Here is a 50,985-nt window from a genome sequence, read left to right as displayed (position 1 = left end):
CTGGCCAAGACCACCTTCTACCTGCACCTCAAGGAGTGCGAGTTTCGCTTCAACCATCGCCACGACGACCTCTATCGGGCGACCCTTAAGTTGCTACGATCCAACCCCCTCTGAGGGGCGTTTGCTTCCTAAGACCCTTGAAAAAGGGGCTGGCGCCTGCGTCGACCGGTTTCAGGCCAATGCGTCTGCTCCGGGGGATTTGCTTTGGGTTGAGGCGCGGCGATCCGCAGGCAAAAGCAAATCCCCCCTGCCCCCCTTTTTCAAAGGGGGGAACAGCCGTCGGCTCGCCACAGTTGGGCAATTCGCCCCCTTAAAAAAGGGGGCTGGCGCCTGCGTCGGCCGGTTTCAGACCAATGCGTCTGCGCCGGGGGATTTGCTTTGGGTTGAGGCGCGGCGATCTGCAGGCAAAAGCAAATCCCCCTTGCCCCCCTTTTTCAAAGGGGGGAACAGCCGTCGGCTCGCCACAGCTGGACAATTCGCCCCCTTTGAAAAAGGGGGCTGGCGCCTGCGCCGACCGGTTTCAGGCCAATGCGGCTGCGCCGGGGGATTTGCTTTGGGTTGAGGCGCGGCGATCTGCAGGTAAAAGCAAATCCCCCCTGCCCCCCTTTTTCAAAGGGGGGAACAGCACGGGTTTGGGAAGGGGTGATGGTGGCGGTTGTTGTTCGCGGCGAATGTCGCGCGAATGCCGCGACTCAGCGCGGCGTACCGAACCGTCCCAGCGTCGCGCCGGCCAGCAGGTGTAGATGCAACTGGAACACCGTCTGCCCGCCGTGGCCGTTGCAGTTCATGACGATGCGATAGCCGTCTTCGGCAAACCCCTTGCGCTGCGCATACGCGGCGGCCGCGTGCGCGAGCTTGCCGACTATCGCTGCCTGATCGGGCTGCAGATCGTTGAGCGTGGCGATCGGCGTCTTCGGCACGAACAGCACGTGCACCGGCGCTTGCGGGGCGATGTCGTTGAATGCGATCAGGTCGTCGTCTTCGTAGACGATGTCGGCCGGCAATTCGCGGCGGATGATCTTGCCGAAGATGGTGGTGTCGGTCATGGCGGGCCGGGAACCAGGAGTGGAGAAGAAGGAATCGTAACGCTACAACGTAACCGCCACGCTGTTCGCGCTACCGATTCTCCATTCCCGATTCTCGATTCCCGCCGTCCGGCTTCAACCCATCTCGCTGCGACTGCCGAAAGCATGCGACAAGGTCCCGCGATCCACGTACTCCAGCTCGCCGCCCAGCGGCACGCCGTGCGCCAGCCGGCTCGGCCTGACGTTGTGCTGGCGCGCCAGCTGCGCCAGGTAATGCGCGGTGGCCTCGCCCTCCACCGTGGGATTGGTGGCGACGATCAACTCCTGCACCTCGCCCTCGGCCAGACGATCGGCCAGTTTGTCCAAACCCAGTTCGCACGGGCCGATTCCATCCAGCGGGCTCAACCGTCCCTGCAGAATGAAGTACAGGCCGCGATAACCGGTGGCCTGCTCGATCGCCAGCCGATCGGCCGGCGATTCCACCGCGCACAGCAGATGCGCGTCGCGCGAGGCGCTGGCGCAGGTCGAACAGACTTCGGTTTCGCTGAAGTCGCGGCAGCGCGCGCAGTGGCCGACTTTCTCGATCGCCTCGCTGAGCGCGTCGGCCAGACGCTGGCCGCCGGCGCGCTCGCGTTCGAGCACGTGGTAGGCCATGCGTTGCGCCGACTTCTGTCCCACACCCGGCAATACCCGGAACGCGTCGATCAGTTGTTCGAGCAGGGCGCTGCTCATGCGCGCACCCTCATGGCTGCGGCGGCGGGCGCGGCGCTCACTCGGAGGTGGTGAAGTTGCTGCGCGCGGTCGGCTCGCGATTCATCGCCCGCACCACGTTGAGGCAGACGATCGCGCCCAGCAGCGGGATCAGCCACACGAACGCCGACTGGATGCCCTTCTGCATGCCGGTCAGATCCGGCTCGCGCCAGATCGCCCAGGTCGTGTAGAGGTCCAGGCCCAGCAGAGCCGCGGCGACCAGGCTGGCGGTGATGCCTAAATGAAGTCCCATGGGGAAGCGTCCGGTCGTAAGAGGATTAGAACGGCAGCTTCATGCCGGGCGGCATCGGCATGCCGGCGGTCGCGGCCGACATCTTGGTCTGCGACTCGGCGTTGATCTTGTTGACCGCATCGTTGAAGGCCGCGGCGATCAGATCCTCGACCATTTCCTGGTCGCTCAGCACGCTGGGATCGATACGCACCTTGCGGCACTCCATGCGACCGGTGACGGTCACGCTGACCATGCCGCCGCCGGCGCTGCCGGTGACTTCGATCTTGGCCAGTTCTTCCTGAGCGCGCTGCACGTTTTCCTGCATCTTCTGCGCTTGTTGCATGAGTTGGGCGATATTGCCGCGCATGGTGGTCCTGCCTTTGCTGTGGGTCGGTGGATCGTGGCGCCGCGAGTCTGCCACGGTGCGATGTCAGTCATGGGTTGGGGTCGGCGCCTGCCGCACGCAAGGGCGCGGACGCGGCGGAACCCGGCCGGGCACGGTTCGAAGCCGCCGCCCCGGGGTCAGGCCTCGTCGAAGGGCCGGATCGAATCGGGCACGACCTTGGCGCCGTAATCGTCGATCAGACGGCGCACGTCGGGGTCGTTCATGAACATGTCCTCGGCATCGGCCTGGCGCTGGTCGCGGGCGCGCTGGTTGCGTGCGTGCAGCGATTCGCCGGCCTGGGCCGCCTCGAAGCGGATCTGCGGCGCAGCGCCCAGGCGCGCGGCCAGCGAGTCGGCGACCATCTTGATCAGCGCCGGCGCCTTGAGGTGCTCATCGTTCGGGCCCAGCGCCAAGGTCAGCACGCCGCCGGCATAACTGACGAAGCCGGCATGTTCGGCGAGGATGCGCGACGGACCGCGCAAGCCGCTAGCATCGACGATCGCGTGCCAGGCCATGTCGTCGGCGATGCCGACGCCCGTGCTCGCCGTCGCGGCGGGGCGCGGCGGCATGGTGATCGCGGCCGGCGCGGATGCGCCGAAGATGTCGTCGCGCGGCGGTTCGCGATGCGCGGGCTCGGTTTGGATGGGCGCGACCTGGGCCGGCTCCGGAGCCGGCATCGCCGCGGCGCGCGCGTGATCGGCGTCGGCGCCGTTGCGGGCCGGGGGCGCGGCATCGGCGGTGCGCGCAGGCGGCAGCGGTTCGGGATCGAGCGACAGCGGCGGCGCGGCGCGTTGCGGCGCCGGGTCGGGGTTGTGATCGCGCAGCGGTTCGCGCACGGGGTCTTCGTCGGGCCACAACGGCGCTTCGCGACGCGGCGCGGCGTTGCGCGTATCGGTTTGCGGCTCGCGCGGCGGCGCTTGATCGAGCGATGCGCGCGCGGGTTCGGCCGCCGGCTTCGGCGGCGGCTGCGACGGCGGTGCGTCGCGCGGATCGTCCTGGAGCGGATTCGACGGCGCCGCGACGGCTGGCTTCGGCGACGGCTGCGACGGCGCGGCATCGCGCGGATCGTCTTCGAAGGGGTTCGCACGCGCGGCGGCGGCTGGCTTCGCGGCCGGCGGCGTCTGCCACGGCGGCGCGTCGCGCGGGTCGTCTTCGAAGGGATTCGACCGTGCCGGCGCGGCCGGCTTGGCGACCGCCGTTTCGCGCGCCAGCGGTTGTGCGACGGCCTCGCGCGGCGGCGCGGCCTCGCTCGATGCCTGACGCGACGCAGCGCCGCCCATCTCGCGCATCGCCGCGGCCGCCTGGGCGGCGGCGCTGGCGCTGCGCGCGGACTCGCTGCGGCCGCCCGAACCCGAACCAGCGGCGGCGCCCGAACCCGAAGGCGCGGCCGGCGCATCGCCCGCCCCGCTCGGTCGGAACGCGAGCATGCGCAGCACGCTCATCTCGAAACCGGCGCGCGGGCTCGGTGCCAGCGGCAGATCGCGGCGGCCGTTGACGCTCATCTGATACCAAAGCTGGACCAGCTCCGGACGCAACTGCGCCGCCAGGGCATCGACATCGACGCCGTCGGCCTCGATCGCCGCCTCCGGCACCAATTGCCGCACCTGGATGCGGTGCAAGGCATCGCCCAGGGTTTCCAGCACGCTGCCCCAGTCCGGCGAGAACTCGGCCAGGGTCGCGACTTCATCGAGCAGGCGCTGGCCGTCGCCGTCGGCCAGGGCGGTCAGCACCGCCCCGACCCGGGTGCGATCGACCGAACCGAGCATCGAGGCGACCGACGCGCCCTCCAGCGGCGCATCGGCGCCGGCGCCGCCGTAAGCGATGGCCTGGTCGAGCAGCGACAGACCGTCGCGCAGGCTGCCGTCGGCGGCCTTGGCGAGCTGACGGATCGCCGATTCCTCGACCGGAATCTGCTCGGCGGCGAGGATGCGGGTCATCTGCCCGGCGATCTGCTGCTCGTCCAGGCGCTTGAGGTTGAACTGCAGGCAGCGCGACAGCACCGTCACCGGCAACTTCTGCGGGTCTGTGGTCGCGAGCAGGAATTTCACGTGCCCCGGCGGCTCTTCCAGGGTCTTGAGCAGCGCGTTGAACGCCGACTTGGACAGCATGTGCACTTCGTCGATCAGATAGACCTTCACCCGACCGCGGCTGGGCATGTACTGGGCGTTGTCGATCACCTCGCGCACGTCGTCCACGCCGGTGTTGCTGGCGGCGTCGATTTCGAGCAGGTCGATGTAGCGGCCGGCGTCGATGTCCAGGCAGGCGTTGCACTCGCCGCAGGGGTCGGCCGAGGTGCCGCGCTCGCAGTTCAGCGATTTGGCGAAGATGCGCGCGATCGTGGTCTTGCCGACGCCGCGCGTACCGGTGAACAGGAAGGCGTGGTGCACGCGCCCGGTGCTGAGCGCATTGGTCAGCGCGCGGACCACGTGCTCCTGCCCGACCAGTTCGGCGAAACGCTTGGGGCGCCATTTGCGGGCGAGGACGAGATAGGACATCGGATCCTTGGGGCGTTAGGACGGGACGAGGGCCAGCGCTCGCGCGCTGCGAACGTTCGGGCCGGCCGGCGCGAGGCGCCCTGGGACCGGTCGAGGCCGGCGACGCGGGTCGCCGGACGCTCGCGAACGAACCCCGGCATTGTGCCATGCCCCCACCCTCGCGCCGGCACGCTCGCGGCCGGGCCTGGTCTTGATGTCATCGCGGCTCGAACTTCGCGCGGTTCCGGCCCGATCGCGGCCCGGCCATGCTCGCGCGCCCGCGCCGCCACGAAGCGGCTTGTTCCCGGAGCCGGCGACGGCTAGAATCCACGGCCCTGCACGGCCCGCGCACGCGGTCCGGACAGATCCGGAGAGGTGTCCGAGTGGTTGAAGGAGCACGCCTGGAAAGTGTGTAAGCGTCTAAACCGCGCTTCGGGGGTTCGAATCCCCCTCTCTCCGCCAGATCATTAAATAAGCCCCTGATTTCAGGGGCTTATTTATTTCCGGTATCGCCTTACCCGTCGCCCTGCCCATGACCGCGCATTTGCTTGCGGTGTCGCGGGCCCGCGTCCGTCATGTGGCCGCAAGATGCGACAGAAACGAATCGACTTGATCCTCTTCGGTCGCCCATGAAGTAACCAGACGGATGACCGAGCGTTCGTCGTCCGCCTTCGCCCAGACGTAGAAGGCGAAGTGGGATTGAAGCGCCGCTATGACGGTGTTCGGCAGGATCGGAAACACCTGATTGGTCTCGGTGTCCGCGGACAGGCTGTGTCCGGCCGACAGAATTCCGGCGGCCAGCTTCGCCGCCATCGCGTTCGCGTGTTGCGCCAGGGACGAGAACAGGTGGTTGGCGCCGAACAACTGCTGGAATTGAATGCCCAGCAAGCGGCCCTTGGCCAGCATCGCGCCGCGCTGTTTGACGTGGAAGGCGAAGTCTTCGCTCAAGGCCGGGTTGCATACGACGATCGCCTCGCCCAGCAATGCGCCCAGTTTCGTGCCGCCGATCCAGAACAGATCGACCAGGGAGGCGATGTCGGCGAGGCTCGCGTCGTTCTTGGGCGAGGCCAGCGCGGCGCCCAGGCGGGCGCCGTCGAGGAACAGGATCAGGCCGCGGCGCTTGGCCAGCGCGGACAGGTCGCGCAGTTCGGCGAGCGTGTAGATCGTGCCGGTTTCCGTCGCGTTGGACAGGTAGATCAGCCGCGGCTTGGCCATGTGCGGGAAGTGGGCGTTACTCGCCAGCGCCGCCTCGACCGTCGCGGTCGTGAGCTTTCCGTCGATCGCGGGGACGACGATGAGTTTGTGCCCGGTCGCCTCGATGGCGCCGGCCTCGCGCAACACGATATGCCCCGAGGCGACGGCGATGACGGCTTCGTGCGGGCGCAGGCAGCTGGCGATCGACACGATGTTGGCCATGGTGCCGCTGGCGACGAAGTGGATCGCGCCGGCGAAGCCCTCGCCCAGATGCGCCTTGATTTTGTTCGCCGCGTCTTCGGTGTGGCTGTCCGTGCCGTAGGGCGCCTGCTGCACCCAGTTGGAATCGGTCAGGGCGCGCAGGATGTCCGGGTGGGCGCCTTCGCTGTAGTCGTCAAGGAAGCTGTACATAGCCATTCGGGTTGAGTTCGATCGATAGCGACCCTGCAGAAAACGACGGCCGTGCGCAAGGGGCTGGCGAGCGTCGATCACATTGCCTGGCATGAAATTGCCATCGAGCCCTCAAAAGCCGCGCCCCATCGGCCGCACGCGCGACACCGCACATGGCGACCGGTCTAGACCGCTTCCCGAGCCTTCCATGCAGCTCTTCTGCCTCCGCCGCAGACACACCTATGCGCGCCGCAAGAAACTACCGCCCATATCTACAGAGAAAACATTTGTCTTTCTCCAGCGCGCGGCCTTACCCGCGCGCCAATTGTGCATTCGCGACCCACCGCGCAATCGCACGATTCATTACAGCCGCATTGCAACGCAACTGTGCGAATTGCGTCGGTGTTCGCATTCGTGCGCGAAGTCGCGCCTCTAGATTGCGCGCGCCTCGCGGCGGCCTGGGGAGAGATCTGCCGCCGCGCGGCTGCCGCGTCCGTCGCCGCGCAGCGGCGGCGGACGCGATCACTCCACGGCAATCCAACTCAAGGATTTCAGATGAGCAAGAAATTATCCGGCGACGCGCCGGGCGGCGATTCGGCGCCTTCCTCGCGTTCCAGGCGCAAACTGATCGGCGCGGCCGGCATGATCGCCGGCGCCGGCGCGGCGGCCGCGGCGACCACCGCCGCTTCGATCGGCGGCGCCGCGTTCCAGGACCGTTCCATAGGCGGCGCGCCGCCGCCGCGGCGCGATGCCGCGTTCGCGCCGGCCGCGACCCTTGCCGCCGAACCGGGCCGGATCAACGTCAAGGACTACGGCGCGATCGGCAACGGCAGCGCCGACGACACCGCGGCCATCGTCGCCGCGCGCGACGCGGTGCTGGCCTCGGCCAACGGCAACGGCTGGCTGACCCATCACCTGTACTTCCCGGCCGGCATCTATCGCGTCACCAAGGCCGACGCGCTGCTGCCCAAGGGCGACATCAAGAAGAAGATCAACGGCTATGTGATCGAAGGCCAGGGCAAGCGCAGTTCGGAAATCGTCTTCGACGCGGTGGCCGGCGGCGGCGACGGCTTCGCGGACAATCTGCTGACCGCGCACGGCCGCCTGCGCCAGTTGCGGGTGCGCGAGATCACCTTCCGCGCCAGCCGTCCGGGATTGAACTGGATCTACTGCTGGGCCTCGCTCGCGCAGGGCACCAACCAGGATTTCGCCTTCGACGACGTGGAATGGCGGGGCCCGTGGAACCGGGTGATCGGGCTGGACGGCCCGGGCGATTCCAATCTCAATTCGGAGTGGTCGTTCAACCGCTGCCATCTGGCCAACGACGTGGTGCTGGGCGACGCCTTCCTGCACTCGGGCATGACGCCGACGGTGAGCCAGCAGGATCAGTTCCTGAATTTCTGGTTCCGCGACTGCAAGTTCGAATACCGCAGCGGCACCTTGCTGCGCTTCGCCCGCGGCGGCTACGTCAACGTTTACGGCGGCTCGTGGATTCAGTGCAACGAGGACGTGGATACGCCGTCGGTGTTCTTCGATCTGCCGCCGGGTCCGCACAACAACACGGTCAAGACGCTGATCGTGATCGGCGTGCGTTTCGAACTGCGCCACGCCAAGAGCAAGCTGATGGACTGCGGCTGGGACGCGGCCAACGGCAACATCAGCTTCATCGCCTGCACCGATGCGGCGCGTTCGTTCCAGAGCCATATCGGCCCGGTGTCGGTGCCGGTGACGTATCGGCCGTTCAACGGCGACATGCCGTACGTGAAGTGGCAGTCGTGCCAGCTGATGGGCCGGCACGAGTCTTACGCCACCATCAATCGCAGCCGGCTCGTGTTCGAGCAATGCCATACGCTCAACTACACGATGGACAAGTTCCTGGTGCAGAAGTAAGCGGACGCGGCGCGACGGGGAATCGTCGCGCCGCCGATGGCCAAGTGTTTGAACCGCCTACGCATCGGCAACTTAAGCGATTGCCGCGTTCGCTGTCGCGAAACCGCTCAGACGTACCCGGTCGCCAAGGCCCGCGCCCAGTCCGGCCGGCCGTTGCGCAAGGCCAATTCGGCGGCGGCGTTCCAGTCGTAATCCACCGCGAACTGGTGTGCGCTCCACTCGCCGTCGCCGCCGCGCTCGACGATCGCATAGCGCGCCTGCGGCGAACCGTTCTCGACCTTGTGCGGATGCGGGCGTTCGTCGCTGTAGGCCTGCAAGCCGACGCTGCCGGGATTGACGATCAGGCGGCCGTCGTCCAGGCGCAGACTGCGCGGCACGTGGGTGTGGCCGCACAGGATCACCCGCGCATCGGCGGCGCCGGCGCGTTCGCCGACCTCGGCCGGGGTGGCCGCGCGCATGCCGTCGGCGTCGATGGTTTCCAGGAAACATTCCAGATCGCTGCGCGCGGTGCCGTGCACCATCAGCACTTCGTCGTTCAAGCGCAGGGTCGGCGGCAGGCTGCGCAACCAGTCGCGCTGGTCGGGGCGGATCCGCGCGACCGCGTGGCGGTCGGATTCGCCCATGCGCTCGAACGCATCGTTGAGCACCTGCCGCTCGTGATTGCCGGCGATGGTCGGCAGCGCCAGGGCGATCAGGCGGTCGGCGGTTTCGCTGACCTGCAGCGGGCCGGACAACAGATCGCCCAGATCGACGATCTGGTCCGCGCCGCGGCGACGGATGTCGGCCAGCACGGCGTCGAGGGCGGCGAGGTTGCCATGGATATCGGAAAGGACGGCGATGCGCATGCGCAGATCTTAAGGCGTCGGTGTCATACGGTGGCCGCCGGGCGCGGGCCGGCTCGGCGGCGGTCGCGGGCGAGACGAAACGAGCCGGCGCGGCGCGGCGGACTTCGCGCAAACAGGCCCGCGATCCCACCGCCGGGCGATCGCAACCGCGCCCATCCGGCGGCGCGACGGGCCTTGCGCTCGCGCCGCCAACCCACGTTTGCGCCGCGGGCCGGCTTTCAGGCAGAATGCCGCCCCTCCGGTGACGATCCGGGCCGCCCACCGGCGCCCGCACCCGATTCGGACCTTGCATGGCGCCACGGCGCGCATGCGAATCTATGGTGGCCCCGTTGGCGCCTCCGCGACGATAAGTTGAAAATCCCGCCAGGGCCGGAAGGCAGCAACGGTATCGACTGATTCGGGCGCCGGAGTCACGCTTGCGGGGCCGCCGCCTTTTCGGGGCCCAGGTTTCGCGCGGCGCCGCGCTTCACATCGCCCGATACGCCTGCGCCAATTCTTCCGCGAAGGTCTCGAACGAGGTCGGCGTGGTGTTGCCGGCGTTGCGCCCTTCCAGCGATCTGACCTTGCCGGCGCTGATGGTGTGCGCCAGCTCGACGTACTGCGCGGCCAGATCCGGGGCGAAACCGCCCTGCACCAGCGCGTCCAACGCCTGCCCGCCTTCCAGCCGCCTGTAGGCCAGATCCGGCAGGCCGATGCGCTCGCCGAGAATGCGCGTGGCCTGGGCATAACTCAGGTCGCGCTGGCCCAGCAGTTCGCGCACCTGCACGCCGCGCCAGTCGCGCGCCAGCAGGGCTTCGCCCGCGGCCTGGGCGATGTCGCGCGACGCGATCATCGGAATCTGGAAATCGGCGTCGAACGCATCGCCGTTGAAGCCGTAGGCCTTGATCACTTCGAGCGAGCCGTAGAAGTTCTCCATGAAAGCGCCGGCGCGCAGGATCAGCAGATTCATGCCGTCGACGCGGCCGGCGAGTTCGCGCAGGCGTTGTTCCTGCCAGCGCATGGTCATGATCGGGCCGGTGCCGATGGCCAGATCGGCGCCCAGGCTGCTCAGCGCGATCACCTCGCGCAGGCCGCTGCGCTGCAGGGCAGCGACGATCGCTTCGCCCTGGCGGTTTTGTTGCTGGTTGTAGCCCGGCGCGGACAGTTCGTACGGCAGCAGGGTGTAGGCGGCGGTGGCGCCGCGGAAGGCCTGCGCGAGGAAACCGGCGTCGGCCTGATCGCCGGCGCGGACCTGCGCGCCGGCCGCGGCCAGCGGCGCCAGGCGCTGCTCGGAGCGGCCGAGCGCGAGCACGGGCTCGCCGGCCTGCAGCAGTTGGTGAACGATGCGATGGCCGGTGTGGCCGGTGGCGCCCATGACGACGTACATGTGGGTGACTCCTGTTGGCGGAAGGGTTGGAACGGCCCGGCGGCGAGCGCCTCGGCCTTGCGATCACTCTCGCGCCGCGGCCCCGCCCGGCCCATGCCGGCGCGTCGCCGTTCTTTGATCGAGCGTCTTCGATCCAGCGCCCGCACCGCCGCGGCGCTGCCTGGACCGGCTCCGGGGCCCGGCGCACACTTGCGCGCATGAACGCCTCTCCCGACGTCTGGTCGCCGATCGATCCGCTGGGCGAAGCCCTGCATTCGCTGCGCATGAGCGGCGCGTTCTACTGCCGCTCCGAATTCACCGCGCCGTGGGGCCTGGCGCTGCCGGCGATGCCGCAGTGCTTGATGCTGCACGTGGTCACCGAGGGCGAGCCGTGGCTGGAAATCGAAGGCCGCCCGCCGCTGCAGTTGCAGCCCTTCGACCTGTTGCTGGTGCCGCACGGGCAAGGCCACAGCCTGAGCAGCCGCCCCGGCGTGCTCGCCGCGCCCTTGTTCGACCTGCCGCGCGAATACGCGGCCGAGCGTTACGAAATCATCCGCCAGGGCGGCGGCGGCGCGGCGACCGGACTGGTGTGCGGCGCGGTGCGTTTCGATCATCCGGCCGCGCAACGATTGATCGCGCTGCTGCCACCGGTGATCCACGTCAGCGACGCGCAGTCGCCGAGCATGCAGTGGGTGCGCAGCACCTTGCAGTTCATCGCCAACGAAGCGCGCGATCTGCGTCCGGGCGGCGAAACGGTGATCACGCGATTGGCCGACATCCTGGTGATCCAGGTCATCCGCACCTGGATCGAACGCGACCCGGCCGCGCAGACTGGCTGGCTGGGCGCGTTGCAGGACCGCCAGATCGGGCGGGTGATCGTGCAGATCCATCGCGACCCGGCGCGCAATTGGACCCTGGCGTCGATGGCGCAGGTCGCGGCGATGTCGCGCTCGGCCTTCGCCGCGCGCTTCGCCGAACGCGTGGGCGAGCCGGCGATGCATTACCTGGCGCGCTGGCGCATGCATGTCGCGCTGACTTGGCTGCGCGAGGGCGATCATGCGATCGCCGACATCGCCGACCGGCTGGGGTATCAGTCCGAAGCGGCGTTCAATCGCGCGTTCAAGCGGATCATGGGGGTGACGCCGGGCGCGGCGCGCAATGGGGCTTCGGTGTTGGAGGCTGGGTATTCGGTGGGGGATGAGGATGAGGCGGCTGGGGCCTAGGTGATGTGGGCTGCGCTGTCGGTGGTAGGTGCGAGTCGGGGCTGAAAGCCCCTCCCACAAAAGACTTCGCGATGACCGGCGATGAGGTGGCGCACGCCCTCAGGCGAGACCGCGAGGTCTTTTGTGGGAGGGGCTTCAGCCCCGACTCGGCCCCTCAAGCCGCGACGCCGACTGGTGACGAAGGGGCGCATACCTGCACACGAAACTACGAGGTCTTTTGTGGGAGGGGCTTTCAGCCCCGACTCGCACTCTCAAGCCGCGACGTCGCTCCGCTCAGGCCTCAAACACTCAGTCGCCACCGAACGACAACGCCAACGCATCCGGCTCGCGCCCCGTCTTCCACTGCGCCACAGGCTTCCAGGTCTTGCGATCGATTACCGCGATCTCATCGCCGCCGCTGATCGCCACATACACCCGCGGCCGCTTCGGATCGGCGACCACACCGATCGGCAGCGCCGCGCGGCCGAGCATGGTGTCGCGATACTCGGCGCCGGCGCGGGTCAGCTCCACCGTCGCCAATGATTTCTTACGCTTCGCATCGAACACCGACAAGGTCGCCGCGCGCGCATTGCTCACCAACGCCTGGCGGCCATCGGCTGTGAAAGCGACGCGGATCGGAAACCCCGGGCTCGGCAAGGTCGCGCGGATCGCCAGCGTGCGCGGATCGTGCACGGTCACCGTGCCGGCCTCGCGATTGCTGACCCAGACCTCACCGCTGCCCGGGCGCACCGCGACGCCTTCCGCGCCTTTGCCGGCATCGACTTCATCCGTCTTGGTGTTGTCGCTCAGATCGATGCGGCTGACAGTGCCGCGATCGACCTTAGTCACATATGCGGTCTTGCCGTCGGCGGCGATCGCGACCATGTGACCCTTGCCATCGCCCAGCGGAATCTCGGCGACGATCTTGCCGCTGGCGACATCGATGCGGATCAGATGCTGCGATGCCTCGGTGGTCGCCAGCGCTTCGCGGTCGCCGGGCAGGAAGCGCAAGCCGTGCGGGCGGCCGTGCCGGCCCAGATCGATGATCCGCGGCGCCGCGCCGCTACGCAGATCGAGCACGCTCAAACTGTTGCCGGGCTTGTCGCCGCCGCCGTAATTGGCGACCAGGGCGACGCTGCCGGCGTGGTTGACCGCGATCTCATGCGGCGCCTGATTGGTCGGAAATTCGCCGAGCTTGCGGCCGTCGTCCAGCGACAGGCGCCAGACCGTGTCGGCGGCTTTGTTGCCGACCAAAATCTCGCCCGACACCGCGGGCAAGGCAACGCACAGCAGCAAGGAAAGACACAGCGCACGGGACATGACGGCTCCGGTGGTTCGATGTGGGAGGTCGAAGCTACCGCAAATGCGAGATGGGTTCATGAAAATAGGCTCGTCATTCCCGCGAACGCGGGCTCCGCTTTACTTCGGCGGAGCCGAACATCCAGGGCCTTTCGTGCGAGAACGTTTGAAGTCGCTGGATTCCCGCTTTCGCGGGAATGACGAGCAAAAAAAAGCGGATGGTCGAAACCCGGACCAGCGATTTTGAACAGGTTCCAAGGGGCGCGAAGCCTGTCGCCTCGATGGGGATAGTCGGCCCTGTTTTACGCGGGTGCTGTTGGATGCAACCAATCCGCATCCCCGTCGGCATAGCGCTCATGTTTCCAGATCGGCACCCGCCCCTTGGTTTCATCGATGATGAAACGGCAAGCGGCGAAGGCCGCGTCGCGATGCGCGGCGCTGACGCCGACCCACACCGCGAGTTCGCCGATCGCCAGATCGCCGACGCGATGCACGCAACACGCATCGACGATGGCGAAGCGCTCGATCGCCTCCGCCATGATCTTGTCGCCCTCGTTTTGAGCCAGCGCGGCATAGCTCTCGTAGCGCAGTCCGGCGACCACGCGGCCGCCGTGGTGATCGCGCACCCAGCCCTCGAAACTGGCATAGGCGCCGGCGTGCGCGCTGAGCAAGCGTTCGCGCAGCGGCGCGATTTCGAACGGCACGTCGGACAAGGCGAATCGTTGCATCGCTCAGCCTCCCGAAACCGGCGGAATGAAAGCGACCTCGCTGCCCGCGCGCGGCGCTTCGTCCCAGCGCGCGAACGCGCCATCCACGGCCACCCGCAGGCGCTCGACCGGCAGCGCGAAGCCGTGACGGGCGCGCAGCGATTCGTACAGCCCTCGCAGGTCGCGCGCATCGGCCTCGACCGACTCGCTGGCGACGCCGGCGGCGTCGCGCAGGCTGGCGAAATACAGTACGGTCAATCGGCTCATGCGCCCTTCCCCGCGCCGCGGCCGAAGTCGCGCTTGCCGCCGCGCTTGCCGAGCAGCTTCGCCGGCCCGAGCACGATCGCATGCGACAAGGCCTTGCACATGTCGTACACCGTCAGCGCCGCGACCGTCGCGCCGGTCAGCGCTTCCATTTCCACGCCGGTGCGATGAGTGGTCTTGACCGCGCATTCGATCATCAGCGCGTTGTCGCCGTCCCAATCGACGGAAAAACGGCAGCCGTCGATCGGCAGCGGATGGCAGAACGGAATCAGCTCATGGGTGCGCTTGACCGCCATGGTGCCGGCGATGATCGCGGTGTCGATCACCGCGCCCTTCTTGCTCTTCAGTCCGCTGGCGCGCAGCTGCGCGGCGACCGCGGCGGGAAAACGCACGCGGCATTGCGCGACCGCTTCGCGCGCGGTGACGGTCTTGTCCGACACATCGACCATGGCCGGACGGCCGTCGCGATCGACATGGGTCAGGGAAGCCTTGGATTTCAAATCGCGGTACTCCAACGCAGTCCGAACCCGGGATCGTGCGGGCCGAACAGAAAGTGCAGAACGCGCCGCCGCCCCGAGGGTTCGATCGCCTTGGACGAGGCATGCAGCAGCAACGGTTGCATGATAAGCAGATCGCCGGGCTGCGCGGTGCATTCAGTCTCCCCGAGTTCCTTGCGCAAGGCCGCGGCGTGCGCTGCGTCCAGTTTGCCGTGGCGGTGCGAGCCGGGAACCACGCGCAACGGGCCGTCGCCGGGGCCGCAGGGGTCCACATGCAGACGCACCGCTGTCAGGCGCTGCAGCAGCGCGATCGGCGGCTGAACGAAGTGGCCGCCTTCTTTGTTCGACCACGCCTGCAACTGCGGGTGTTCGACGCGCTGCGCGACCGGAATCGACAGATCCTGGTGCAAGGCGACCTTCCAGTTGGTGGCGTGGCTCTTGCGGAACAGCGTGCATTGCACGGCGGCGTTGTCGGCCTGCAATACCTGCGCGTCGAGCAGGCGTTCGCGCAGGACGGCGGCCAGGTCGCGGCACCAAGGTTGAGTCAGCAGATTGCGCGTGCCTGCGTCCGAATCGCTTTCGTCGGCGATCTCCGGTTGCGCGGCGATCTGCGCCAACGTCGCCACGGGAAGCGCGGCGCTTATCGTCAGGAAACCGTCGGATGCCAATGCTGGGGGCGTCATGCGCGGGAAAGGTCGGTTCTAAACGGAAAGCCGATGGTAGCGGGCGCGGGCGCAACGGCTCCCAGCCCTCACCCCAACCCCTCTCCCGTGAACGGGAGAGGGGCTAGCGGGTGATTCATCGCGCACGCACACCGCTCAACCGCCGATCAAGAACATTTCCACATGCCGCTTCGAACGCGGCGCGTCCATCGCGCGCAGTTCGCTGTAGCGGTCGTTGCGGCGCGACCACAGTTCGGCCAGGCGCTGGGCGAAGGCGGCTTCGCCGTGGGCGAGCGCGGGCCGCAGGTCGGTGCCTTCGGCGGCGAACAAACAGGTGTAAAGGCGGCCGTCGGCGGATACGCGCGAGCGGTGGCAGTCGCCGCAGAACGGCGCGCTGATCGAGGACACGAAGCCGATTTCGCCGCGGCCGTCGAGATAGGCGTAGCGCGAGGCGACTTCGCCGCGGTAGTTGGCGTCGAGCGCACGCATGGGCCAGCGCGCGTGCAGGCGGTCGCGCAGTTCCTGCGAGGTCACCACGCCCTGCTCGCTCCAGCCGTTGCAGTTGCCCACGTCCATGTATTCGATGAAACGCAACACGTGACCGCTGCCGCGAAAATGCTCGGCCAGCGGCAACACCTGGTCTTCGTTGACGCCGCGCTGGATCACGCAGTTGATCTTCAGCGAATCAAAGCCCGCGTCCTGCGCCGCCGCGATGCCGGCCAACACATCGGCGATTTCGCCGCGGCCGCCGGACAGGCGCCGGAACAGGTCCGGGTCCAGCGCGTCCAGGCTCACGGTCAGGCGCCGCAGGCCGGCCGCGCGCAGGGCGCGGGCCTGGCGCGCGAGCAGCGAGCCGTTGGTGGTCAGGGCCAGATCGTCCAGGCCGTCGATCCGCGCCAGCCGTTCGATCAGCTCGGGCAGGCGCTTGCGCAGCAGGGGTTCGCCGCCGGTCAAGCGCAGCTTGGTCACGCCGATGCGGACGAAACCGCGCACCAGAGTCTCGATTTCCTCGAAGCTCAGCCGCGCCGCCGCGTCCAGGCCGTAGTCGTCCGCCACGCGCTCGGCCGGCATGCAGTAGGGGCAGCGGAAGTTGCAGGCCTCGATCACCGACAAACGCAGGTCGCGCAGCGGCCTGCCGTGCCGATCCAGCGGCAAGGACGAAGGCGGCAGACCGGGGACGGCGTTCACGCGAAGGCTCTCAATCGACGGCTCTCAATCGGATGCCCTCAAGCGCGGATTCTCAAGCAATGCGCACCTGCTGGGCGGTGGGTTCGGCGAGATCCACGACCTCGCCGGGCCTGCCGACACGATACCCCCGCGCGGCCAGCGCGTCGCCTTCCTCGCGGCTGCCGTAGTGGTAAAGCAGGCACCGGTTCAGCAGTTCGCGCGGGTATTCGCGCTCCAGGTCCTCGATGCCGCTGTGCGAGGGGTTGCCGTGCAGGGCGCAGTCGTGGGCGATCAGCTCGCCTTGGTCGGCGTATTTGGCCAGCGCCTCGGGAATCGGCCGGGTGTCGCCGGTCCACACCGCGCTGCCGCGCAGGCGCAGGCCGAAGGCGGTGTCGGGCCAGTGATGGCGGGTGGCGAACACTTCCATGCGCAGGCCGCGATGCCAGAAATGGCCGCTGACCGGGATCAGCTGGAACGCGTCCCAGAAATTCACCCCGCCCTCGGCCAGCACGTTGGGGTAATCGGCCACGCGCTGCTGCAGCAGCGGCACGATCGGCGCGGGGATGTACAGCTTCGGCTTGCCGCGCCGGGCCTGGTCGAAGTAATGCGCCACGAACAGCCGCTCGAAGCCGGCGATGTGGTCCATGTGGGTGTGGGTGAGGAACAGCGCCTCGGGCATGCGCCCGTAATGAGCGAGGAAGGCGGTCAGGCCTTCGCCGCCGCAGTCGACGGTCAGCCAGGGCTCGCCGTCGCGCTCCAGGGTCGCCATCGCCGAACCCAGTTCCACCGCCGACGCATTGCCGACACCGTGCAGACGCAGCCGCCAAGTCATTCCGTCCCCTTTCGAACGCTGGTAAGTCTTACTAGTAACCACGTTCCCAGGCGCGGTCATAGGCCGCGCGCAGGCGAGCGAAGTCGCGCTCGACCTCGGCCGGGCTGCGCGAGCCGCGCAATTTCAGCAGCGAGCGCTTGAGCCGGGCCAGGTTGCGTTCGCGCCAGGCGGTGGCCGGAATGCGGATCGCGCCGCGGTCCAGATCGATCACCCAGCCGCGGCCGGCGGTGTCGAACAGCAGATTGGTCGCGTTGAGGTCGGCGTGGTCCAGGCCGGCGCGGTGGCAGCGCGCGATCAGCCGGCCGGTCTCCTCCCACGGCGCGCCGTCGCCGGCGACCGCGGCGCGGTCGGCCAGCGAGCGCACGTCGTTGAGGCGCTCGATCAGGATCGCGGCGTAGTAATGCAGGCCGTCGCGGCGGTACCAGGCGGCGATCGGCATCGGCACCGGCAGGCCCTTGCGCGCGACCTGGCGGGTCAGGCGGAACTCGGCGAAGCTGCGGGTGAGATTGGCGCCGCGCCACCAATAGCGGTCGCGGTTGAAGCGCGCCACCAGCCCGCCGCGCAGATAGCGCCGCAGTACGGCCTGGCCGAACGGCGCATCGACGAACCAGGCGCCGCCGCGGCCGCCGCTGTCCACCGGACGCGCCTTTTCGCCCCAGTGCGCGGGCGAGAACCACTCCGGCACGGCTTGCTGCACCCGCTGGCGGTCGAACAGAATCGCGCCGTAACCGCTATCGTCGCGGTACGGCGTCAATCCCTCAGCGGCGTCATAACCCGTCATCCGCCGGAGTCTAACAAGTCACGTGGCCCAATCGTCCCTCAGCGCCTCCCCCGCGATCTGCCTGCTGCGCCTGTCGGCGCTGGGCGATGTCACCCACGTCGTGCCGCTGGTGCGCACCTTGCGCGCGGCGCGGCCGCAGGCCTCGATCACCTGGGTGATCGGCAAGGGCGAGCGGCGCCTGCTGGAAGGCCTGGAAGGCGTGGATTTCCTCGAATACGACAAGAAAAGCGGCCTGGCCGGCATGCGCGCCCTGCGCCGCGTCCTGCAAGAACGGCCGCTGCCGGGCGGGCGCTTCGACGTGCTGCTGCAAATGCAGGTGGCGGCGCGCGCCAACCTGCTGTCGGCGTTCATCCCGGCCGAGCGCCGGGTCGGCTACGACCGCTCGCGTTCGAAGGATCTGCACGGCCTGTTCGTCAACGAGCGCATTCCCGACCGCCCGGGCATCCATGTGCTCGATGCGATCGGCAGCTTCTGCGAGCCGCTGGGCCTGCGCCAGACCGAAGTGATCTGGGACCTGCCGGTGCCCGAGGACGCGCGCGAATGGGCGCGCGCGCAATGGCCGCTCGACACTGTGCCGACTTTGCTGATTTCGCCGTGTTCCAGCCACACCCTGCGCAACTGGCGGCCCGAACGCTACGCCGCGGTCGCCGACCACGCCGCCCAGCGCGGCTGGCGCGTGGTGATGTGCGGCGGGCGCAGCCAGCTCGAACGCGACACCACCGATGCGATTGTCGCCGCGATGAAGCACCCGGCCCTGGACCTGGTCGGCAAGGACACGCTGAAGCAACTGCCGGCGCTGCTGGAGCGCGGCCAGTTGCTGATGACGCCCGACTCGGGCCCGATGCACATCGCCAACGCCATGGGCACCAAGGTGCTGGGCCTGCACGCGGCTAGCAACCCGGTGCGCAGCGGCCCCTACAGCGATCTGCGCTACTGCGCCGACCGCTACGACGACGCCGCGCGCAAGTATCTAGGCAAGTCGGCGAGCGAGATCGCCTGGGGCACCAAGATCGAACACGATGGGGTCATGGATCTGATCACCGTCGACGACGGCATCGCCGCGTTCGAGCGCTACGTGGCCGATCATCCGGCCGTTTGAGAATAAGTCCGGCGCGGGCTCGACCTGCCGGCTTCGCGCTGATGGACGTGCGCGATCGCTTGCGCGCAACGAGTTGACGCCAGACTCACCACGACACCCACCAAAACGAGGCCCGCAATGCCCCTGGGAATCCCCGACGACGAATACGGCCCGCCGCCGGCCGATCTGGCCGCGCTGCTGCGATTGAACGCCGCGCAGGACGACGGCCTGGACGAAGCGCTGTCCGAACTCGGCTGCCGCCTGCTCGCGCCCGACGACGCGCCGACGCTGCTCAATCCCGGCAGCTACATGAGCCAGGACGAACTCGACGATCCCTCGATCGCCGCCGGCATCGTCGCGACCGAGCAGGTCTGCGCCTTGATCAGCTTTTTCGTCGAGGACGAGGAAAGCAATCTGTTCGGCTACTGGCACGGCCCCGAAGGCGCGGCGATGGCGGACGCGGCGATCGTCAAGTACGACAACGAAGGACAGTTCGCGCTGCTGCAGGGCCGCGGCCTGGTCGAAGCGCTGATCGGCGATCGCGTGTTCGACGACGACGAAGCCTTCGCCGAGCATGCCGATCGGTTCGACGAAATCGGTATCGCCGTCACGAACCGATCCTGGGAGGAACTGGCCTCGCCGGACCCGGCGACCAAGCCCGATGAATTGCATGCGGTGTTGTACGAGCGCGCCGAGGCGGATCAAACCTCGACCTGAGCGCGTTCGGCCGGACTGGAGGCGAAGCGGCGCTACGGCGTAATGCGGGCCAATGCCGTCAAATCTTCGCGCGCGGCATCGAGCGCGCGAAATCGGCCAGATCCTTCGGGTAGTGCGGATGCTCGCGGAACGGCGTGTCGTCCACCTCGTACAGATACGCCACCGCCGTCGCCTCGAAGCTCCAATAGCCGAAATGACCGCCGGCGCCGTCCAGCGACTGATGCTTGTGGCAGTCGTACCAGCCCACGCCCTGCATGGCCGGATACCACGCATCCAGAAACAATCCGATGTCTTCCTGCTTTTCCTCCATCGGCGTTTGCGCGGTCGCATCGAGCAAGATGCCGTAGGGCACCGGCTGATAGCTGTCCTCCAGATACGGCCGATCGGGCAGGTACTTGCCCAGCAGGTCCTCGATCAAGGCATCGTTTTCGTCCGGGGCGCCGCCCTTGAACAAGGAATGCACGGCGGGGATCAGGTCTTCGCGATGCAGAACAATCGGCAGCGACACCAGATCCACCACGCGTACGTAGTCGTCCTTGTAACGGAAGTCGAACAGCGGCATCGCCGGTTCGTTTTCGAAGATGCGGTTGAAATGAGCCGCATCCTGGTAGGCCGCGACGACGGCGCCGAGCCGTTCGCGAAACTCATCGATCGGCTGGCCCGCGGTGTAGTCGCGCACCATCATTTCGTACAGTTCATCGGCCTTGCGGCGGTATTCGAGCCAGCGCATCTCATCCGACAACTCGCCGTGGAGCAGCGCGTGCTCGATGTCCGCCATCGTGTGAGTGCGGACATGTTCGCTGTAGAACAGATAATAGTCTTCGTTCAACAACGACTGGCGGCGCCGTTGCTGGAAGGGTATCGGGGTCATCGCATGCTCAAGTGCGGTGGGTCGGCGAAGCGGACACATATCCACCCTACCCGATTTAAATCGTCGCGCCGCCCCGGCGGGGCGAAACTCAGCCGCCCTCGACCTGTATCTGCAGGCGCCGCCAGATCGACAACTGCGTGCGTTGCCGGCGGCGCTCGCGATAGACCGCCGCGATCAGCGCCAGCATGATCACGAACGCCGCGACCGCAACCTCGCCGCCGCGCCAACCGGCCAGACGGCCGGTCAGCGCTTCCACCGTCACGAACACCAGACTCGCCGCGGCCGCGTTGCACGACAGGCTGCACAGCACTTTCATGCGATTGAGGGTGTTGCGCGAGGACGGATCGGCGGCTTCCAGATATTCGCGCATGCGCCGGTCGACATCGTGGAACACCGACGTCGACATCTGCGCGGCGCTGGGCAGGATCAGGCCTTCGCTGCGTTGCAGCCGATCGGACAGGAAAGCGATCGCCGGCGCCCAGGCTCCGCGCAAGCGCGGCCAGACGATGCCTTGCGCGACGCCGTACACCACGCGTCCGATCGGGCTGAGCGCCAGGCCCAGGGCGTAGGCGCCGGCGAACCACGTCGGCAGGGTCAGTTCCGGCGCCTGTTCGCGCAGCAGATGCAGGCCGGCCGGATAACGCAGCGCCAGCGCGGTCAGCAACAGCCCGCCCGGGCACAGCCAGGCGAGCAGATCGTCGTACAGCCAGGCGCCGGCGGGGCGCGGTCTGGAATCGGCCATACGGCTGGAGGCTACGTCGGCGAGGTTGGTCAGAACGCGCCGGTGCCGTAGTCCTGGTAGGACTTCTCTTCCACGTAGGTCGAGCCCAGCGCCAGGTTGATCTCTTTCTTGACCCGGGCGCGCACGTCGTTCTCGACATAGACCGAGCGCGCCAGGCGGATGAATTCGGCGTCGAACTCCTGCGCCTTTTCCTTGATGCGGATGTCGTCCTCGATTACCCACAGGCGCTCGTTGACGGCCTTGAGCTCGGCGCGCAGGCGGACGATGTCGCTGCCGGCGGCCGGATGCGCCATCCAGGTCCGCTCCAGCGCGGTCAGCTCGTTGCGCACGTTGGCCAGTTTGGCTTCGTCGCTCATGCGCTCGGACTTGATCTGCAGGATCGAGATCTTGTCCAGCAGTTCGCCAAAGGACACCGGGACCAGGATTTCGGACATGGGGCGCGACCGTGGTTTGCGAAGGGGGCGATTAGTGTAGCCCCGAGCCGCGCGCGCGGGCTTGGCCGCGGCCGGGCGGATCGGCGGGCGCACGCGCCGGAAACCCGGCGGCGGCCGCTTGTGGTCGGCCGCGCCACCCCGTATCATTTGCGGCTCACTGCACCCGGAGAGGTGGCAGAGTGGTTGAATGTACCTGACTCGAAATCAGGCGTACGTTTATAGCGTACCGGGGGTTCGAATCCCCCCCTCTCCGCCAGATACGCACAACGGGCCCCTCGTGGGCCCGTTGTGTTTTTCGCGTTTTGCCGTGGCGCGCCCGACTGCGCCCGGGCCGGACGCCGGCCGGGAGCGCAGCGCATCGCGCCATGCGGCCGCGCTTCGTTTTCGACTGAGCAATCCGGACAAGCCTCGCGCACGCTCCTTCATCGGCGGTTTGGGCGCGGTGGGCGAGTCTCGATCCACGGCGACACCGATCCGCACAGGGGCGAGGGCTTTATCGATGGACCGCGACCGTCGCGCAAGCAACCTGGCGCACACGCGGTCTTCATCGGCGCTCATGCATGAAGCCGTGCAGGGATCACGCTTTCTTGCCACACGGCCGCTCGGTCGCGATGATTCCGTTTTCAGCAATGGCACACCCGACGACGCGAATGGCATGACCGGCAGATGATCGAATTCGGACACCTCACGCACGTCGGCCTGCGCCGCGAACTCAACGAAGACACCTATTACGGTGACAGCGAACTCGGCCTGTGGCTGGTCGCCGACGGCATGGGCGGTCACGAATACGGCGAGGTCGCCAGCGCGTTGGCGCGCGAGGCCATCGTCCGCGAGGTCCGCAACGGCACCGCGCTGGCGCAGGCGATCCGGATCGCCGACGAGGAGATCATCCGCACCTCGCGCCGCCGCAACGACGCGCTGCCGATGGGCACCACCGTGGTCGCCGCGCGCATCAACGGCAACCGCTTCGAAGTGGCCTGGGTCGGCGACAGCCGCGTGTACCTGTGGCGCGACGGCCATCTGGCGCAGTTGTCGCAGGACCACAGCTACGTGCAGGAGCTGATCGCCAACGGCGCGATCACCCACGAGCAGGCGCGCAGCCATCCGCACCGCAACGTCGTCACCCAGGCGCTGGGCGTGACCGACCCGCGCAACCTCAACGTCGAGACCATGACCGGCGAACTGCGTCCGGGCATGCAGCTGCTGCTGTGCAGCGACGGGCTGACCGAGGAAGTGGACGATCGCAGCATCGCCCGGGTGTTGGCGCACAACGACTGCAGCGCGCAGGAATGCGTGGACTCGCTGGTCGCCGCGGCCCTGGACGGCGGCGGCTCGGACAACGTCACCGTGGTGCTGGTGCGCAGCCACTGAGGCGCTGAGCCTCTCGCGACGCTGGCCAGGAGCGGCGCAAGCCGCAGCCACACACCGCGACGGCCGGCGCGCGGACTCAGGCCTCGACGGCCTGCGCGGTTTCCAGCGGCTCGGACAAATCCCATACGCACTTGCCGGCCTTCTTGCGCAGCTTCTCCAGCCGCGCCTGGTGCGCGGCCATTTCATCGGCCAGCACGATCACGCGCGGACGCGGCGCGCTCAGATCGACCTGGATGTCGAGCTTCTTCTGCTGGGCGGCGGCGGACGGATCGCCGAAGCCGATTTCTTCCTGGCCCGAGGTCAGGCCGATATAGACCTCGCCCAGCAACTGGGCGTCGAGCAGCGCGCCGTGCAACTGGCGGTGCGAGTTGTCCACGCCCAGGCGTTTGCACAAGGCGTCCAGCGAATTGCGCTGGCCCGGATAGCGCTGGCGCGCCAGCTGCAGCGAGTCTTCGATGTTGGGAACGTGATCGGCCAGCTTGCCGTACTGCGCGCCGCAGATCGACAGCTCGTTGTTGAGGAAGCCGACGTCGAAAGCCGCGTTGTGGATGATCAACTCGGCGCCCCGGATGAACTCCAGGAATTCCTCGACCACCTCTTCCATGCGCGGCTCGTTGGCCAGCCGCTCCAGCGACAGGCCGGTGACTTCCTGCGCGCCGGCTTCGAAGTCGCAGTCGGGCTTGACGTACTTGTGGAAGTGGCGACCGGTCGGACGGCGCTCGATGAACTCGACGCAGCCGATTTCGACCACCCGGTTGCCGCGCTCCCAGCTCAGGCCGGTGGTTTCGGTGTCTAGGATGATTTGACGCATGTCGTGATTGTAGCCAGGAGTGAGTGGAGAGGAGTGAGGAGTGAGTAAAGGCGGCGATCGCGAGTGCTTTTATTCGTTTCTCACTCCTCGCTCCATGAACTCGTTTCCAGGCTCAGGGCCGATAGGGCCTGAGCCGCTCCGCTTGCACCCGCGCCAAGGTATCCACGCGCTCGTTCTCCGGATTGCCCGAGTGTCCCTTGACCCACTTCCACTCGATCTGATGACGCTGGCTGGCCGCGTGCAGGCGTTCCCACAGGTCGCGGTTCTTCACCGGGTCGCCACCGGCGGTTTTCCAGCCGCGCCGCGCCCAGTTGCCGATCCATTCGGTGATGCCCTTGCGCACGTACTGCGAGTCGGTGGTCAGCACTACCGTGCACGGCTCGCTGAGCGCTTCCAGGCCCATGATCGCGCCCATCAGCTCCATGCGGTTGTTGGTGGTGTCCGGCTCGCCGCCCGACAGTTCGCGCTCATGGCTCTTGTAGCGCAGCAGCGCGGCCCAGCCGCCGGGGCCGGGATTGCCGAGGCAGGCGCCGTCGGTGTGGATGTCTACGGTTTTGTCTGCGCCTTGGTTGGTTGGGCTCACGCAACGACTACTCAGTGAAACGGCCGGGCATTATCGCTGCTTATCGTCGTTGCGCGCGGCGCTGGCGCCGCGATGGGCGGCGGCGTCGCGCGGGACCAGACCGGTCTGCCAGCGCAGTTGCTGCAGGCGCGAGGGCGGAATCGCGGCGTGCACGCGCTTGGTCAGGCTCAAAGCCACACCGGCGCGGACCACGTCGGCCGCGCCGATCCCGGCTTCGCCGTGAGCGACCCGCCAGCGCGGGCCCAGCCACTGCAGGCTGACCGGATCGGAGGCGAAGCCCGAGGCGCGCAGCATCGCCTGCCAGTGGCCGGCGTCGCGGGCGATCAGGCCGCTGCGCGCCCAGCGCAGGCGGTACGGGCTCCAGGGGTTGAGCGTGGCCAGCCACAGGCGTCCGCCCGGGGCGAGGATGCGCGCGCATTCGCTGAGCAGCGGCTGCGGATCGGCGCCGTCGTCGAACACGTGCTGCAGCAGCACCGCGCCGAAGCCTTCGCTGGCCAGCGGCAGCGGCAGGCGGCAGCGCAGCGGGCCGTCGAAGCCGTCGCGGCTGCGGCGCAGGGCCACGCCCCGGCCCGGCGGCGGCGAGGCCGCGGCGACCCCGAACCAGGCCCAGGGCAGGCTCGGGCTGGCCGCCAGCACCGGCGCCATGGCCGCGGCTTCCACGTCCAGCAGGCCATGGCCGGGCACCTCGCCGAACCAGCGCAGGGCCGGGCTGGAATCGTGATCGGGTTGACGGCCGTGGGACAGGGCGGGCATGGTCGCGTCTCGGTATGGGGCCGGGATTCGGGAATCGGCAAAGCCAGGGCCAGAGCATAGTCCTGTCGCGGCCGCAGCGATTCCGATCCCAGCCCGGAGCAACCAGCCTACTGCCAAGCGGCCCGCCCGCGGGGCGACAGCCAGGAGTCCTCACAATGCGGTTGCTCGCCCTGCCCGCCCTCAGCGACAACTACATCTGGGCCTTGTCCGGCGACGACGAAGCCGCGCTGATCGTCGATCCGGGCGACGCCGCCCCGGTCCTGGCTGCGGCCGCGCACGGCCTGCGCCCGGTCGGGATCCTGCTGACCCACCACCACGACGACCACATCGGCGCCACCCCGGCGCTGCGCGAGCGTTGGCCGAACATCCCGGTGTTCGCCCCCGACGACGGCCGCATCGCCAGCGCCACCGCCCAGGTCGGCGACGGGGTCAAGATCCACGTCGATGGCTGGACCCTGGACGTGCTGGCCGTGCCCGGCCACACCCGCAGCCATATCGCCTATTACCTGGAGCGCGGCGGCCGCGCGACCGACCGCATCGTGTTCAGCGGCGACACCTTGTTCAGCCTGGGCTGTGGCCGCCTGTTCGAAGGTACGCCCGCCCAGATGCTGGCCTCGCTGACCCGTCTGGCGGCCCTGCCGGACGACACCCGGGTCTGCTGCGGCCACGAATACACCCTGTCCAACGCCGCCTTCGCGCGCGTGGTCGAACCCGACAACCCGGCGCTGCAACGCCGTACCGAACAGGCCCAGGCCATGCGCAACGCCGGACGCCCCACCCTGCCCAGCTCGATCGCGGAAGAACGCCAGACCAACCCGTTCCTGCGCACGCGCCAGCCGGGAGTGATCCGCGCGATCGCCCACCGCCTGGGCCGCGAGCCGGCCGACGAGGTCGAGACCTTCGCCGAACTGCGGCGCTGGAAGGACGGGTTCCGCGCGTGAGACCGGCGCGCGCCCCGGCCCGGGCGGCCTCGCGCCGGCCGCTGCACGCGGCCCTGGCCGCCTGCCTGTGCCTGAGCGCCGCCCTGTCCGCGCCGGCGCTGGCGGCCGACGCCGCCCAGCTGGTGGCGCCGCCGGCCGCCGACCCGGCCAACGACACCGGCCCGACCCGCAACGGCCGCGACATCTACCAGCGCTTCCGCGACGGCCTGGCCGACAAGACCTGCGAACCCGGGGTCAGCAGCCGCTGGCGCCAGCACTTCGCCACCGCGCCCAAGCGCCTGGCGGCCAAGGACGACGACCTTTTGCCGCTGTTCGGCTACGTGGTCGATGCCCTGCGCGAAGCCAGCCTGCCGACCGAATACGCGCTGATCCCGTTCGTCGAAAGCGGCTACCGCCCCGGCGCGCGCAGCGCCAGCGGCCCGGCCGGGCTGTGGCAGATGATCGCGATGACCGCGCGCAACCATCGCGTGCCGATGCGCGAGGGCTACGACGGCCGCCTGTCGCCGGTGGAATCCACCCAGGCCGCGGTGCGTTACCTGAAAACCCTGCACGGCATGTTCGGCGGCGACTGGCGGCTGACGGTGATGGCCTACAACGCCGGCGAGTACCGCGTGCTCAACGCGGTCAAGCGCGGCGGCCAGAGCATCGCCGCCACCCGCCACGACGACCTCACCGGCCTGTCCGACATCACCACCGCCTACGTGCGCAAGCTGCACGCCCTGTCGTGCCTGATGGAGCAGGCCGACGACCGCGCCGAATGGCTCAGCGCGCTGGACCGGCCGGTGCCGCGCCTGGCCGCGGTGACGGTGCCGGCGGAGATCGACAGCATCGGCGAATGGGCCGCGCGCACCGATCAGGACTCGGCGCAGTTGCTGCGTCTGAACCCGGTGTTCGACAACGGCCGCATCGTCCGCCCTGGCGGCCAGCGCGCGCCGCTGCTGGCGGTGGCCGCCAGCGCGATCGGTACGCCCGGCTCGGGCGCGTCCGGGCTCGCGCTCGCGGGCGGCGAATTGTTTCCGAGCGCGGCCGCGGGCAGCGATGCGAATGTGGGCGCGAAGGTGTTCTCCACTACATTGGCGTCAAGCGAAGTGGCCTCCACTTCCGGATCGGCCGAAGCGCCCGACGCTTCCGACAGCAGCGGCAAGAAAACCAAAGCCGGCAAGAACGTCGCCGCCGCGCCGCGACGCCACACCGTCGGCCGCGGCGAGAACGCATGGACCATCGCCAAGCGCTACGGCGTGCGCGCGGCGGATCTGCTCAAGCTCAATGGCTTGAATGCGAAGACGGTGTTGAAGCCGGGGCAGGCGTTGTTGATCGATGGGCCTAAGCCCGGGCGCAAGTAGCGCGGCCGCGTTGACAGAAAAAGCCCGGCGATGCCGGGCTTTTTTGTTCTTGCATCAATTCGCAAGGAGCATTCGCGCTTACGCGAACATTCAATTCACCGCCGCAACCGCCTCGGCCTGCTTGCGCTTCCGCGAAGGCCAAAGCATCGCCATGATCGTCACCCCGCCCAGCAACCAGCTGTAATGCACGTTGCCGACCAGTTCCAACGGCGAGACCTTGCTCAGCGACGCCGCCAACAGAATCTGCGCGCCGTACGGCAGCACGCCCTGAGTCACGCAGGCGAAGATGTCGAGCACGCTGGCCGCGCGCGCCGGCGGCACGTCGTGCTGTTGCGCCACATCGCGCGCCAGGCCGCCGCTGATCAGGATCGCCACGGTGTTGTTCGCGGTGAACACATCGGTGGTCGCCGACAACGCGGCGATGCTGATTTCGCCCGCGCGCCGGCTGCGATGGCCGCGCGCGAACTTGCCGATCACCCGCGCCAGCCACGCCAGTCCGCCGGCGGCTTTCATCAGCGCGCCCAGGCCGCCGACCAGCAGCGACAGCAAGGTGATCTCCACCATGCTCTCGAAACCGTCCCAGATATGCGTGGTGTAGGCGGCGAAACCGAAGTCCTCCGCGAAGAACACGCCGAACAGTCCGGCGATGATCAGGCCGATGCTGAGTACGATGATCACGTCGATGCCGGCGATGGCCAGGCCGAGCACGACCAGATACGGCAGGATCAGCCATGGCGACACCGGATCGGGCGTCTGCACCGGCGCGGTTTCGCCCAGGAAACCCAGCAATACCAGCGTGCCCAACGCAGCCGGCAGCGCCAGCTTGAGGTTCTCGCGGAATTTCTCCCGCATCGTGCAGCCCTGGGTGCGGCTGGCGACGATGGCGGTGTCGGAGATCACCGACAGGTTGTCGCCGAAGGTCGCCCCGCCGATCACCGCGCCGAGCACCAGCGCGCGATCCAGGCCGGACGCGTCCGACACGCCCAGCGCGATCGGCGCGACCGCGGCGATGGTGCCCATGGACGTGCCCAGCGACATCGAGATGAAACCGGCGACCACGAACAACGCCGGCAACAACAAGGCCGGATGCACGTTGCCGACGCCGAGCGAGACGATCGCATCGACCGCGCCGATCGCCTTGGACACTTCGACGAAACCGCCGGCCAGCAGAAAGATCAGGCACATCAGCACGACGTTGTGATCGCCCATGCCGTTGAGCAACGTCTCCAGCGGCTTGATCCCGCGCCGCCAGGCGATGAACGCCGCCAACGCCAGCGCCGGCAGGATCGCCACCGGCGCGTGCAGTTGGTAGAACCCCATCGCATCGCCCTGCGCGGTGAAATACAGCCCGGCGCCGAAGAACAGCGCCAGGAACAGCAGCAGCGGGGTCAGCGCGAGCCCGCTCGGGGACAGGGGCGCGCCGGACTGGGACGGTTGATTCATCGCTTCATCCGAATGGATTCGAAAACCGTGCGATTTTGCAGTGCAGCATGGCGTGTGTCGAGTGCCGGGGGTGGAATGCAGTGTGGGGGAGGCTGCGGGTTTCTTGTGGGAGGGAGCTTCAGCCCCGGCGCTTGTCTTGCGGTTCTCGGCGTTCGGGCCGGAAAGCGTAGGGGCTGAAGCTCCCTCCCACAGAGGCCTCGCGGCAGCGCCAGGGCATTGAAACTGAACGAGCCGGCCCTCCCGCCGGGCTGCCCGCCATCCCGAGCCTGCTCAGGGCCCGCGACCAGGACCACGACGCCGCGAACCTCGGCATTCTGAAAAAAAACCCGCCCAACCGCGCCGACAAGTCCGGCGCGCGCGATCGAAGTCCCCACAAACGAAACAGGGCGCCCGAAGGCGCCCCGTCCAAACCCCGCGACGGCCCAGGCTGGTTCGCCCGGGCGCTGCCGCGCGCGCTCAGATCACGATCGTGCAGCGGCCGCGGTTGTCGCAGATCGCGTACAGCTGCCACACATTGTCGTCGCACAGATAAATCCGCGAGCTGCCGTTGGGCGCGGTTTCCGTTACCCGTTGGCCCTGGTTCGCCGCGGTGCAGGTGCCCGGCTTCGGAATCGCGGCGACCGTGCCGGCGGCGCTGAACAATGCCAACGCCAACAGTGCGAGCGCCTTGACCTTCATTTCCCTGGTCTTCATCGATACCTCAATGCGAGATGGCCGCCGCGAGGGAACCGTCGCGATGCAGCACGCGGACGTGCATCGACGGCCATTCGAGCAGTGGACGGCGTCCTGCCGAACTTCGCCGCCGAGCCTAGCACCGGCCCCGCATCGCGGCCTCGCCACCTGGCCGCTCGTACCGCGCAGGCCGTGCGCCGGCTCGCAAAAACGAAACGGGGCGCCTGCTGGCGCCCCGTCGTCGATCGGATCGGGCTAATCGCGCCCTGCCGGGCGCCGCTTATGCCGCCGCGCGGCTCGCGATCGCCTTGGCGAACGACATCGTGTTGCCCTCGCCGCCCAGGTCCGGGGTCAGCGAATCCTTGGCTTCCAGCGTGGCGATGATGGCTTCGCGCAGCTTGGTCGCCTTCTCCGGCTGGCCGAGGTGGTCGAGCATCTGCGCCGCGCCCAGCAGCAAAGCGCAGGGATTGGCGATGCCCTTGCCGGCGATGTCCGGCGCCGAGCCGTGCACGGCTTCGAAGATCGCCGCGTCGGTGCCGATGTTCGCACCCGGCGCCAGGCCCAGGCCGCCGACGAGGCCGGCGCACAGGTCGGAGATGATGTCGCCGAACAGGTTGGTGGTGACGATGATGTCGAACTGCTCCGGACGCATCACCAGCTGCATGCAGGTGTTGTCCACGATCATCTCGTTGCACTGGATGTCCGGATACTGCTGCGCCACTTCGCGCGCGGTCTTCAGGAACAGGCCCGAGGTCGATTTCAGGATGTTGGCCTTGTGCACCACGGTGACCTTCTTGCGGCCGGTCTTGCGGGCCAGGTCGAAGGCGTAGCGTACGATGCGCTCGGAGCCGCGGCGGGTGATCTTCTGGGTCAGCAGCGCGGTCTCGCCGTCTTCCGACAGCGACTGGCCTTCGCCGATGTAGGCGCCTTCGGTGTTCTCGCGCACGGTGATCAGGTCAACGCCGCTCGGGAAGCGCGACTTGGTGTTCGGGAACGACTTGGCCGGACGCACGTTGGCGTACAGGTCGAAGCGCTTGCGCAGTTCGACGTTGATCGAGCTGAAGCCCTCGCCGACCGGCGTGGTCAGCGGGCTCTTGAGCGCGACGCGGGTCTTGCGGATCGAATCCATCGTCGCCGCCGGCAACAGCTCGCCGTGCTTTTCCAGCGCGACCAGACCGGCGTCGGCGAACTCGTAGCTCAGACCGAGGTTCATCGCGTCGAGCACGTGCAGGGTGGCGTCCATGATCTCGGGGCCGATACCGTCGCCACGGATGACCGTAATGGTTTGCGTCATGAGGGAATTCTTCCAGCGTTAGGGCGGCGCGCGCCGAGGGCGCGGCGCGCAAAAGTGTGAGCGTTAGCCCCCTAATTATGCCGGAAGCGGCTCCCCCCTGCATGCGCAGACGTACTGAACCGGCCCCGCCGGCGCTCGATCGGCCCGATTCGGCGCAGCCGCGGGTGCGATCCGGACAGGTCCGGGCGGCCATCAGCCCCGGCAGGCGCGGCCTGCCGCCCAGGTCGTCGGTGAGGTGCGCGGTCGCGGCTTGCGTCGCGACCGCGCAAAGGCCGTTCAGCCGTGGTCGTGCCCGGCCGGCGCGGCCGCTTCGCCCTGTTCGAGCTTGTCGAGGAAATCCACCGCGCGGCGCATGTGCGGGATCACGATCGAACCGCCGACCACCAATCCCACCGAAAACGCTTCGAACATTTCGTCGCGATTGACCCCGGCTTCCTTGCACTGGGCGACGTGGTAGCTGATGCAATCGTCGCAGCGCAGCACCATCGATGCGACCAGGCCGAGCAATTCCTTGGTCTTCACGTCCAGCGCGCCGGGCTGGTAAGTCTGGGTATCGAGCGCGAAGAAACGGCGCACGACCTGGTTCGGCTCAGCCAATATGCGTTCGTTCATGCGCTTGCGAAATGCGGTGAACTCGGCGACGCGGTCTTTTTCGCCGCTGTCCTCGGCGCCGCTCATGCCGCGCCTGCCAATAAAGGTTCCAGCCCGCCGGCGCGATGCAGCGCCATCATGTCGTCGTAGCCGCCGACATGGGTGTCGCCGATGAAGATCTGCGGCACGCTGGTGCGCTTGGTCGTGGCGACCATTTTCTCGCGCTCGGCCGGGTCCAGATCGATGCGTACCTCGCTCCAGGTCTGGCCTTTGCTCTTGAGGAAATTCTTCGCGGCGACGCAATACGGGCAGATCGCGGTGGTATAGATCACGATCGAAGGCGTCTGGGGGGCGGTGTCGCTCAAAACGGTTCTCCTGCCTGAAACTTACGGGTGGATTCGCGGTCGAATATGGGCGCGCGTTCGGGCAGTTTAAAGCGCGTGGGTGGAACGCAGTCCGTTGCCGCGCAATACGCCGGCGTCGGGTGCGCGCAGCAGGGCCGGCGGGCGGCCCGGGGCAAGCCTGGGGGCGGGATTAACGGCATGTTCACGCCACCGATCGCGCCGGCCTGCATCCTGCCAACGCCTGCGCCGCATGCCCGGGTTCGCCGCCGCGTCCAACCGGTTCACCCGTTTCGCCGTTTCATGCGTTAGTTCAGATCCTCGATCCAAGCAGCCGGCCGCAACACCGCCGGCTCCGCACCGCCCGCTCGCCCCAAGGAATTCCGCTTGCGCCGCATCGCCCTGCTCACCGCCGCTGTCACCTTCGCCCTCGCCAGCGTCTGCGCGAGCGCGCAGGAAAACAAACTGCCGGACATCGGGTCCTCGGCCGCGGAACTGCTGACGCCGGCCAAGCAGCGCGAATACGGCTCGATGATGCTGGCGCAGCTGCGCCACTACGATTACCTGCTCGAAGACCCGCTGATCGACAGCTGGCTCGACACCCTGGGCACGCGCCTGGCCGCCAACAGCGACAAGCCGCGCCAGCCTTTCACCTTCTTCATGCTGCGCGAGCGCCAGATCAACGCCTTCGCCACCCTGGGCGGCTACATCGGCGTCAACTCCGGGCTGGTGCTGACCGCGGAGAAAGAAGACGAGGTCGCCGCGGTGATCTCGCACGAAATCGCCCACGTCACCCAGCAGCACGTGCTGCGCGGGGTCGAGCGCGCGCAGCGCGATCAGTTGCCGATCCTGCTGGCGATGCTGGGCGCGATCGTCGCCGCCCAGTCGGCCGGCAGCAATTCCAACGACGACGCCACCATGGCCGCGATCACCTCCGGCCTGGGCCTGATGCAGCAGCGCCAGATCAACTACACCCGCTCCAACGAGTCCGAAGCCGACCGCATCGGCATCCAGACCCTGTCGCGCAGCAATTACGACACCACGGCCATGGCCGATTTCTTCCAGCGCATGCAGGTGGTCTCGCGCAGCAACGCGGCCAACTGGTACGGCGAAACGCCGGACTATCTGATGACCCACCCGGTCACCACCACCCGTATCAGCGAAGCCAAGGAACGCGCCGAACAACTGGCGAACAAGAACAGCCTCACCGCGGTGACCTCCACGCCTAACGCGGTGCGGGTCGAGCGCATTCCCAAGGCGCCCTTCACCCTGCCGCCCAACGCCGCCGGCACCGACAACCCGCTGTTGCCCAACGGCCTGAAGCTCAACGATCAGGCGCTGAGTTCCGGCGGCACCGGCGTGTTCGACTACGCCCGCGAGCGGGTCCGGGTGATGAGCGCCAACTCGCCGCGCGAAGCGGTGCGCGAGTACGAAAAACTCGGCGGCGACAGCGACGCCAAGCGCTACGGGCTGGCGCTGGCGCGGATGCGCTCCAACCAGACCGCCGCGGCGATCGCCAGCCTGAGCGAGCTGCTGCAGAAGCACCCCGACCAACTGTGGCTGAGCCTGGCCCTGGGCGAAGCCGAGGCCCAGGCCGGCAAGATCGCCGCCGCCGACGCCCGCTTCGAGGCCCTGCTGCGCCAGACCCCGAACAACCGCGCCATCGCCCTGACCTACGCCAAGGTGCTGACCGATCGCTCCACCCCGGCCGCGGGCCAGCGCGCCCAGGCTATCCTGCGGCCGCTGTTCGGCCCGTACAGCGACGACCCGCTGCTGCAGCAGACCTTCGCCCGCGCCTGCGAGATCGCCGGCGACACGATCCGCGCCGGCGAGGCCTATGCCGAAGCCGCCTACCTGCGCGGCCGTCCGGAGCAGGCCCTGGTCCAGCTGAACACGCTCAAGCGCAAGCCCGACCTGGACTACTACGCCCGCGCCCGGATCGAGGCGCGTATCGCCGCGATCACCCCGACCGTGCTTGAACTTAAGCGGCAGGGTGTGCGGGACGAAGACCTGAAGCGGCAGTAGGGCCTGGGGCAAATCCCCCGCGCCGCCGGGTCGGCCGGACCTCCGCGCAATGCAAGGCGCTAGCCCCCTTTTTCAAAGGGGGCAGGCATTTACGCACGCGCTCTACGGCTACTTGCGTGCCCCCGGCCTCCCACGCCCCACCTATCGGGTTCCCCCCTTTGAAAAAGGGGGGCCAGGGGGGATTTGCTCTTGCCCCCACTGTCACGATTCCGCCCTCAACCCGCGCAACCAACCGCCCAATTTTTCAAAACGGGCAAAATTTCAGTCCCAAGTAACCGACGACACCCCCGCCCGCCATCGCCGCATGCCCCACCCCTGCCATCGCGATGTCATCAGACCGCCAAACTCCCGCGGAGCCGATAACGCCGCCAACGACGGCGAAAGCGCCCCCAACCACTGCGGAAGCCCGTCAGCATTGGCGGCGTACGGAAACCTTTGCACAGTGGCGCCACATCGCAATAACGACAATGCCGCCCACCCTATGTCATGGAGTAGTCACAAAACGGTAGTGTACTGGCGCGGCTTCAAGGACGAACCCTTTCCGCCTCCTCCCCCGGTGACCGTGTGCAGAAGCGCATCCTGATAGTCGAAGACGAACCCGCCATCCGCGACATGGTGTCCTTCGCCCTGCGCAAGGGCGAATACGACCCGGTGCACGCCGGCGACGCCCGCGAGGCCCAGGCCGCCATCGCCGACCGCGTCCCCGACCTGATCCTGCTCGACTGGATGCTCCCGGGTACCAGCGGCCTGGAACTGGCCCGGCGCTGGCGCAAGGAATCGCTGACCCGCGAAATCCCGATCATCATGCTGACCGCGCGCGGCGAAGAGAACGACCGCGTCGGCGGCCTCGAGGCCGGTGTCGACGATTACGTAGTCAAGCCGTTCTCGGCGCGCGAACTGCTGGCGCGCATCCGCGCCGTGCTGCGCCGCTCGCGCGAAGACGACGAAGACGGCAGCGTCGGCGTCGGCCCGCTACGCATCGACGGCGCCGCCCACCGCGTGTTCGCCCAGGGCGAAGGCGGCGACCAGCCGGTGCAGATCGGCCCGACCGAATACCGCCTGCTGCATTTCTTCATGACCCACCCCGAACGCGTGTACTCGCGCACCCAGTTGCTCGATCACGTCTGGGGCGGCAGCGTCTATGTCGAAGAGCGCACCGTGGACGTGCACATCCGCCGCCTGCGCAAGACCCTGGAGCCGCATCGTCTCGACGGCATGGTCCAGACCGTGCGCGGCGCGGGCTATCGTTTTTCTGCCTCACTCGCCGCGTAAGCTGGGGGTATGCCGCCCCGCGCACGCTCCGCCTGGTTCCGCACCCTCGGTCAGCTGGCCCTGATCCTGGTCGGCGCGGCCGTGCTCGGGGTTCTGGTCGGCTATCCGTGGCCGATCGTCACCGCCGCCGCGCTCGGCGTGGTCGCGTGGCATTACTGGCGCCTGCGTCGGGTCCTGATCCGGCTGACCGCGCGCCAGCGCCTGACCCCGCCGCTGGGCGAAGGCATCTGGAACGAACTCGACCGCCTGCTGCACCGCAGCCAGGCCGAAATGCGCGGGCGCAAGCGCCGCCTGATCGAAATGCTGCGCGCCTACCGCGCCGCCGCCGCGGCCATGCCCGACGCGATCGTGGTGGTCGAGCGCAACAGCCAGCGCATCCAGTGGTTCAACGAAGCCGCGACCGGGCTGATGGGCCTGCGCTATCCGCGCGACATCGGCGCGCCGGTGGTCAATCGCCTGCAACCGCTGCAGTTGGCGCACTGGCTGGCCTCGGGCCGCAACGCCGAGCCGCTGGAAGCCGCCTCGCCGTGGAATCCGGCGATCACCCTCAGCCTGCGCCTGATCCCCTACTCGGAAAACCTGTGGCTGCTGGTCGCGCGCGACGTCAGCCGCCTGCTGCAGCTCGAACAGATGCGCCGCGACTTCGTCGCCAACGTCTCGCACGAACTGCGCACGCCATTGACCGTGGTCCACGGCTACCTGGACATGCTCGATCCGGAAGAACACCCGGACTGGGCGCCGATGCTGGCGGAAATGCAGCGCCAATCGCAGCGCATGACCCAACTGGTCGAAGACCTGCTGACGCTGTCGCGCCTGGAATCGCAGGACAGCCTGCCGGCGGAAGAAACCGTGTCGATGTCCTCGATGCTGTCCACGCTCAAGCGCGAAGCCAATGCGCTGAGCCAGGGCCGGCACGAGATCGCCATGGACGACCTGGCCGGCGTGGACCTGTTCGGTTCCAACAAGGAACTGCACAGCGCGTTCTCGAATCTGGTCGGCAACGCCATCCGCTACACCCCGGCCGGCGGCACCATCCGCATCCGCTTCCGCCCGGAAAGCGCCGGCATCGCGCGCGGCGCGGTGCTGGAAGTGGTGGACAGCGGCTACGGCATTCCGGCCGCGCACCTGCCGCGCATCACCGAGCGCTTCTATCGCGTCTCCACCAGCCGTTCGCGCGAAAGCGGCGGCACCGGCCTTGGCCTGTCGATCGTCAAGCACGTGCTGCACCTGCACGGCGCGCGGCTGGAGATCGCCAGCGAAGTCGGCCGCGGCAGCACCTTCGCCTGCCATTTCGGCGTGGACCGCATCCGCCGCCGCGATGCATACAACGAAGGCTTCGCCGATACTGGCCCCGACGCCGCGCATCACGCGGATTTACAGCAAGCCCTGCAGCATCCCTCCGATTGACCCGTTGAACAGACCGCACAGGATCGAAGCAGCCGCGCCATGAATGCGATGACGGAAACCACGCTCGACACCGATCCGCTGCGCGACAGCTCGCTGTACTTCAACCGCGAACTGTCGCAGCTGGACTTCAATTTCCGCGTGCTGGCGCAAGCCCAGGACCCGCAGGTGCCGCTGTTGGAGCGGCTGAAGTACCTGTGCATCTCCTGCACCAACCTGGACGAATTCTTCGAGATCCGCGCCGGCACCCTGCGCCACGCGCAGGACCTGGGCCTGGCGCCGGGCCCCGACGGGCTGGCGCCGCAGACGGTGCTCTCGCGCATCCACGACCGCGCCGCCGAGCTGGTCAAGGCGCAGTACGAATGCTGGAACGACGTGCTGCGCCCGGCGCTGCAGGAATCGGGCGTGCGCGTGCTGGGCCGCAACTCCTGGAACGCGCGCCAGACCCGCTGGCTGCGCGCGTATTTCCGCGACGAGATCATGCCGGTGCTGTCGCCGCTGGGCCTGGACCCGGCGCATCCGTTCCCGAAGATCCTCAACAAATCGCTCAACATCGTCGTCGTGCTCAAGGGCAAGGACGCGTTCGGCCGCGCCGGCAATCTGGCCATCGTGCGCGCGCCGCGCTCACTGCCGCGCATCATCCAGCTGCCGGAGAACGTTTCCGGCGGCAAGCACGACTTCGTATTCCTGTCCTCGGTGCTGTCGGCGTTCGTCGATGAGCTGTTCCCGGGCATGGAAGTCAAGGGCGCGTACCAGTTCCGCGTCACGCGCAATTCCGAATTGCTGGTGGACGAAGAAGAAGTCGACAACATCGCCCTGGCGCTGCGCGACGAGCTGATCGGCCGCGGCTATCTGCGCGCGGTGCGGCTGGAAATCGCCGAGCAGTGCCCCAAGCCGATCGTGCGCACGCTGCTGGAAAATTTCGATCTGCCCGAGAACGCGGTGTACCGCATCAACGGCCCGGTCAATCTCAACCGCGTGATCCAGGTCTACGATCTGGTGCAGCGCCCGGAGCTGAAATTCCCGCCCTACCAGCAGCGCGTGCTGCCCGGCGTGGAGACCTTGTTCGACACCGTCGCCGACGGCGACGTGCTGTTGCACCACCCCTTCGACTCGTTCGCGCCGGTGCTGGAACTGATCCGCCAGGCCGCCGAAGACCCGAACGTGCTCGCGATCAAGCAGACCCTGTATCGCGCCGGCAAGGATTCGCCGATCGTCGAACAACTGGTCCAGGCCGCGCGCAACGGCAAGGACGTGACCGTGGTGGTCGAGCTGCGCGCGCGTTTCGACGAAGAAGCCAACCTGGGCCTCGCCGACCGCCTGCAGGAAGCCGGCGTGCAGGTCGTGTACGGCGTGGTGGGCTACAAGACCCACGCCAAGATGCTGCTGATCGTGCGGCGCGAAGGCCGCAAGCTCAAGCGCTACACCCACCTGGGCACCGGCAACTACCACAGCGGCACCGCGCGCGCCTACACCGACTTCGGCCTGATCACCGCCGATCCGGATATCGGCAACGACGTGCACATGATCTTCCAGCAGCTGTCCGGGCTGGCGCCGTCGCTCAAGCTCAAGTGCCTGCTGCAATCGCCGTTCACCCTGCATGCCGGCGTGCTCAAGCGCATCGACCGCGAAACCAAGCACGCGCGCGCCGGCAAGCCGGCGCGCATCGTCGCCAAGATGAACGCCCTCAACGAGCCGCAGGTGATCCGCGCGCTGTACCAGGCTTCGCAGGCCGGCGTGCAGATCGACCTGATCGTGCGCGGCGCCTGCACCCTGCGCCCGGGCGTGGAAGGCGTGTCGGAGAACATCCGCGTGCGCTCGATCGTCGGCCGCTTCCTCGAACACCACCGCGTCTACTGGTTCTCCAACGACGGCGCGCCGGACCTGTTCTGCTCCAGCGCCGACTGGCTCGAACGCAACCTGCTGCGGCGCGTGGAAACCGGCTTCCCGATCCTGGATTCGGAGCTGCGCGGGCGCGTCTACGAAGAAGCGCTGGCCAACTACCTGGCCGACAACCTCAATTCCTGGGAGCTGCAGTCCGACGGCGAATTTCTGCGCCTGAGCCCGGCCGAAGGCGCGATGCCGCACTCGGCACAGTCCACGCTGTTGGCCAAATTGTGCGGATGACCCAAACTTCCGCGCATGAATAATATTTTCCCGACCACCCGCCTGCCGCTCCAGGACGGCGACCTGCTCGCCGCCGTGGATCTGGGCTCGAACAGTTTCCACATGGTGGTCGCGCGGTACGTGTTGGGCCAGCTGCGCACGGTCGATCGCCTGCGTGAGACCGTGCGCATGGCCGAAGGCCTGGACCGCAAGGGCGGGCTGGCGCCGGAAGTGCGCCAGCGCGCGCTCGACTGCCTGTCGCGCTTCGGCCAGCGCATCCGCGACGTACCGCCGCAGCACGTGCGCGCGATCGCCACCAACACCGTGCGCCGCCTGGCCGCGCCGCAGGCCTTCCTGATGCCGGCCGAATCGGCGCTGGGCCACGCCATCGAAGTGGTGTCCGGCCGCGAAGAAGCGCGCCTGATCTACCTGGGCATCGCCCATGCACAGCCGTCCAAGCCGGGCGAGCGGCGCATGGTCATCGACATCGGCGGCGGCTCCACCGAATGCATCATCGGCAGCGGCTTCGAGGCGATCGAGCGTGAAAGCCTGCAGGTCGGCTGCATCGCCACCACTCGCCGCTTCTTCGAGAACGGCAAGCTGACCAAGAAGAAATGGCGCGACGCGCTGACCGAGGTCTCGGCCGAGTTCCAGCAATTCGCCGGCACTTACCGCGCGCTGGGCTGGCAAGAGGCGCTGGGATCTTCCGGCACCAACAAGGCCATCGGCGAAATCTGCGCGGCGATGAAGCTGACCAAGGGCGCGGTGACCGCCGAAGCCCTGCCGCTGCTGCGCGACCGCCTGTTGCAGGCCGACCGCATCGAGGCCATCGACCTGCCCGGCCTGTCCGCCGACCGCCGTCCGGTGATCGCCGGCGGCATCCTGATTCTGGAAGCGGCCTTCAACGTGCTGGGCCTGCAGCGCATGGCCATCAGCAAGGCGGCGATGCGCGAGGGCGTGCTGTACGACATGCTCGGCCGCGGCGGCGCCGACGATCCGCGCGACGCGGCGGTCAAGGCGCTGGTCAAGCGCTACGGCATCGACGAACAACAATCCGCGCGCGTGGAAGCGACCATGCTGCGCTTGTTCGACCAAGTGGCCAAAGCCTGGCAACTGGACGCCGACGACCGCCTGATGCTGATCCGCGCCGCGCGCCTGCACGAGCTGGGGCTGGTGATCGCCCACAGCCAGTACCACGTGCACAGCTCGTACGTGATCGAGAACTCGGACATCTCCGGCTTCTCGCGCCAGCAACAGCAGTTCCTGGCCGCGCTGGTGCGCACGCACCGCCGCGGCATTCCCAAGAACGCGTTCGAGGCCCTGCCCGATCGCCTGCTCGCCGCGGTGCGGCGCAGCTCAGCGCTGCTGCGCCTGGCGGTGCTGCTGCATCGCGCGCACGAATCCGATCCGATCCCGCAGCTCGACGCGCACGCCGACGGCAACACGCTCACCCTGACCGTGTCCAAGCGCTGGCTGGAATCGCGACCGCTGGTGCGCGCCGACCTTGAAGGCGAGCCTCAGGACATGGCCGGATTGGGCATCGCGCTGAGGCTGCTGGCGGCTTGAGGCCGCGCGGACGCGGCGGCGCTCAGCCGTCGCTCGCGGCCGCCGCCAATCGCTCGATCATCCGCTCGCGCATCAGGAATTTCTGCGGCTTGCCGCTGATCGTCATCGGCAGGCTATCGACGAACTCGATGTAGCGCGGAATCTTGTACTGGGCGATACGGCCCTGGCAGAACGCGCGCACGGCCTCGGCGTCCAGACTCGCGCCTTCGGCGACGCGGATCCACGCGCACACTTCCTCGCCGAACTTCGCATCGGGCACGCCGAACACCTGCACGTCGGCGATCGCCGGATGGGCGTAGAGGAATTCCTCGATCTCGCGCGGATACACGTTCTCGCCGCCGCGGATCAGCATGTCCTTCAGGCGGCCGACGATATGCGCGTAACCGTCCGCGTCGATGACGGCCTGATCGCCGGTGTGCATCCAGCCCTCGCGGTCGATGGCTTCGGCGCTGCGCTTGGGATCGCCCCAATAGCCTTGCATCACCGAGTATCCGCGTGTGAGCAACTCGCCGATCTCGCCGCGCGGCACGGTGTCGCCGTGGTCGTCGACGACGCGCACTTCGACATGCGGATGCACGCGCCCGACCGAATCCACCCGCCGCGCCAGCGGGTCCTCCGGCACGGTCTGGAAACTGACCGGGCTGGTCTCGGTCATGCCGTAGGCGATGGTGACTTGCTGCATGTGCATGCGCTCGACCACCTGCTTCATCACCTCGATCGGACAATTCGAACCGGCCATGATCCCGGTGCGCAGGCTCGACAGATCGAACTCGGCGAATCGCGGATGTTCCAGTTCGCCGATGAACATCGTCGGCACGCCGTGCAGACCGGTGCAGCGCTCTTCGGCGACGGTGCGCAAGGCGACCAGCGGGTCGAACCCTTCGCCAGGAATCACCATGCAGGCACCGTGGGTGACGCAGGCCATATTGCCCAGAACCATGCCGAAGCAGTGATAGAACGGCACCGGGATGCACAGCCGGTCGTGTTCGCTCAAGCGCATCGCCTCGCCGACGAAGAACCCGTTGTTGACGATATTGCGATGAGTCAGCGTCGCGCCCTTCGGCGCGCCGGTGGTGCCGGAGGTGAACTGGATGTTGACCGCGTCGTCCGGCGACAACAGCGCCGCCACCTCTCCCAGCCGCGCATGCGCATCGGCATCGTCGCAGGCGGCGACGGCGTCGAATGCGTGCGTGCCCGCGGGCGGCTCGCCCGCGCCCATCGACAGCACATGGCGCAGGTCAGGCAATCGCCGCGACCGCAACAGACCGGGCGGATGCTGATCCAACTCCGGCGCCAGTTCGCGCAACATCTGCAGATAGTGCGAGGTCTTGAACGAAGGCACGATCGCCAGCGCCCGGCACGCGACCAGATTCAAGGCGTATTCCAACTCGTGAGTGCGATACGCCGGATTGATGTTGACCAGGATCAGGCCGACTCGCGCGCTGGCGAACTGCAGCAACACCCACTCGGCGCGATTGAGCGACCACACGCCGATGCGATCGCCCGGCGCCAGGCCCAGCTTGAGCAGCCCCGCGGCCAACCGGCTGACCGCCGCATCGAACGCGCTCCAACTCAGCCGCACGCCCTGCGGCGGCACCACCAGCGCCTCGCGCTCGGGCCAGGTCGCGGCCACCCGCGCGAGCATCGCGCCGATGGTTTCCTCCAGCAGCGGCGGCGCGGTGGCGCCGACGACATGGCTCAGTGCGGGGTCTGGTGCGGAGGAGAGGTCATGGCTCATAACGCAAGGATATCCGTGCCCGTCGTCGTTGCGCTCGCTGATTCGTGACTCAGCTCAAGAACCGCTTCGCCAGCGGCGCAAGCGGATCACCCGAACCGCATCCATCGGCCGTTACATGCGTGGCCCCTGGCTGGGATCGTCCGGCGAGCGCTGTGTCGCCTGCTGATCGCGCTGTAGATTGAACGCCTGCGTTTCCCGCAAGGTGTCCTGCATCGCCGGAGGCGGCTCGGTAGCCGATACGCCGGTGTGATAGCCCGGAACGGTACCGCCCACCCACAGCTTACCTTCGGCGACCCCGACCGGCCCCACGCGATCCGCGTCCGGAATGCCGTTGCGCTTGGCGGCCAACATCGCCCACGCCACGGTTTCGTCGGACACCGTCCCCGGTGCGCCCGCGCGGATCTTCGCGAACATCGCATGGTCTTCTCGCGACAACTGCGACACGTCCGCAGTGGTTTCGCGTTTCGCCGGTTCTGTCATGGGAGCCGACTCTGTAGGCGCAGGCGTTGCCGCATTCGATACCCCACCCGGTCCACGCGCATCAGCCCCCGCCTGCGGATCGATCTTCGCACCGAGATTGACGTTGGCGGCGAAATCCCGCGTCGCAAGGCCCTGAAGCTGATCCGTCGCGCGCTGGATCAACGCCAGCCCGGCTTGCGTATTGATGGCAGTCAAAGTCTGCCGATCGGCGACGCCGTTGGCTTGTTCTGTTCCGTGCCACAGTTGAAATGCCTGCACCGCACGCTGCGTATCGGGCCCGAATACACCGTCCGGCTTGAGCGGGCTCTTGACGCGGTCGTTGATGCCCAACTGGATCAGGCTTTCTTGAAGTCTCGCGACCTCGGGACCGCGCTCGCCGATTTTCAGTATGCCGTCTGAGCTCGCATCCTGTGCGTGGCGCTCATACACAGGAGCTCCGGCCCCACGGAGATAATTCGGGAGACCGTGGCCGTCGGTCTGCATCCAATCGCTCCGAGATCCAGGCGGTTGGAATTTTTGCATCTCATGAAACGGGCCGGCGACGTTAACGCTCACCTGTATGGCATTGAGAGTTGCCGCGTCGGCGGTACCCGAAGGCAAGATCCCCTGCTGACGCTGAAAGGCGGCGACGGCGTCATGGGTGTTTCGACCGTAATGGGCATCGGCGTCAAGAGCGCGCCCTTGGCCATCGGTAACGCCAAGTCGGTTCAGATTCTCTTGCAACACACGAACATCGTTGTTGCGGTCGCCCAGGCCGAGCGCGCGAGGATCGGAAATCGCATAAGGAATCCCTTTCCATTGCGCCGCGGAGGCTTCGCCAACGGCAACTTGCTGCCAGGCCGCATCAGGCGACATGCCCTTTTCGATGCTGGCCTTGTATTGCTCCCGCATCGTATCCAACGCCACACCGACTTGGGCAGCGGTTGTGTGCATCCTGTTGCCGTGCTTTTCATAGAGCGCGTATACATGCCCCGGGTTGTCGGGGTCTTCCACGCTCGCCCACTCCAGGCAGGCCGCCTTTTGCGCCCCGCGCAGCGTGGCGCCCTCCTCGCCGACTATGTATTTGTAGATGTTCGGACGCTTCACCTTGATCAGGTGATCCGCGAACATTCTTTCTTGATTTTCCGGCGTGTATTTTTCCGCGGGATCCACGCCCAACTCTCTAACCGTCGCCCGCATGGTATCGGGGATGACCTGATACTTCCCGACCGCGAACAACCGGTCCGGATCTCCGGGCGCAAGCGACTGCCTGCGCATGATCTCCGCTACCGTCATTTGCCCAAGATCGATCGACTGATCTGCGCCGACTATCCGTCCTCCCGCCGTGCCCTTGTTGTAGGAGTTGTAGTCGCCTTCGCCCTTGCTGATCAGATCGCCCAATACATTCGTCATTCTCACACCTCCTTGTGGCCACCGCGAAAGCTATTTGGCTGTCAGTTTCCACTCTTGGACGATGGGCTCGGACCCGTCCTTTCTCAGTCTCAGGATGTCTCCGTAGGCCTTGATGTCCAACTTGGCGCCATGACCGGAGAAGGTCATATAGCAATAGCCATCATTGGTGCAGGCTTCGATTTCCCTGAATTCCTTGCAGGTGTTGCAGGCCTCGGACGTAGCAGGGGTTTCGCAAGTTTTTTTGTAGTCGTCTCCGACCGTCAATAGCAGGCACTCGTCCAGATTCGCGTCCGGCTTCCAGCCGCCGGCCATCAGCAATTTCCGGAAAGGCCCATACGCCATGCCCTGTTTGTATTGCGGCCCGAGCGATTCGATCTTTTCCGTTCGCCCCGACACGACCGCGGCCGGCTGAGGTTGGACCGCGGGTTGAGAGGCTTCGCAGCCGTTCAGTCCGGTCATCATCACGGCTATGGCGGCAACATCGCGCAGCTTCATGGTGTCGTTCTCCGTTAATCCGTGATCCGAGGTCGAATTCGAACGCGCTCTTGCAGGCCTGCGTTTTGTCTGCCCCTGCAAATCGCTCGGCAGCGGCGGCCCAAGTTCACGCCTGGTCCGCTCGTTGCTGATAGCGAGGTCCCGCAACAACGAGACATCGCGGGCCCATTCGATGCGGCCGCCGCTCGGCCCGCGCGTTCGCTCGGCATTGCTCATCGACGCTCCCTGTCTCGCTGATTCCATCGCGCATCACACAAGTGCGAGTTGGACCCATCAACGGCCAACCGTTGCCGGATGATTCTGCGTTGCCAGTCGTACCGTCAAGTGGCGACGGCAGTTTCGATCAAGGAGATGCCGATTTCTTCATGAGAAAAGATGCTTGCAGATCACTAACCGCCAGCCTACTTTTTCAAGAATGAGTATCGATGACGCGAATTCTAAGCACTGAAAGCACATCGTGCCTCAAGCAAATGAGGCCGGTATTTTCGGTAGGCCGAGCGGAACTTTCCGGAACAAGACTCGCGCGGCCATGCGCGGCGCAACGCACGGTCACGCCTCGATGTAAACAGGGTTTTGGCGCAAGCGTATCCAGATATCGAGGCGGCATTCGCACTCGTCGCCGCATCGACGGCGACGAGTGCCTCAACTCGAAGACCGTTGCGCCGCCTCGATCCGCAACTGCTTCGCCCGCACCAGCACCGGCGGCGGGGTGATTTCTTCCGGAATGCGGAAGATGCCGATCTTGCGCAGCCATTGGCCCGGGGCCTTGGCCGAGGTGAAGGCGACCACGGGGATCGAGATGACCAGGCCGATGATCACCGGCGACATCCACGCCGCCAGCGGCGGCGAGATCACGTAGGCCATCGCGCCGATCATCAGGCCGAACAGGGTCAGGCCGCCGTAGCTGCGGATCAGGCCCGACAGCGGCAGGCTGCCGTCGTCGCGACGCTGCGATTCCCAGCCCGAGTCCTTGCCGGCCAGCACCTCGGCCACGCCGCGCGATTGCACGTACATGGTGATCGGCGCCATCAACGCCGCCAGCAGGGTTTCGAAGATCATGCTGATGAAGGCGCGGATCGCGCCGCCGCAGCCGCGACGGGTTTCGCGATCGGTCAGCATCGCCAGGAAGGCCATGAACTTCGGCGCCAGCAGCACCGCCATGGTCGCCACGAACACCCACAGCACGCGGTCGGGATCCTGGTCGCGCCAGTACGCGCTGGGCGAGAAACCCGGCAGGCGGATGCTCTGCCACTTGAAGTAATCCACCCGGTCCAGCGGAATGATCAGGCCGACCAGCATCAGCATCGCCCACATCGGCGCGGTGAAGTAATGGCCGATGCCCATGGCCATGTGCATGCGGCTGATCCAGTGCAGGCCCTTGGCCGAAACCACCGCGCCGTGCTGCAGATTGCCCTGGCACCAGCGGCGGTCGCGCACCAGCATGTCGGTCAGCGACGGCGGGCCTTCCTCGAAGCTGCCGACCAGTCCCGGCACCATGTGCAGCGCCCAGCCGCCGCGGCGCATAAATGCGGCTTCGACGAAATCGTGGCTCAGCACGGTGCCGCCGAAAGGCTTGTAACCGCGCAGCTCCGGCAGGCCGGCGTGATCGGCGAAGGCCTGGGTGCGGATGATCGCGTTATGGCCCCAGTAGTTGCTTTCCGCGCCGTGCCACCAGGCGATGCCGTAGGCGATCACCGGGCCGTAAACGCGCCCGGCGAACTGCTGCATGCGCGCGAACAGGGTCTGGCCGTTGACGATCATCGGCAATGTTTGAATCAGGCCGACGTCGGCGTTGCGCTCCATCGCCCCGGACAGCTTCACGATGACCTCGCCGGTCATCAGGCTGTCGGCGTCCAGAATCAACATGTGCGGATAGGCCGAACCGAAGCGCCGCACCCATTCGGAAATATTGCCGGCCTTGCGCTCGGCGTTGTTCTTGCGGCGCCGGTAGAAGATGCGGTCGTGCCCGCCGGTGCGGTCGCGCAAGGCGTTGAACGCGCGGATTTCGGCCTGGCGCACCGGTTCCTTGGTGGTGTCGCTGAGGATGAAGAAATCGAAACGGTCGAGCTGGCCGGTGGCGACGACGGACTCGTAGATCGCCTGCAAGCCGGCCATCAACCGCTCGGGGTCTTCGTTGTAGGTCGGCATCAGCAGCGCGGTGCGCTGGTGCAGTTCCGGCAACTCGCCGCCCTGCTTGAGGCCGAAGCGCCAGCGCCGCCGCGACAGGATCAGGATGAAGCCGGCGAACGAGCTGGCGAAGGCCAGCGCGATCCAGGCGAACAGGGGCACGAACAACACCAGCAGCACCGCTTCGAGCAGGCTCAGACCGCCGACGTAGAGCACGCGCAGGATGTGGTACGCCGCCACCAGGGTCAGCACCGCGGCGCCGCCGATCACGTACAGGCGGCGCCAGGCCATGGCGTTGGGCGCGCTCGGCAGGCGGCCTTTCGGACGCTCGCCCACGCGCAGCGATTGCACCGGCATCGCCATCGGCGATTCCGGGGGCAGCGCCTCGTATGGCACGGAGGTCGGTCGTTGCGGGGGAGCGACAGTTGCGTTCATGCAGTCCAACGATAAAGCCAGGTTTCGGAAAGGGGACCGGCGCCGTCTTCCAGCACCGCGCGCAATTCGACCGTGCGCGCATCCCCAGGTTGCAGTTCGAACGATACGCGCCATCCGCCGGTGCCGGGGTTGGCATGCGCGACGGCGTTGGCGATTCGGCCCGCCGACGCCCACACCACCGCGCGCGGCACGGCGTCGGCGGCCAGTTTAGACAGGCCGCCGCCTTCCAGGTCGATCACCACCAGCCGCGCGCCGTTGCCGCCGGCGCCGATGCGGGTGCGCGCGACCGTCGCCAGCGACGGGGTCCAGGCATGCCTGGCGCACCAGTGCAGACGGTAGTCGTAGCGATGCTCGCGCCCGGCCGCCAGCGGCGCGCGCGGGCGCCAGAAGGCGACGATGTTGTCCTGGTATTCGTCCTTGGTCGGGATTTCGATCAGATGCACCGCGCCCTCGCCCCAGTCGCCGACCGGTTCCACCCAGGCGCTGGGACGGCGTTCGTAATGCGCCTCGCTGTCGGCGTAATCGGCAAAGGCGCGCTTGCGCTGCATCAGCCCGAACGCGCGCGGGCGGCGATCCTGGAACGCGCTTTCCTGCAGGCTGGGCGGATTGTGCAGCGGCCGCCAGATCTGTTCGCCGGCGCCGTTGTGCATCGCCAGGCCGTCGGAATCGTGCACGGCGGGGCGGAAATCGTCGATGCCGACGCGATCGGTCGCATCGAAGTGATACATGCTGGTCAGCGGTGCGATGCCGACGCTCTGTAAGGCCACGCGCGGATACAGGCGCAGTTGCGTATCGAACACGGTTTCCACGCCGGGCGTGATCACGAAGCGCAGCGCGCCGGCCACGCTCGGACTGTCCAGCAACGCGTGCACGACGATCTGCTTCGCGCTCGAGGCCGGCTGTTCGATCCAGAACCCGGTGAAGGCCGGAAATTCTTCGCTGTTGCCGGCGCCGGTGTTCAGCGCCAACGCGCGCGCGGACAGGCCGTACAGCAGGTTCTTGGCGACCGCGCGGAAATAGCTCGCGCCCAGGAATGCGCAGACCTCATCGAAATAATCCGCGCGGTTGATCGGCGCATGCACGCGGAAACCCGCGAAGCCCAGATCGTCCTGCGCCGGCTTGGGCGCATTGCCGAAGCTGAACATCTTCGGCGTATACACCACCGGCACGGCGACGCCGCCGCGCACCACGTGCATGTCCACGCGCTGTTTGAACAAGAACGCGCGGTGGAAGAACTGCAACTGGAACGGCAGCCGCTCGGACTTCCACAGCGCCTGCGCCGGGTCGAAGCGGATGTCGCGCCAAGTGTCGTACTTGATCCGCGCCAACGCTTCGGGCAGATCCGCCTCGGCCGGCCGATAGGGCTTGGCCGCCAGCGCGCGCGCCAGCGCCGGCACGGTGTCGGCGGCGAACGCCTGACCCGGCCCGGTCGCCGCCCAGACCGTTCCCAGGCCGCCGCCGGCCAGACCGGCCAACGGCAGGCTGAGCCCCGCCTTGAGTATTTCGCGTCGCTGCAAGCGCGCACCTTCGGATTGGATAAACCGGGCGATTGTAGGGACCGGCTTGTTAACACTCCGGAATATGCGCGGCCCGGCGCGCTATTGACTCAGCAAAGATCAGGCCGTTTTCGCCGCGATTGCGTGACCGGATCGAATGAAAACGGTTACCCGGACCTCGGTCATCCGCGCGTCATCCCGCCGCAACCGCCAGGACATGGCGCGCGCCCAGGATTGCTCAAACCCGGAGCCGCGCAATGCGCTACGCGATCGTCACCGAGACCTACCCGCCGGAAATCAACGGCGTCGCCCTGACCGTGCAAGGTCTGGAGCGGGGTCTGCGCGCCCGCGGTCATCAGGTCGATCTGGTCCGTCCGCGCCAGGACGCCGACGGCGGCGGCGACGGCGAGGCTCACGAATTGCTGGTGCGCGGCCTGCCGCTGCCGCGTTACCCCGGCCTGCGCTTCGGCCTGCCCTGCGCCGGCCGCCTGATCCAGGCCTGGAAGCGCGACACCCCCGACGCCATCTACGTCGCCACCGAAGGCCCGCTGGGCGGCTCGGCGTTGAAGGCGGCGCGGCGTTTGGGCATTCCCGCCGCGACCGGCTTCCACACCCGCTTCGACGAATACATGCGCGACTACGGCGCGCCGTTCCTGGTCGGCACCGCGCTGGCGTGGATGCGCCGCTTCCACAACGGCGCCGACGCGACCCTGGTGCCGACCCGCGAGCTGGCCGAGTTCCTGCGCGCGCGCGGCTTCGAAGACGTGGTGCGGCTGCCGCGCGCGGTCGACACCGAACTGTTCGACCCGCGCCGCCGCAGCGCCGCGCTGCGCCGCGAATGGGGCCTGGACGACGACGGCTTCGCCGCCATCTATGTCGGCCGGATCGCGCCGGAAAAAAATCTCGACCTGGCCGTGCGCGCGTTCCGCGCCTTGCAGCAGCAGCGCCCGCAGGCGCGCTTCGTCTGGGTCGGCGACGGCCCGGCGCGGGAAAAACTGCAGCGCGACAACCCGGATTTCATTTTTTGCGGACTCAAGCGCGGGCAAGTGCTGGCCGAGCATTTCGCCAGCGGCGATATGTTCCTGTTTCCCAGCCATAGCGAAACCTTCGGCAACGTGACCCTGGAAGCGATGGCCAGCGGCGTGCCGACGGTGGCCTTCGACTACGGCGCCGCGCACGAGCACCTGCGCGACGGCCTGCACGGCGCGGCGATCGCCGACGGCGACGACGCCGGCTTCATCCGCGCGGCGGCGCGCATCGGCAGCCAGGACGCCTTGCGCGCGGGAATGTCCCGCGCAGGCCGCGAAGCGATCAGCGGCCTGCGCCCGCAACAGGTCGCGGCCGATTTCGATGCCCTGCTCCACGGCCTGGCCGAGCGCAATGCGACTGGCCGCGGCACGTTACGACGATTGAACGACGAAACCAAACCCAAGCAGGAGGTCTTATGAACCGGTTGCCTTTGCGCAAACGTCTGATCGCCGGCGAATCGGGTTGGTGCCTGCGCGCCAATCGTCTCGGCGAACGCAGCAGCTCGCGCGCTTACTTCGCCGCGGTCAGTCGCCTGGGCGACGGTGTGTTCTGGTATGCGCTGATGGCGGCGTTGATCCTGGTGGACGGTTACGACGGCCTGCGCGCGTCCGCGCACTTGGCGGCGACCGGGGTGATCGCATTGGCGCTGTACAAGTTGCTCAAGCGCTGGACGCGGCGCCCGCGTCCGTTTGCGTCCGATCAACGCATTCATGCCTGGGTCGCGCCGCTGGACGAATTCAGTTTCCCGTCGGGGCATACCTTGCACGCGGTCGCTTTCAGTCTGGTGGCGATGGCGCATTACCCGGTGCTGGCTTGGCTGTTGATTCCGTTCACGGCGAGCGTGGCGGCATCACGGGTGGTGCTTGGGTTGCACTACCCCAGCGATGTCGTGGCGGCTACGGTGATCGGCTCTACCTTGGCCGGGTTTTCGTTGTGGCTGGTGCCGGGTGTGTCTTTGTTCGGCTGAGAGTTGCTGGTCGGGCAGTCACCACGTTTCGATTGGCTTTGGCCATAAATAACACTTGAACTTGCAAAAGCAGCGGCGACCTTGCCGCTGCTTTTTTGGTTTTGCGTGCGCGCGTGCGTTTGCCAGCTTTGCTAGCGCCGCTGCCCTTGCCCTTGCCCTTGCCCTTGCCCTTGCCCTTGCCCTTGCTCTGCCGTTGCCCTTGCTCTGCCGTTGCCGTTGCCGTTGCCGTTGCCGTTGCCGTTGCCGTTGCCAAGATTCTGCTTCGCTTCGCCTTTGCTGTTGCCGTTGCTGGGCGCGGCTAGTAACTCGCGAGACCAGGGACACCCGGAGGGCGGCGCACATGGACGTGCGCCGGGTGCCACCTTGGGCAGGATGCCCAATGTGGCACCTGCCTGCGCAAGCTACGCACTCGTGGCTTTTGACTCGAAACAGCCCAAAGCGTTTTCTTTGGTTACTTTCTTTGTCGCTTTGGACAAAGAAAGTGACCCGCCGCTTTATGGCGGAAGCGTTTAGCGTTTGATCTTGCT

Annotated in this window: 45 protein-coding genes, 2 tRNA genes, 1 other RNA gene and 2 pseudogenes; 18 read left to right on the top strand and 32 right to left on the bottom strand. The window is 67.4% G+C overall.

Annotation, left to right across the window (positions count from 1 at the left end; all coding sequences use genetic code 11):
• Nucleotides 1–114, top strand: a pseudogene (locus AB4Y92_RS23700) (IS1595 family transposase); the annotation flags it as partial.
• 578 nt (nucleotides 115–692) lie between these two features.
• Here AB4Y92_RS23700 and AB4Y92_RS23695 read toward each other — a convergent pair.
• From AB4Y92_RS23695 to dnaX, 5 genes are all read right to left on the bottom strand, one after another.
• A complete protein-coding gene (locus tag AB4Y92_RS23695) occupies nucleotides 693–1,046 on the bottom strand; it encodes a histidine triad nucleotide-binding protein (RefSeq protein WP_441821861.1) in 354 nt (117 codons plus the stop codon).
• Between the two features lie 114 nt (nucleotides 1,047–1,160).
• Complete coding sequence (gene recR, locus AB4Y92_RS23690) at nucleotides 1,161–1,757, bottom strand: recombination mediator RecR (RefSeq protein ID WP_441821860.1); 597 nt, start codon at nucleotides 1,755–1,757, stop codon at nucleotides 1,161–1,163.
• 37 nt (nucleotides 1,758–1,794) lie between these two features.
• Nucleotides 1,795–2,028, bottom strand: a complete 234-nt coding sequence (locus AB4Y92_RS23685; RefSeq protein ID WP_441821859.1) for a hypothetical protein — start codon at nucleotides 2,026–2,028, stop codon at nucleotides 1,795–1,797.
• 25 nt (nucleotides 2,029–2,053) lie between these two features.
• Nucleotides 2,054–2,374, bottom strand: coding sequence for a YbaB/EbfC family nucleoid-associated protein (locus tag AB4Y92_RS23680; protein ID WP_057942342.1), 321 nt, complete (start codon nucleotides 2,372–2,374; stop codon nucleotides 2,054–2,056).
• Between the two features lie 155 nt (nucleotides 2,375–2,529).
• Nucleotides 2,530–4,887 carry a DNA polymerase III subunit gamma/tau gene (gene dnaX, locus AB4Y92_RS23675; protein WP_441821858.1) on the bottom strand — a complete coding sequence of 786 codons (2,358 nt, stop codon included), beginning with the start codon at nucleotides 4,885–4,887 and terminating at the stop codon, nucleotides 2,530–2,532.
• 348 nt (nucleotides 4,888–5,235) lie between these two features.
• Between dnaX and AB4Y92_RS23670 the strand changes: the two genes are divergently transcribed.
• A tRNA-Ser gene (locus AB4Y92_RS23670) sits at nucleotides 5,236–5,328 on the top strand.
• A gap of 111 nt (nucleotides 5,329–5,439) precedes the next feature.
• On the opposite strand, the gene AB4Y92_RS23665 is transcribed toward AB4Y92_RS23670, so the two are convergent.
• Nucleotides 5,440–6,477: a threonine aldolase family protein gene (locus AB4Y92_RS23665; protein WP_441821857.1), complete on the bottom strand. Its 1,038-nt coding sequence runs from the start codon at nucleotides 6,475–6,477 to the stop codon at nucleotides 5,440–5,442.
• Nucleotides 6,478–7,005: 528 nt separating this feature from the next.
• Between AB4Y92_RS23665 and AB4Y92_RS23660 the strand changes: the two genes are divergently transcribed.
• On the top strand, nucleotides 7,006–8,340 hold the full coding sequence (locus AB4Y92_RS23660; protein WP_441821856.1) for a glycosyl hydrolase family 28-related protein: 1,335 nt from the start codon (nucleotides 7,006–7,008) through the stop codon (nucleotides 8,338–8,340).
• 107 nt (nucleotides 8,341–8,447) lie between these two features.
• Here AB4Y92_RS23660 and AB4Y92_RS23655 read toward each other — a convergent pair whose 3' ends face one another.
• Entirely contained in the window at nucleotides 8,448–9,185 is a 738-nt protein-coding gene (locus AB4Y92_RS23655) for a metallophosphoesterase family protein (protein WP_441821855.1), read from the bottom strand.
• 327 nt (nucleotides 9,186–9,512) lie between these two features.
• Here AB4Y92_RS23655 and ffs point away from each other — a divergent pair.
• Nucleotides 9,513–9,609, top strand: an RNA gene (ffs, locus tag AB4Y92_RS23650) — signal recognition particle sRNA small type.
• Between the two features lie 42 nt (nucleotides 9,610–9,651).
• Here ffs and AB4Y92_RS23645 read toward each other — a convergent pair.
• Nucleotides 9,652–10,551: an NAD(P)H-binding protein gene (locus tag AB4Y92_RS23645; RefSeq protein WP_441821854.1), complete on the bottom strand. Its 900-nt coding sequence runs from the start codon at nucleotides 10,549–10,551 to the stop codon at nucleotides 9,652–9,654.
• Nucleotides 10,552–10,748: 197 nt separating this feature from the next.
• Between AB4Y92_RS23645 and AB4Y92_RS23640 the strand changes: the two genes are divergently transcribed.
• A complete protein-coding gene (locus AB4Y92_RS23640; RefSeq protein WP_441821853.1) occupies nucleotides 10,749–11,753 on the top strand; it encodes an AraC family transcriptional regulator in 1,005 nt (334 codons plus the stop codon).
• Nucleotides 11,754–12,041: 288 nt separating this feature from the next.
• Here AB4Y92_RS23640 and AB4Y92_RS23635 read toward each other — a convergent pair whose 3' ends face one another.
• The 8 genes from AB4Y92_RS23635 to AB4Y92_RS23600 form a co-directional block, all read right to left on the bottom strand.
• Nucleotides 12,042–13,052 carry a YVTN family beta-propeller repeat protein gene (locus AB4Y92_RS23635; RefSeq protein ID WP_441821852.1) on the bottom strand — a complete coding sequence of 337 codons (1,011 nt, stop codon included), beginning with the start codon at nucleotides 13,050–13,052 and terminating at the stop codon, nucleotides 12,042–12,044.
• A 281-nt stretch (nucleotides 13,053–13,333) separates the two neighbouring features.
• Nucleotides 13,334–13,759, bottom strand: a complete 426-nt coding sequence (locus AB4Y92_RS23630) for a molybdenum cofactor biosynthesis protein MoaE (protein ID WP_441821851.1) — start codon at nucleotides 13,757–13,759, stop codon at nucleotides 13,334–13,336.
• 3 nt (nucleotides 13,760–13,762) lie between these two features.
• Nucleotides 13,763–14,005: a MoaD/ThiS family protein gene (locus AB4Y92_RS23625; RefSeq protein WP_057942335.1), complete on the bottom strand. Its 243-nt coding sequence runs from the start codon at nucleotides 14,003–14,005 to the stop codon at nucleotides 13,763–13,765.
• Nucleotides 14,002–14,502 carry a cyclic pyranopterin monophosphate synthase MoaC gene (gene moaC / locus AB4Y92_RS23620; protein ID WP_441821850.1) on the bottom strand — a complete coding sequence of 167 codons (501 nt, stop codon included), beginning with the start codon at nucleotides 14,500–14,502 and terminating at the stop codon, nucleotides 14,002–14,004. Before moaC ends, AB4Y92_RS23625 begins: the two co-directional genes overlap by 4 nt.
• Nucleotides 14,499–15,182 carry a phytanoyl-CoA dioxygenase family protein gene (locus AB4Y92_RS23615; protein WP_441821849.1) on the bottom strand — a complete coding sequence of 228 codons (684 nt, stop codon included), beginning with the start codon at nucleotides 15,180–15,182 and terminating at the stop codon, nucleotides 14,499–14,501. Before AB4Y92_RS23615 ends, moaC begins: the two co-directional genes overlap by 4 nt.
• Nucleotides 15,183–15,317: 135 nt before the next feature.
• Nucleotides 15,318–16,349, bottom strand: coding sequence for a GTP 3',8-cyclase MoaA (gene moaA, locus AB4Y92_RS23610; protein WP_441821848.1), 1,032 nt, complete (start codon nucleotides 16,347–16,349; stop codon nucleotides 15,318–15,320).
• A 52-nt stretch (nucleotides 16,350–16,401) separates the two neighbouring features.
• A complete protein-coding gene (locus AB4Y92_RS23605) occupies nucleotides 16,402–17,160 on the bottom strand; it encodes an MBL fold metallo-hydrolase (RefSeq protein ID WP_441821847.1) in 759 nt (252 codons plus the stop codon).
• Between the two features lie 31 nt (nucleotides 17,161–17,191).
• On the bottom strand, nucleotides 17,192–17,941 hold the full coding sequence (locus tag AB4Y92_RS23600; protein WP_441821846.1) for a 3-deoxy-D-manno-octulosonic acid kinase: 750 nt from the start codon (nucleotides 17,939–17,941) through the stop codon (nucleotides 17,192–17,194).
• A 22-nt stretch (nucleotides 17,942–17,963) separates the two neighbouring features.
• Here AB4Y92_RS23600 and AB4Y92_RS23595 point away from each other — a divergent pair, with 22 nt between their 5' ends.
• Both AB4Y92_RS23595 and AB4Y92_RS23590 read left to right on the top strand, forming a co-directional pair.
• Nucleotides 17,964–19,040: a glycosyltransferase family 9 protein gene (locus AB4Y92_RS23595; RefSeq protein WP_441821845.1), complete on the top strand. Its 1,077-nt coding sequence runs from the start codon at nucleotides 17,964–17,966 to the stop codon at nucleotides 19,038–19,040.
• 117 nt (nucleotides 19,041–19,157) lie between these two features.
• Nucleotides 19,158–19,736, top strand: a complete 579-nt coding sequence (locus tag AB4Y92_RS23590; RefSeq protein WP_441821844.1) for a hypothetical protein — start codon at nucleotides 19,158–19,160, stop codon at nucleotides 19,734–19,736.
• Between the two features lie 58 nt (nucleotides 19,737–19,794).
• On the opposite strand, the gene AB4Y92_RS23585 is transcribed toward AB4Y92_RS23590, so the two are convergent.
• The 3 genes from AB4Y92_RS23585 to AB4Y92_RS23575 form a co-directional block, all read right to left on the bottom strand.
• Entirely contained in the window at nucleotides 19,795–20,607 is an 813-nt protein-coding gene (locus tag AB4Y92_RS23585) for a PoNe immunity protein domain-containing protein (protein WP_441821843.1), read from the bottom strand.
• 88 nt (nucleotides 20,608–20,695) lie between these two features.
• On the bottom strand, nucleotides 20,696–21,349 hold the full coding sequence (locus tag AB4Y92_RS23580; RefSeq protein ID WP_441821842.1) for a hypothetical protein: 654 nt from the start codon (nucleotides 21,347–21,349) through the stop codon (nucleotides 20,696–20,698).
• Nucleotides 21,350–21,378: 29 nt separating this feature from the next.
• Nucleotides 21,379–21,783: a DUF6165 family protein gene (locus tag AB4Y92_RS23575; RefSeq protein ID WP_057942326.1), complete on the bottom strand. Its 405-nt coding sequence runs from the start codon at nucleotides 21,781–21,783 to the stop codon at nucleotides 21,379–21,381.
• Nucleotides 21,784–21,948: 165 nt separating this feature from the next.
• On the opposite strand from AB4Y92_RS23575, the gene AB4Y92_RS23570 reads away from it, so the two are divergent.
• Both AB4Y92_RS23570 and AB4Y92_RS23565 read left to right on the top strand, forming a co-directional pair.
• Nucleotides 21,949–22,039 (top strand) — tRNA-Ser (locus tag AB4Y92_RS23570).
• Nucleotides 22,040–22,449: 410 nt separating this feature from the next.
• Nucleotides 22,450–23,154, top strand: coding sequence for a PP2C family protein-serine/threonine phosphatase (locus AB4Y92_RS23565; protein ID WP_215059059.1), 705 nt, complete (start codon nucleotides 22,450–22,452; stop codon nucleotides 23,152–23,154).
• Nucleotides 23,155–23,230: 76 nt separating this feature from the next.
• Here AB4Y92_RS23565 and dnaQ read toward each other — a convergent pair whose 3' ends face one another.
• From dnaQ to AB4Y92_RS23550, 3 genes are all read right to left on the bottom strand, one after another.
• Nucleotides 23,231–23,965 carry a DNA polymerase III subunit epsilon gene (dnaQ, locus tag AB4Y92_RS23560; protein WP_441821841.1) on the bottom strand — a complete coding sequence of 245 codons (735 nt, stop codon included), beginning with the start codon at nucleotides 23,963–23,965 and terminating at the stop codon, nucleotides 23,231–23,233.
• A 112-nt stretch (nucleotides 23,966–24,077) separates the two neighbouring features.
• Nucleotides 24,078–24,548 carry a ribonuclease HI gene (rnhA, locus tag AB4Y92_RS23555; RefSeq protein WP_057942323.1) on the bottom strand — a complete coding sequence of 157 codons (471 nt, stop codon included), beginning with the start codon at nucleotides 24,546–24,548 and terminating at the stop codon, nucleotides 24,078–24,080.
• Nucleotides 24,549–24,578: 30 nt separating this feature from the next.
• Nucleotides 24,579–25,301, bottom strand: coding sequence for a class I SAM-dependent methyltransferase (locus AB4Y92_RS23550; protein WP_057942322.1), 723 nt, complete (start codon nucleotides 25,299–25,301; stop codon nucleotides 24,579–24,581).
• Nucleotides 25,302–25,456: 155 nt separating this feature from the next.
• On the opposite strand from AB4Y92_RS23550, the gene gloB reads away from it, so the two are divergent.
• Together gloB and AB4Y92_RS23540 are read left to right on the top strand one after the other, a co-directional pair.
• The gene (gene gloB, locus AB4Y92_RS23545; RefSeq protein WP_441821840.1) at nucleotides 25,457–26,242 is read left to right on the top strand and encodes a hydroxyacylglutathione hydrolase; all 786 of its coding nucleotides are present in this window, start codon (nucleotides 25,457–25,459) and stop codon (nucleotides 26,240–26,242) included.
• Entirely contained in the window at nucleotides 26,239–27,585 is a 1,347-nt protein-coding gene (locus AB4Y92_RS23540; RefSeq protein ID WP_441821839.1) for a transglycosylase SLT domain-containing protein, read from the top strand. The genes gloB and AB4Y92_RS23540 overlap by 4 nt, the downstream gene beginning before the upstream one ends.
• A 90-nt stretch (nucleotides 27,586–27,675) precedes the next feature.
• On the opposite strand, the gene AB4Y92_RS23535 is transcribed toward AB4Y92_RS23540, so the two are convergent.
• The 5 genes from AB4Y92_RS23535 to grxC all read right to left on the bottom strand — a co-directional run bounded on the left by AB4Y92_RS23535 (nucleotide 27,676) and on the right by grxC (nucleotide 31,950).
• Nucleotides 27,676–29,028, bottom strand: a complete 1,353-nt coding sequence (locus tag AB4Y92_RS23535) for a Na+/H+ antiporter NhaC family protein (RefSeq protein WP_441821838.1) — start codon at nucleotides 29,026–29,028, stop codon at nucleotides 27,676–27,678.
• Nucleotides 29,029–29,484: 456 nt separating this feature from the next.
• On the bottom strand, nucleotides 29,485–29,721 hold the full coding sequence (locus AB4Y92_RS23530) for a hypothetical protein (protein WP_441821837.1): 237 nt from the start codon (nucleotides 29,719–29,721) through the stop codon (nucleotides 29,485–29,487).
• 259 nt (nucleotides 29,722–29,980) lie between these two features.
• Nucleotides 29,981–30,994, bottom strand: coding sequence for an isocitrate dehydrogenase (locus tag AB4Y92_RS23525; RefSeq protein ID WP_057942317.1), 1,014 nt, complete (start codon nucleotides 30,992–30,994; stop codon nucleotides 29,981–29,983).
• Between the two features lie 276 nt (nucleotides 30,995–31,270).
• Entirely contained in the window at nucleotides 31,271–31,672 is a 402-nt protein-coding gene (locus AB4Y92_RS23520) for a carboxymuconolactone decarboxylase family protein (protein WP_441821836.1), read from the bottom strand.
• The gene (gene grxC, locus AB4Y92_RS23515) at nucleotides 31,669–31,950 is read right to left on the bottom strand and encodes a glutaredoxin 3 (protein ID WP_441821835.1); all 282 of its coding nucleotides are present in this window, start codon (nucleotides 31,948–31,950) and stop codon (nucleotides 31,669–31,671) included. Before grxC ends, AB4Y92_RS23520 begins: the two co-directional genes overlap by 4 nt.
• Nucleotides 31,951–32,313: 363 nt before the next feature.
• Between grxC and AB4Y92_RS23510 the strand changes: the two genes are divergently transcribed.
• The 5 genes and pseudogenes from AB4Y92_RS23510 (at nucleotide 32,314) to ppx (ending at nucleotide 40,299) form a co-directional block, all read left to right on the top strand.
• On the top strand, nucleotides 32,314–33,951 hold the full coding sequence (locus tag AB4Y92_RS23510) for a M48 family metalloprotease (RefSeq protein WP_441821834.1): 1,638 nt from the start codon (nucleotides 32,314–32,316) through the stop codon (nucleotides 33,949–33,951).
• 564 nt (nucleotides 33,952–34,515) lie between these two features.
• On the top strand, nucleotides 34,516–35,223 hold the full coding sequence (gene phoB, locus AB4Y92_RS23505; protein ID WP_057942314.1) for a phosphate regulon transcriptional regulator PhoB: 708 nt from the start codon (nucleotides 34,516–34,518) through the stop codon (nucleotides 35,221–35,223).
• Nucleotides 35,224–35,232: 9 nt separating this feature from the next.
• Nucleotides 35,233–36,543: pseudogene (gene phoR, locus AB4Y92_RS23500) on the top strand (phosphate regulon sensor histidine kinase PhoR); the annotation flags it as partial.
• Between the two features lie 126 nt (nucleotides 36,544–36,669).
• Nucleotides 36,670–38,754, top strand: coding sequence for a polyphosphate kinase 1 (ppk1, locus tag AB4Y92_RS23495; protein WP_441821833.1), 2,085 nt, complete (start codon nucleotides 36,670–36,672; stop codon nucleotides 38,752–38,754).
• Nucleotides 38,755–38,769: 15 nt separating this feature from the next.
• A complete protein-coding gene (gene ppx / locus AB4Y92_RS23490; RefSeq protein WP_441821832.1) occupies nucleotides 38,770–40,299 on the top strand; it encodes an exopolyphosphatase in 1,530 nt (509 codons plus the stop codon).
• 22 nt (nucleotides 40,300–40,321) lie between these two features.
• On the opposite strand, the gene AB4Y92_RS23485 is transcribed toward ppx, so the two are convergent.
• From AB4Y92_RS23485 to AB4Y92_RS23465, 5 genes are all read right to left on the bottom strand, one after another.
• Entirely contained in the window at nucleotides 40,322–42,037 is a 1,716-nt protein-coding gene (locus AB4Y92_RS23485; protein ID WP_441821831.1) for an AMP-binding protein, read from the bottom strand.
• A 111-nt stretch (nucleotides 42,038–42,148) separates the two neighbouring features.
• Nucleotides 42,149–43,909, bottom strand: coding sequence for a peptidoglycan-binding domain-containing protein (locus AB4Y92_RS23480; RefSeq protein WP_441821830.1), 1,761 nt, complete (start codon nucleotides 43,907–43,909; stop codon nucleotides 42,149–42,151).
• A 30-nt stretch (nucleotides 43,910–43,939) separates the two neighbouring features.
• Nucleotides 43,940–44,620: a hypothetical protein gene (locus AB4Y92_RS23475; RefSeq protein ID WP_441821829.1), complete on the bottom strand. Its 681-nt coding sequence runs from the start codon at nucleotides 44,618–44,620 to the stop codon at nucleotides 43,940–43,942.
• A gap of 426 nt (nucleotides 44,621–45,046) precedes the next feature.
• A complete protein-coding gene (mdoH, locus tag AB4Y92_RS23470; RefSeq protein ID WP_441821828.1) occupies nucleotides 45,047–46,966 on the bottom strand; it encodes a glucans biosynthesis glucosyltransferase MdoH in 1,920 nt (639 codons plus the stop codon).
• A complete protein-coding gene (locus AB4Y92_RS23465) occupies nucleotides 46,963–48,483 on the bottom strand; it encodes a glucan biosynthesis protein (RefSeq protein ID WP_441821827.1) in 1,521 nt (506 codons plus the stop codon). Before AB4Y92_RS23465 ends, mdoH begins: the two co-directional genes overlap by 4 nt.
• 236 nt (nucleotides 48,484–48,719) lie before the next feature.
• On the opposite strand from AB4Y92_RS23465, the gene AB4Y92_RS23460 reads away from it, so the two are divergent.
• Together AB4Y92_RS23460 and AB4Y92_RS23455 are read left to right on the top strand one after the other, a co-directional pair.
• Nucleotides 48,720–49,910 carry a glycosyltransferase family 4 protein gene (locus AB4Y92_RS23460; RefSeq protein WP_386791061.1) on the top strand — a complete coding sequence of 397 codons (1,191 nt, stop codon included), beginning with the start codon at nucleotides 48,720–48,722 and terminating at the stop codon, nucleotides 49,908–49,910.
• A complete protein-coding gene (locus tag AB4Y92_RS23455) occupies nucleotides 49,907–50,458 on the top strand; it encodes a phosphatase PAP2 family protein (protein ID WP_057942307.1) in 552 nt (183 codons plus the stop codon). Before AB4Y92_RS23460 ends, AB4Y92_RS23455 begins: the two co-directional genes overlap by 4 nt.
• The last annotated feature ends 527 nt before the right edge of the window (nucleotides 50,459–50,985 follow it).

It is taken from the genome of Lysobacter sp. TAB13 (assembly GCF_052113885.1).
GTDB classification, from domain to species: domain Bacteria; phylum Pseudomonadota; class Gammaproteobacteria; order Xanthomonadales; family Xanthomonadaceae; genus Lysobacter; species Lysobacter gummosus.
The sequence above is the reverse complement of the archived record's forward strand: the minus strand, read 5'-3'. Positions and strand labels throughout refer to the sequence as shown.

Coding starts and splice junctions, on each gene's coding strand:
- AB4Y92_RS23695 (WP_441821861.1), bottom strand. CDS start 1,046: ATGACCGACACCACCATCTTCGGCAAGATCATCCGCCGCGAATTGCCG.
- recR (WP_441821860.1), bottom strand. CDS start 1,757: ATGAGCAGCGCCCTGCTCGAACAACTGATCGACGCGTTCCGGGTATTG.
- AB4Y92_RS23685 (WP_441821859.1), bottom strand. CDS start 2,028: ATGGGACTTCATTTAGGCATCACCGCCAGCCTGGTCGCCGCGGCTCTG.
- AB4Y92_RS23680 (WP_057942342.1), bottom strand. CDS start 2,374: ATGCGCGGCAATATCGCCCAACTCATGCAACAAGCGCAGAAGATGCAG.
- dnaX (WP_441821858.1), bottom strand. CDS start 4,887: ATGTCCTATCTCGTCCTCGCCCGCAAATGGCGCCCCAAGCGTTTCGCC.
- AB4Y92_RS23665 (WP_441821857.1), bottom strand. CDS start 6,477: ATGGCTATGTACAGCTTCCTTGACGACTACAGCGAAGGCGCCCACCCG.
- AB4Y92_RS23660 (WP_441821856.1), top strand. CDS start 7,006: ATGAGCAAGAAATTATCCGGCGACGCGCCGGGCGGCGATTCGGCGCCT.
- AB4Y92_RS23655 (WP_441821855.1), bottom strand. CDS start 9,185: ATGCGCATCGCCGTCCTTTCCGATATCCATGGCAACCTCGCCGCCCTC.
- AB4Y92_RS23645 (WP_441821854.1), bottom strand. CDS start 10,551: ATGTACGTCGTCATGGGCGCCACCGGCCACACCGGCCATCGCATCGTT.
- AB4Y92_RS23640 (WP_441821853.1), top strand. CDS start 10,749: ATGAACGCCTCTCCCGACGTCTGGTCGCCGATCGATCCGCTGGGCGAA.
- AB4Y92_RS23635 (WP_441821852.1), bottom strand. CDS start 13,052: ATGTCCCGTGCGCTGTGTCTTTCCTTGCTGCTGTGCGTTGCCTTGCCC.
- AB4Y92_RS23630 (WP_441821851.1), bottom strand. CDS start 13,759: ATGCAACGATTCGCCTTGTCCGACGTGCCGTTCGAAATCGCGCCGCTG.
- AB4Y92_RS23625 (WP_057942335.1), bottom strand. CDS start 14,005: ATGAGCCGATTGACCGTACTGTATTTCGCCAGCCTGCGCGACGCCGCC.
- AB4Y92_RS23615 (WP_441821849.1), bottom strand. CDS start 15,182: ATGACGCCCCCAGCATTGGCATCCGACGGTTTCCTGACGATAAGCGCC.
- AB4Y92_RS23605 (WP_441821847.1), bottom strand. CDS start 17,160: ATGACTTGGCGGCTGCGTCTGCACGGTGTCGGCAATGCGTCGGCGGTG.
- AB4Y92_RS23600 (WP_441821846.1), bottom strand. CDS start 17,941: ATGACGGGTTATGACGCCGCTGAGGGATTGACGCCGTACCGCGACGAT.
- AB4Y92_RS23590 (WP_441821844.1), top strand. CDS start 19,158: ATGCCCCTGGGAATCCCCGACGACGAATACGGCCCGCCGCCGGCCGAT.
- AB4Y92_RS23585 (WP_441821843.1), bottom strand. CDS start 20,607: ATGACCCCGATACCCTTCCAGCAACGGCGCCGCCAGTCGTTGTTGAAC.
- AB4Y92_RS23580 (WP_441821842.1), bottom strand. CDS start 21,349: ATGGCCGATTCCAGACCGCGCCCCGCCGGCGCCTGGCTGTACGACGAT.
- AB4Y92_RS23575 (WP_057942326.1), bottom strand. CDS start 21,783: ATGTCCGAAATCCTGGTCCCGGTGTCCTTTGGCGAACTGCTGGACAAG.
- AB4Y92_RS23565 (WP_215059059.1), top strand. CDS start 22,450: ATGATCGAATTCGGACACCTCACGCACGTCGGCCTGCGCCGCGAACTC.
- dnaQ (WP_441821841.1), bottom strand. CDS start 23,965: ATGCGTCAAATCATCCTAGACACCGAAACCACCGGCCTGAGCTGGGAG.
- AB4Y92_RS23550 (WP_057942322.1), bottom strand. CDS start 25,301: ATGCCCGCCCTGTCCCACGGCCGTCAACCCGATCACGATTCCAGCCCG.
- gloB (WP_441821840.1), top strand. CDS start 25,457: ATGCGGTTGCTCGCCCTGCCCGCCCTCAGCGACAACTACATCTGGGCC.
- AB4Y92_RS23535 (WP_441821838.1), bottom strand. CDS start 29,028: ATGAATCAACCGTCCCAGTCCGGCGCGCCCCTGTCCCCGAGCGGGCTC.
- AB4Y92_RS23530 (WP_441821837.1), bottom strand. CDS start 29,721: ATGAAGACCAGGGAAATGAAGGTCAAGGCGCTCGCACTGTTGGCGTTG.
- AB4Y92_RS23525 (WP_057942317.1), bottom strand. CDS start 30,994: ATGACGCAAACCATTACGGTCATCCGTGGCGACGGTATCGGCCCCGAG.
- AB4Y92_RS23520 (WP_441821836.1), bottom strand. CDS start 31,672: ATGAGCGGCGCCGAGGACAGCGGCGAAAAAGACCGCGTCGCCGAGTTC.
- ppk1 (WP_441821833.1), top strand. CDS start 36,670: ATGAATGCGATGACGGAAACCACGCTCGACACCGATCCGCTGCGCGAC.
- ppx (WP_441821832.1), top strand. CDS start 38,770: ATGAATAATATTTTCCCGACCACCCGCCTGCCGCTCCAGGACGGCGAC.
- AB4Y92_RS23485 (WP_441821831.1), bottom strand. CDS start 42,037: ATGAGCCATGACCTCTCCTCCGCACCAGACCCCGCACTGAGCCATGTC.
- AB4Y92_RS23480 (WP_441821830.1), bottom strand. CDS start 43,909: ATGACGAATGTATTGGGCGATCTGATCAGCAAGGGCGAAGGCGACTAC.
- AB4Y92_RS23475 (WP_441821829.1), bottom strand. CDS start 44,620: ATGAGCAATGCCGAGCGAACGCGCGGGCCGAGCGGCGGCCGCATCGAA.
- mdoH (WP_441821828.1), bottom strand. CDS start 46,966: ATGAACGCAACTGTCGCTCCCCCGCAACGACCGACCTCCGTGCCATAC.
- AB4Y92_RS23460 (WP_386791061.1), top strand. CDS start 48,720: ATGCGCTACGCGATCGTCACCGAGACCTACCCGCCGGAAATCAACGGC.
- AB4Y92_RS23455 (WP_057942307.1), top strand. CDS start 49,907: ATGAACCGGTTGCCTTTGCGCAAACGTCTGATCGCCGGCGAATCGGGT.